We start from the raw sequence: 57,671 nt of genomic DNA on the forward strand, positions 1-57,671 counted from the left end.
CGATGGACAAGCAGAGGAGGATCGGTTGAAACAGTTGCCTATCGTTCAGAAAGTGTTCGGGTCGGAGGACGAGCGCGAGGGCCTGCGAGCATTTGCCGAGAAGCGAAAGCCCGTTTGGCAGGGGGCTGATTGCGGCGCACCGTTAGTCGCTTCCCATCAAAGCGAAGCGTGCCAAGAGGCTACAATGAGAGTAAATATCGAAGATGTAACCACTCAAGGGCTTTGCATGGGCTGCGGAGCTTGCCACAGCCTGCTTGGTCCGGACGCAGTGGCCCTTCTAACGGCTGATGACGGATTGCACGAACCGGTGCGCCGACGAGACCTCACCGAGCGCGAGATCGACGTTTTCAACGCTGTCTGCCCCGGGGTGAACATATCTGTTCCAGACTACGTGAATACTGATATGACAGACCCAATGTGGGGACCACGGCGTATGCTATGGAAGGGGTATTCGTCCGATCCCGAGATACGGTTTCAAGCGTCATCCGGTGGAGCCCTGACCTCCCTTTCACTTTTTGTGCTCGAGTCCGGTTTGGTGGAGCAGATCGTCCATCTCGCACCCGACCCAAATCGACCAATGCTTTCTCGGCCTCATCGATCCCGCACCCGTGAACAAGTTCTGGCGGCCATGGGGTCGCGCTATTCGCCATCGGCGCCCCTGAGTGACATCGCCGATGTATTGGCAGAGGGTCGAACTTTTGCCTTTGTCGGCAAACCGTGCGATGTCACGGCCCTTCAAAATCTTAGCAGGCTTGATGAACGCGTAGCACAACTATGCAAGTACACATTCACCCTGTTTTGTGGCGGCTTTCCCGGATTGGGCAAATATAGACCTCTCCTGTCGGAATGGAACGTTGCCGAAAACGATCTTTCTTGGTTCCGCTACCGCGGACATGGCTGTCCGGGGCAAACTGCCGCTGGTACGAAGGACGGCCGAACTTTCCAGGTGAACTTTTGGGATCTCTGGGACGACGAAACCACATGGCAGAGCTACTTCCGATGTCGCTTTTGCCCTGATAGCATCGGCCTGTCGGCTGATATTGCCGCAATGGACTGCTGGCAAGATGCCAATCCAAAGCAGGAGGACGAGGGCTGGAATTCATTGCTTGCGCGAACTGAAGCCGGAGAACAAGTCCTGAAAGAGGCCCTTGAGGCTAACTATATTAAACTCACGGAACCCTGGACTTCAGAACATCTTGAGTGGTCGCAGCCTCATCAGAGTCGCCGGCGGCGTGGCATCCTGGCGCGATATGCGGCTTTTGCCGACGCTGGAGTCCCTGTGCCGAGAGTCGAGGAAACGGCTCTTGAGTTCGTTTCTCACGAACCCGGCAGCGAAGCTTTTGCCGCAGAGCAGGCGTGGACCGCGAGGAAGTTAACAGCCGGAGCAAACCGCAGGCCTACACCAAAGATCCCCACAAAAAGTGCGTCTGAATCCGGCCCCCGCTGAGAGATCCGATTTGCGCCGCTTATCTGCATGGAGAAGCTGTACCCATTCGAACCGCTTTGAACAGGTCGCCATCTTGGCCCTCCAGCGGTTGCCGATTCCGACGAAGCCGCCCCCTGAATCCGAGATTATTCCGCCCCCTGAGGTCGATGCACGGCTGGTCTGATTTTTTCATTTCGTTCGCATGTGGTATCAAGGTTTGTTGGGCTGTTTCGGCGCGAGCTTTCGTCGGTGAGGTCGATGCCAATTACCTGATTGACATGGACCACGCCGTCATCGTGGACGTCGAGGCGAGCCGAGGTTGGCGTGGCGTGCACGATGATCGAGCGCACCCAGGATCGCTTCGGCGTCCATCCGGGGACGCTGGTCGCAGACGCACCTGCGGCTTGGCCGAGATTCTGGGGCACGAATCGCGGGATCCAGCGGCACATCCCTGTGTTCGACAAGTCTGAGCGTCGCGACGGCAAGCGGGCCGACCTCACCTACGACCGCCGCGGCGATCTCGATACCTGTCCGGGTGGGAAGGAACTGCGACAGCGCCACAAGGACTACAGGATGCCTCGCCCTCTCGTCGATGAGAACGGGTTGATGCGCTACCGCGCCAGCAACCTCGACAGTGACGCCTGTGCCCTCAAACCCCGCTGCTGCCCGAATGCGCCGGCCCCCAAGATCCTGCAGTCGATCCACGAGGGCCCTCGCGACATGGCACGCGACATGCTGCTACCGACGCCTTCGTCATCTTGCGCCGCCAGCGGAAGAAGTCACAGCCGCTGCCCCGAACCTCCCCAAGCTCGCCAGCTGATCTCTATGCCCGCGCCCAGACCGGCGGTAAGCGATGTTCCGACGGCACCTTTCGGGGATGGGCGTGAAGGACGAGGTTCGGAGCCTTTGAGGGCTTCGACATATGACGATTTCAGAGCTTACGCTTAAGTCGAACGATTTGGAGCCGGTGCGCCGGTTCGAGGTGTTCACGGGCTCCGGCGGGCGACGCGAGTGGCCTCCAGAGGAAGGCGCGGATCGTTGCGGAGAGCTACGAGGCTGGCGAGACGGTTTGTGCTGTAGCTCGCCGATATGCGCTTTCCCCACAGCAACTGTTTGCTTGGCGCCGGGCTGCGCGTCAGCGGAGGCGACGGCATCAGAATCCCTGTTCGTTCCTGCGGTGGTTGCAGCGTCCTTGTCGGAACCCGTGGCGCAACGTCCAGGACGACCACGGAAGCACAAGGCGGTCCGCGACGCCGGCGTGATCGAGCTTGAGATTCGACGGGATCGCCATGCGCGTTGGCCGCGGCGCCGACACCAAAACGGTGGCTGCTGTAATCCGCGCGCTGAAGGCGACGTCGTGATCGGGTCGACGGGTGCGGTCAAGGTCATGGTGGTGACAAAGCCAGTCGACTTCCGGAACTATGCGGCGACCATGATTATGCAGAGCCGAGGAGGCTGGTAGGCGCATCTTCGGCCTTGTGGCGCCCATCGACTCTGCATAACAATTCGCTATCCTGCGGCAAGCATCGCGATCAGTTTATCCGGCGGGCGGAATTTGCCTGGCTTTATGCCGAGCGGTTCCAGAGCGTCGAGCATCTCGAGTTTTTCGGTCGGGTCAGCGCGCAGGTAGATCTCTGTGCTCTGGAGAGTGGCATGACCGAGCCACAGCGCCACCTTGCGGATATCCCGCGTGGCCTGAAGCATGTCCATGGCGCAGCTGTGTCGCAGTACATGAGGTGATATCGCCTTTGTCGCTAACGTGGGCGCGCCGCTGACCGCGGCGGCGGCGTGTTTTCAAGGATGTATTCGAAGCCGGAGCGGGTCATCATCCGGCCGGCGTTGTTCAGGAAAAGCGCCGTCTCCCCATCCTTGGGTCGGACCGCAATCCAGGCCCGGACCGCGGCAGCGGTCTCCTGCCAAAGTGGCAGCACGCGCTCTCGTCGTCCTTTGCCGATGATATGGATGCTGGCCGGCGACCGCCAGCCGAACTGATCCAGCGCGAGGCCGACGAGTTCGGAAACGCGCAGGCCGCCGGCGAAAGCCAGATGCAGCATGGCTCGATCTCGGATGCCCGATGATGTGCGCCGATCCGGTGCATCGAGCAGTGCCTGCACTTCGGTACGCGATAGCGAAGCCACGAGCGCCTCGTCAATCTTCTTCATCGGAATAGCGTGCACCCGAAGGGCCTGATCCAGTACTGCGGGGACGCGGTGCTCGAGATAGCGGAAGAAGGACTTCACGGCAGCCAGCCTTGCGTTGCGCGAGCGGGGCTTGTTGCCACGCACCGCCTCGATATGTTCGAGGAAGGCGAGGATTGTCGGCACATCGATATCTTCGATCTGTAGCAGGCAGGGTCGTTTGCGCAATCGTCGCGCGGCGAACGTCACCAGCAATTGGAAGCTGTAGGCATAGGCCTCGCAGGTATGAACGCTGGCGCACCGTTCGCGGGGAAGGTGTTCGCGAAGAAACGCGGTGAGGTGCGGGGCGAGCTGGGTCATGCCGGCACTCCCCGGTGCAAACCCTCGCCGACCGCCGCCATGTGCGCCATCAGCTCGGGCGTTGCCTCAAGGTACCAGTAAGTATCGGTCACATGGGCGTGACGTGCCCCAGATAGGTGCTCAGGGCGGTGATATGCCGCGCGACAGCCTGGGCATCGTGCGCACAGCGTTCGAGAGAGCGAACGGCAAATGTGTGGCGAAGATCATGGATCCGCGCTCCTCGCGATCCTGGAGCGCCGCGCAAGCTGATCGATCGAGCGACTTGCAGGAAGACCGTTATCACCGTCGGATAGGCCGGCGGTGTTCCCTGATGCGAAATGAAGAGTGCATCGCTCTGGCTCGAGGACTTCAGGCGAGTGGTAAGGTATCCATCCAGGGCGCGTCCGGTTGACGGGTGGAGCGGCAGCAACCGGCTCTTCTTGAACTTGGTCTGGGCAATGATCAACCCATCGTCGGTCACGTCCGGCAACCGAATCGCGATCGCCTCCGAAACACGCATGCCGGTCGCCGCAATCAGCCCGAACATCGTGGCGTAGGTGAGCGGTCGGATCGACTGGTCGGGACCAAGTCGATGAGCGGCGTCGATCAGCTGTCGGATATCCTCGGGGCTGTAGATATAGGGCGTGCGGCGCCTGCGAGTGGCGCGGCCGAAAAGATCAGCGGAGGGCACCTCGTGGCGCGGGTCTGCGGCCTGCAGCCCGATCGCGAAGCGGCGTACCGTCAACAGGCGGTTGCGTTGTTGCTCGGGCGACGGCGCTTGCTGCGCCCACTCACGCACGGTCGCCGTCGTTATGACATCCTCACCGCGATGCTCGGCAAAGGCGACAAAGTTGCGCAGGAGAATGCCCGGGGTCCGAAACTTGTATCCCAGGGCACGGTGCAGCGCCGCATGATCGGCGAGGAGCTGACTCAGCATGTAAGTTCTCCCGGCCACGGCTGAGCAATCTGCTCCAGCATTGGAATATCGACTTTGGCGTAATGTGCGGTCATATCGAGCGAACGGTGACGCAGCACCGTGCCAACAGCTTCAAGCGTGGCTCCCGAGCGTAGCATCGAGGTCGCTGCGGAGTGGCGCAGCAGGCTAGCTCCGGTCGAGGGAGGATTGGAAATGCCCGCCCGCTTCAGCGCCAGCGCTACGATCGTGGAGACATGGCTAGACCGCGAGAATGACCGGTAGGGCGCGACCATTCCAAGAAAGACTGCCTCTTGATGCACGCGAGGCCGCTCCTGCTCGATGTATGCGAGCAGCGCGTCGCCGACATCCTGCGGCAGCGGCAATCGAACTTGGCGGCGCGCTTTGCCACTCAAGTCGACATCGCTGAGTCTGAGCCCGGCCACATCTCCGGCCCGCAGCCCCAGGCGTGCCAGCAGAAGCAGGATCGCACGGTCCCGCAGGCGCCCTCTGGTGAGTTGATCGCAGGATTCAATGACGCGTTCGACATCCGGCGGCACCAAGATACCGCGGCAACGACGAAAGGCGCCATTGCAAGACGGGCGGGATGGCGTGATCGAGGTTGGGGCGGCACAGGCCAGCACCCGCGAGGAAGCGAAGATAGCAACGCAAGCGCTCGTTATGGTCCGCAGGTCGGCCGGTCCGGTTCGCTCGCGCCACTCGCGGACCACATTGCGGACGAGAGCGGCATCAGAGTCGTGGGTCGCCGTGCCGAGTTCCGGCAGCAGCTTATGCAAATGATGAAGGTGACGGGCGATCGTTCGTTCCGAAAGTCCCCGGTGGACGCGCAACCACCCCTGATAGTCGTCAAGCAAGGGATATGGCGACGCGACCTTCAACGGCGCACGCCCGACACCGACCTGTTGGAGAAAGACGCAGAATCGCTTGGCGCGACGCCAATAGTCAGGTGAAACGCGCTGCCATCGCCGGCTACCGGGACACCGGCACCGATGTTCGGAAAAACGACCAATGACATCGTCATCGATGCTGTCGCTCGAGATACCTACGCTACCAAGCCAGGCTGCAAAATGACGAGCCGAGGCCGTGTAGCCTTCAATAGTCAGCGGCGTATATCTTTGCGCGGCCAGACTTGCCGCGAACTGATCGATCTGTGGCGACAACGGTCCCGGATCGAGGAACCAATGACCACATTATTAGCATCCATCTTCGCTCTCCTCACGATGTTGAACCATCGCGAGGAGTATAGTTATGCGGAGCGAAAGCGTGCCTACAGCTTCCTTAACTATCTGGAAAAGCGCAACGATCTGTCGGATGTCAAAGCCCGCTCCGCATAATCATAGTCGCCGCATAGTTACGGTTTGCTCCACATAACCGCAAAGGAGCGGAGGGGCTGGCGGCGCTGGTGCGCGAGACTATGGGGGCCGAAGCTGCACAAGAATGTCGGAAGTTCGACGAAGGGTCGCCAGGGCCGGGCCGTCGGTATGGACGAGTGCTGCAACGCAAACGGCGCGCGAATTCGGCACGCAACTTGCGTCGATGATTTGTCACGGGGGACGTCCGCAACGCGTCACGGAGGCGAGTGGTGATGGATCAGTCTCTCGAATTTGGCGTGTGTAAGGTGGCGGCAGTCCTTTATGGGCTAGAGGACGACGTGGATACACCGTTGTTTGGTTCGCGACTGCCGATCTGATTGGGGTGTCAATGGTTCATCGTTATTATGATCTCCCGTCCTTGACCGCCCTCGCGGTATTCGAGGCCTCTGTACGCCATCTGTCGTTCAAGCTTGCGGCTTCCGAGCTCAACGTCACGCCCAGTGCGGTTAGCCGGCAGATTAAGGCCATTGAGGACGAGCTCGGGGTTCCACTGTTTGTAAGGCTTGGAAGCGGCATGCTTACCAGCGCCGGCGAAGACCTCTACGCTGTACTAGCAAGCAGTTTTTCCAAGGCCTCTCATGTCGCCAGGACCCTCAAGCGCGGCGATCGCTCCAAGAATGTCACGATTGCGCCCGCGTCTGCCCGAAGAACTGCCAGACCCATGTTGCGGCCGACAAGGTGCAACTCGTCCTGCCCGAGACCGGGGTGTGTACCACGACGTTCCCGGCCAGGGATGCTGGCTGCTGCGTCGCCAATGCTATCGCCAACAACGCAGGCAACCGGGGATGCGGCTTGCGGAGTCGTCGCGTGAGCAAAACCACTTCAAACCCGCCTGCGCCAATCGGGGATGCGCCCCGTCTTCGGACGGTAATTCCCGTTCTCGGCGTGACGCAAATCCTCGCATGGGGTTCGTCCTACTACCTGCTGGCCGTGTTGGCGCAGCCCATCGCCCGCGACACAGGATGGCCGTTGGCCCGGATTGTCGGTGGCCTTTCGCTCGGCCTGCTCGTCGCCGGCATCGTCTCGCCGCGTGTCGGTCACAGCATCCAGCGGCTCGGCGGCCGCCTTGTATTAGCGACGAGCGCCGTGTTTCTCGCTGCCGGGTTGATCGGTTTGGCGCTCTCGCCCAACCTGCCACTTTACACCGTTTCATGGCTGGTGCTTGGCATCGGCATGGGCGCGGGCCTCTACGACCCGGCATTCGCCACAGTCGGCCGGATATACGGCCGGCGTGCGCGAACCGCGATTGCGACAGTGACCCTGTTCGGCGGCTTTGCCAGCACCATCTGCTGGCCGCTCTCAGCCTTGTTGGTCGCCGAGTTCGGCTGGCGAAACGCATGTCTTATCTATGCGGGCATCCACCTGCTCATCCTGCTGCCGCTCTATCTGTTTGCGCTGCCGAAGGAGCAGAAGCGGGGGACGCGTGCCGTCGGCACCAGTGGTCGTAGCGAGTTGGTGGGGCCCGCTGTACCAACGGGCTTGATGCCGCTGTTTGTGCTGATGGCGCTCGTCTTTACCGTCAGCTCGATGATTTCGACGATGCTCTCCGTCCATCTGCTGACAATCCTGCAACCTCGTGGCATCGCCCTCGCCGCCGCGGTCGCGCTTGGGGCGATCGTCGGGCCATGCCAGGTTGGGGCGCGGGCGATCGAGATGGCAATCAGCCGCTTCTATCATCCGATCTGGACCAAGTTTGCGTCGGCCGCATTCATTGCCATTGGCGTCGGTCTTCTGTGGGCGAACGTACCGATTGTGGCTGCTGCGCTTGCCTTTTATGGAGCGGGAATCGGCATCGAGTCTATTGCCCGCGGCACGCTACCGCTCGCCGTATTCGGCGAGCATCACTATCCTGCGATCATGGGCCGCATCGCAATGTCGAGCCTGATCATGCAGGCCGCATCGCCCTCGCTGGGAGCGGTGCTGCTCACGAGGCTTGGTGTGAACGGTGCGCTCGCCGTTCTGTTTGCGGTGGCGGTCGTAAATGTGTTGCTGGTGATGGTTCTTTTCGGCGTAATGCAGAAACGGGGATCGGCAAAGCGTGTTTGAGATCAATCCTTGGATCCGATCGTTTATCGGGGATATCGCCATTTTTTGGCACTTGGTGGCAGCGTGTTTCGGCTGATCAACCTCGGCTGCGGTAGGCAATCGTATGCGGGCTCGATATGCCCAAAGCTTCTTGTGTCCGAAGCTGCACAAGAATGTCGGAAGTCCGACGAAGGGGTCGCCAGGGCCGGGCCGTCGGTATGGACGAGTGCTGCAACGCAAACGGTGCGCGAATTCGGCACGCAACTTGCGTCGATGATTTGTCACGTTCGCAACGCGTCACGGAGGCGAGTGGTGGTTGATCAGTCTCTCGAATTTGGCGTGTGTAAGCTGGCGGCAGTCCTTTATGGGCTAGAGGACGACGTGGATACACCGTTGTTTGGTTCGCAACTGCCGATCTGATTGGAGTGTCAATGGTTCATCGTCATTATGATCTCCCGTCCTTGACAGCCCTCGCGGTATTCGAGGCCTCTGCACGTCATCTGTCGTTCAACCTTGCGGCTTCCGAGCTCAACGTCACGCCCAGTGCGGTTAGCCGGCAGATTAAGGCCATTGAGGACGAGCTCGGGGTTCCACTGTTTGTAAGGCTTGGAAGCGTCATGCTCACCAGCGCCGGCGAAGACCTCTACGCTGTACTAGCAAGCAGTCTTTCCGAGGCCTCTCATGTCACCAGGGCCCTCAAGCGCGGCGATCGCTCCAAGAATGTCTCGATTGCCTGCACATATTCCTTTGCATCGATGTGGTTGATACCGCGCATGTCACGCTTCTGGACCAAGTATGGTGACGTTACCGTCGACCATCTTATTTCCGACAATTCGCGCGACTTCCGGCGCGCTGAAGTCGACTTACGAATTCGCTACGGCTTCGGCTCATGGCCCGACGAGACCGCCGAATTTCTGTTTGACGAGTTGATCTACCCGGTCTGCGGTCCTGGCTTTGCCCGGAAGCACCGGAATGCTACTGCTGAATCACTTCCTGAGCTTCCGCTCCTACACGGCGAATGGGTCAATACTGAATGGACCGGATGGGACGAGCTCTTCCGCCGCGCTGGCATTCCTCACGGACCGCTTCGTGGCCGCAGGTTCAGCAAATTCTTCGTGACCTTGCAGGCGGCCCAGGCTGATCAGGGCGTTGCCGTGGGTTGGCATCGGCTGGTGCGGCCGCTGCTAGAAGAGGTCAAGCTCGTCAAGATTACGGACCTCGAACTGCCTGCACCAGGAGGTTGGTATGTGACGTGGAACTATAACCGGACCCTATCGCCGGCGGCGGAACTGCTGCGCGGATGGTTGCGGGAAATCTCGCCTGAAGAGCGGGGCGCCTGAAGTTAAAACTCATGCCCGGCGTGCGCACCAAAAATCAGGCCATAGCGCTGCTGGCCTCCTCACGATCCTCAATTCTCTGAGAAACTGAATTCGTCTTTGGTCCCCCTGTGAGGTACACAGGCTGTTTCGGCAGGCGCATTCGCCTCCAATGGCAGGTCATTCCTGCGACGGAGGCCCACATGATCCAGCTGATCGCACCCTTTTGGCATGGCGATTTTGCCGACGAACCTCACGTAATGTATCTGTATCCCACCCTTTCCGACCACAACGAAGGTCCGTTCCCGCAGACAACGGACGTGCGCGAGGGCCCCGCGCGGCGCAGAACAAGGGCGAGTTGAGCTATTTCGACTTCGAAGCCTTCCTCAGGGCGCAAGACGGAGATTGCCATCCGTTGGCAGGAAGGATCAGCCTCGATGTGCTTTTGTACGGCGAAATTGAGCGCAACGATATAGTGCAGTCACAGTCCCTTCAACGAACAGCTTTCAGGCTTCGCCTTCACGAAAAACGCTTGAATGGAGAGCTACGGCTCACGGCATGTCAGCCCGCCAATCATCTATGGCGACGCGTTGAAGACGTCGGCGAGGCGGCGGCTCGCCAGAATCTCAGCGGGACGGCAACGAGCGGCCAGCAAACGCATCACGGGCCCTGTGGTCGCAAGAAATAGCCGCATGGTTGAGGCCAGAAGCGCCGCGATGCCGTCAGGATCTGCGAACGCAGCAGATCGAGATGACGAATGATTCTGCGAGCGCGAGAATTGCGATGCCCTCTGTGCTTTCCGTTCTTTCTTCCAGCCAGGAAACTCGGACGGAAAATTCTAGTCCAAATCGGCGCGCTTTATCGGGGGGCACATCACTCCATCAGCGCGAGGTTCCAACGAGCCCGGGCCATATTCGGCGTCTCAGCTAGCAGACTTTCGGCCCCCAGACGAAAGTCCCTATGATTCACCTTCTTCAGTTTGACGAATTGCCAATATTACTTCTCACGATATTAAAATATCTGCAACGAAATGAAATGAAAGTCAAAACAATTTAACTTATTTATACTTGCCTGTTAGCGCAAAAATTCGATATATATTCTGCCATCGTTACGTATCAGGCTTATAACCAAGCCCCACCATCACCTTGCTCGTGAAAGGAGGAAGTCCCATGTCTGCTGGAGAGGTTGGCAGAAGCGCCCGTGCGGCCACTCGTTTTCGCAGGACCGAACGCCGGCAGCATCAGGCGCCGATGATCGCCAGCTCCTGGGAAACCGGCTATCCGGTAGCCGACTCCGTGTGGTCGGACAGTCATGCTCAGCAACACGGCAAGGAACCGCTTATAGATCAGCCGCGGCCATTGCGCCGCCAATGACCACCTGCCCCTACATGGAGGAACGTCATGAATACCCTCGATCAACGTACCGCACTGGAGCAAGCCGCACAAAAGCGCATCAAGGATTCCCATGCCCTCGACGGCGACGTCGGGCGCTTAGCCCACTTCTATCGCGGATGGGCGAGTTCCTATGACCTGGATGTTGGCCGCGAGGGGTACTGCGGGCCGACGGTCGTTGCGGAACTGGCGGGCGCCGTGCAGACAGCGTATTTGGCCAATGACCGAGCAGCCATCGCAATCCTAGACGCTGGGTGCGGAACAGGTCTTGTCGGCGCGCAGTTGAAGCGCCTCGGCTTCCAGTTGCTCGACGGGTTCGACCTCTCCGAGGAGATGGCCGGCAAGGCCCGGAAAACTCGCGTCTACCGCCATGTCCAAGGCGATGTCGACCTTAACGGGCCGCTCTCCGACTACTGCAGTGCGACTTATGACATTACGATCTGCTGTGGCGTCTTCACGCTCGGGCACGTCCGACCGGTCGCACTGCGCGAATTGGCTCGCGTCACGCGCCCCAACGGATTCATCATCGCAAGCACCCGCAAAAGCTATGCGGAGGCCACATCCTTTGAAGATGAGGTGCGGCGTCTGCAGGATGCGGGCGTGCTGGTGACGGCACAGTGTCTAAACGACGGCAAATACATAGCGGAGGAGGGCGCACACTACTGGGTTTTCCAAGTGCCCCATAGGGCCAGCGCACCGGCAGGATAGTGCAATTCGGAGGGGAAATGACGCAAGTGCCTAAGAGGGCCGGTGCCTGCAAACGGAATCTTCATTGGCATAGGTGGCCAGAAATGAAACACTCTCTTCCTGAGACCAAAACTCTATTGAAGGTCGTAAAGAGCTCGCTCGAACCGTCGTATCGGATATTTTGCTTCCCGCATGGGGGTGGCAGCGTCCAATCGTTCCGTAGTTGGTCTGACTATCTCCCCGAAGACGTCGAGCTGATTTGCCTGGATCTTCCCGGGCGCGGTAAACGGTCAGCTGAGGCAGCCATTCGCAGCATGGACGTACTGGCTCCCATGATCAATGATGCGCTCCGCGGGTACAGCGACCGGCCTTTCATATTCTTCGGTCATAGCACGGGTGCCCTCGTAGCTTACGAGATCGCCCGCTCGCTTGAGAGCGCCGGTAGGCCCTCTCCCTTTCATGTGGTCGTGTCTGCTCACAAATCGGCAGATGTGCCGGCGGATCAACCACCGACGTATAGGTGCGCGGATGATGAGCTGACCGATCTGGTCCGGACCCTCGGCATGGTTCCTCCGGAGGCGCTGGCAAATGAGGAACTCCTACTGGATTTCATCTTGCCACCCCTGCGGGCCGACTTCGAACTTGCGGAGACTTACGATCGCAGCCTGCCAACGCCTCTCAACGCGGCGATCACCGCAATGGGGGGAGTTGAGGATGAAATGCTGAATGCTGATGACTTAGACGAATGGCGTCGATTTACGACGTCGCGATTCGCCCGGGTTATGTTTGATGGCGATCACTTTTTCACCCATTCCATGACTGAAGAAGTAGTGTCTACCCTTCTGCGCGAGGTGCGGGAGGTGAAAGCACAACTCCCGGCTTCAATTCGAATTGCCGAGGCCCTGCCTTATCCTGATCTGCCACTGCATGACCGCCTCCGCGAACAAGCGGCCCTCAGCCCGGAGGGGCCCGCCGTTGTCTCTGAGGCTGCGATCCTCACGTACCGCGAGCTCGACGACCTGAGCGAGACCCTATCCAGATATCTCCTCGGACGTGGGCAGAGCCTAGGTTCGCATGTGGGTATTCTTATGGATACTTCACCTGATTACGCCGTCGCATTGTTCGGTATTCTTAAGTCCGGGGCGGCCTATGTCGTGCTTGACAAAGCCCAACCCGTTGCGGCGCTCAGCCGGATACTCAAGAAGGCAGCCGTCGAAATCGTTGTCACAAATAGCCATTTCACAGCTAGCCTTCCGCCTGACTGGCCGGGTCTTGCGCTGTCGCTCGACGAGGATTGGCAAGCGCTACTCGGCGACGCCGGTCCGGCCAGTCCGCAAGCGGTCCATCTCGATGCCCCGGCCCAAATCGTATTTTCGTCCGGCACGACTGGTGAACCGAAGGGGATCGTCTGCCCCCACCGGAGCGCTGTATGCTCTTACCATTGGCGCTATCACGCGCTGCCGTACGCGCCTGATGAGCGCGAGGCGGTTAATATCTTCTTGGTCTGGGAGATAATGCGGCCAATCCTCGCCGGGATGCCGGCCTACCTGATTCCTGACGACGTCATTTACGATCCAAACCGGCTGGTCGAATACCTGGAGCGGAACCGAATTTCCAGAACACTGTTCACCCCTTCACTGCTGGATGTGCTTGTCGGCAGCGGCGTCCTCGACGTCCCCTCCCGCCTTCCGGATCTCCGGTTGATTTACCTAGCAGGTGAGGTGGTAACAGCAGCGTTGGTTGCGCGTGTGAAGGATGCGCTGCCGCATGTCAAAATTATCAATAACTACGGCGTAGCGGAGACCTATGACGTCACTCATGTTGACCTGAGCGAGATCGATCCTGCGACCACGCAAAAGGTCGTCCCGGTCGGTCCGCCTCAGCACAACGTCAGTGTCTATGTCCTTGGGGAGCAGCGTGACCCCGTCCCGCTGGGTTTCTTGGGCGAGATCTTCGTCGGAGGCGATGCAGTGGGTCACGGATATCTGAACAGCCCGGAGATGACACGGGAACGCTTCCTTCCCGACCCGTTCCGCGCTGATGGCACGATGTTCCGCACGGGCGATCTCGGCCGCATGCTGCATGGAGGCCAGTTGGAGATTATCGGGCGCTGCGCTTTCATGGTGAAGATCCGAGGATATAGCGTCGTTCCCGCCTCTGTAGAAGCTGCTTTGCTTCGGTACTCCGACGTCTGCTCCGCTGCGGTTGTGCCGGAGCTCGATCCGACGACCGGCCAGCCTGATCGACTGATCGCTTATGTAGTCTTACGGAATAGGGGCAAGGGCTGGCAGGCGGCTTTGCGGTCGCATTTAAAGTCTGAGCTGCCACACTACGCGATGCCGTCAGGCTTCGTCGCTTTGACGGAATTGCCTATTGCTGCGAACGGGAAACTTGATCGGTCGCGCCTCCGCGAAGTCATGGAAGAGGCGTGCACTCCCGTGACAGGTGCCGACGAGGTCGAACCCGCACTTCGCGCTGCCTGGCGCGACCTTCTCCAGGTGGAAGCTGCCGATCCGAGCGACAACTTTTTCGATTGCGGCGGCCATTCCCTTCTGGCTGCCCGTCTCTGCACGCAGCTTCGCGAGAGTCTGAAGACGGAGCTCCGCGTAGTCGAGGTTTTCCTCAACCCGACTTTCAAAGAGCTTGCGGCTCTTCTCCGCAAACGCCTCGGCGAGCAGGGACAGCCCCAAAACCGGACGCTCCCCAAAACACCGCCAGTCTCGCCGGGCATTGCCCATACCAAGGCGGTCGACGGGCGACGCGGCACCGGGATGGACATTGCGGTGATTGGCATGACCGCGCGTTTCCCCGGCGCGGAGACTATTGAGGCGCTCTGGGGCAACCTCTGCCAAGGTGTCTGCTCGATCATACCCCTCTCAACGCAAGTCCTCAAGGCGCGGGGGATTCCGGAGGGTGTGCTGAAACGTCCCGATTATGTCCGCGTGGGCGCCCATCTCGATGATGTGGACGCCTTCGATCCGGGTTTTTGGGGCTTATCGCCGCGTGAGGCGACGTTAATGGACCCGCAGCATCGACTGTTCCTCGAATGCTGCTGGAAGGCACTAGAGTCCGCAGGATACACGCCAACCCGGCACGAGGGCCGGACGGGTGTCTTCGCCGGTTCGTTCCTGCCACTTTATCTGCTGCATCATTTGAAGGGGGGAAGCCTTCTCGATCCCACCGACGCCCTGCTGGCTTGGCTGACGGAACTCGGCAACGACAAGGACTATCTTGCCTCGCGCGTGTCCTACATGCTGAACCTCAGCGGCCCAAGCATTGTGGTGCAAACCTCATGTTCAACAGGGCTGGTCGCTATCGCAACTGCCGCTCAGTCGCTCGCGGCCGGTCATTGCGATATGGCGCTGGCAGGCGCGGCCAGCATCATCTTCCCTCAAGCGGGATATCAGTATGTAGAAGGTTTCATCAATTCCTCGGACGGCGTGTGCCGCGCCTTTGATGCCGATGCCAACGGCACGGTGGTCGGAGATGGGGTAGGGGTTGTTGTTCTCAAGCGCCTCGAAGATGCGCTCGCGGCGGGCGACCCTATCCACGCAGTGGTGAAAGGATGTGCCATTAACAACGATGGCCACACCAAATCGTCTTACTCGGCGCCAAGTGCGCAGGGACAGGCCGCTGTTGTGCGCCAAGCACTTGAGTCCGCAACCCTCAACCCTGCCGACGTGGAATACATCGAAACTCACGGGACCGGCACCAAGGTGGGTGATCCAATTGAGGTCAGCGCTTTGGCAGAGGCTTTCGCTGGGCGAGCGGAAACTGGCAAGACCTGTGCGCTCGGGTCAATCAAACCAAATATCGGTCATGCCAATATCGCCGCTGGGATCGCGAGTTTTATAAAGACGGTGCTCAGCCTTCAGCAAGGCGTAATCCCCCCGACCATCAACGTCAACCGGCTGAACAAGGACTTGAATCTGGAAGAGACACCCTTCTTCATCAATGAGCAGCTTAGACCCTGGCCCCGTAAGCAGGGTCGCGCCCGAACTGCCGGAGTCAGTGGCTTCGGTATCGGCGGAACCAACTGCCATGTTGTGCTACAAGAATGGATTAACGACGACGTAAGGGCCTGGCCCGGATCGGTCGCGCGGGGATCCCACGCCCTATGCCTATCCGCAAAGACGCCGTCGGCGCTAAGCCGGGCCTGCCGGAATCTAGCCGGATTCCTGCGGCGCAACCGGGATGTCGATCTCAGTGACGTCGCTCATACGCTACGGGTGGCGAGATGTCATTTTGATCATCGGACGGTCGTTGTGGCAAGCAACTTGGACATGGCCATCAAGAGGCTAGAGGAAGAGGCGGATCGCGCGGCTGATCAAGCCCTTTCCTCGCCGTCGATTGCGTTCATGCTGCCGGGCGGTGGAGTGCAGCACGCGGGAATGTTCAAGGACCTGTTTGATCACGTGTCCGACTTTCGCGAGACGTTCCTGACTTGTGCCGCCGCTAGTCGCCCCATCCTGGATCGTGATCTGGAGTCACTCGTGTTTGGGGAAAATGACGGCTACGCGGCCGCTTCCTTCGAAGAAATCAACCTCATGATCTTCTCCGTGCAGTACGCTATGGCACAATTGCTGGAAGCGTGTGGCGTGCGTCCCGACTACCTGGTGGGACACAGCATGAGCGAATACGTCGTGGCCAGCCTAGCGGGCATTCTGAAACTGGAAGACGCTATGGCCCTCATGGTCGCTCGTAGTCGCGCGATGGCGAATCTTGGCGTCGACGGCGCTATGCTTGCGGTCAAATGCAGCCCAGAGGAGGCTGAACGCATTCTCGAGGGAGACGCTTGGCGTGACCGGGCTGAAGCTGGCGAGATTGGTGTCGGTGTCGTGAATTCCAAAACTAGTGTCGTGTTCACCGGGAAACGGGACCTGATTGAAAGGCTTCAGGAGGGGCTCGAAAAAGCAGAGATCCCCAACCAGATCCTCAATACAGCTGGCGTCCCTAGCCATTCTCCGCTGATGAAACCGGCAGCTGATATTATCGACGCACATGTCCGCACGCTCGAGAAGCGAGTACCGGATTTGGCCATCGCTCCCAATTCAGGAGGATATCTGCACCGGGCGAAAGTGCCTCTACCCGAGACTTACTGGAGCAGGCAAGCAAGCGGAACGATCCGATTCGATCGGTCTCTCGCGGCCATCGTCGCGGCCGGCGCAACTGCGCTCATTGACGTCGGTCCCTCGCGCAATCTGGCGCGTTTCGCGCATGAAATAATCAATTCAGAGGATCGTAAGGCCAGAGTTTCTGCGGTGGTCTCAGCCACGCGCGGGAAGGATGACCAGGAGTTCACCGATCGTCACGTTCTTCTGGAATGTCTTGGGAACCTCTGGTCCTTGGGTGTTGCGGTGGATTGGAAACGGGCCAGTGATCAATTGGAACCGTTCGGTTCTCGCCGCAGGATCTCGCTTCCGACGTACTCGTTTGATCGTCACCGTTGCTGGCCGGACGGTCAGCCTGCTGGCTTGACGGTTCTGCCGCAGACCGGGGAGCGAGAGCGGCGCAGGGGAGAGGTGTTCACTTATGTGCAGAGTTGGACAGAGAAAATGCTTCCCCGCACGGTTCCCGGTGACGGAAGAACAAAGGCGCTTCGTTGGCTGGTGCTCGCCGATCGGCCGTTTGGTGAGGCGGAGCGCGCGGGAGACGTGCTGGCAAACAGCATCACGCGGCAGTTGGAGGATGCGGGTCATGAGGTTGTTCGTGTTTGCCGACGAGCCAAACCCTCGAACCCACCCATGAAAGTCAAAGGGTCTATCATCATGATCGACCCCACCCGAGAGGGCCTGAAGGCGCTCTTCGACGCCGAGATCGCCTCGGACCGTCCCGTCGATCGGATTCTCTGCCTCTGGCACCTGAGCGGCTGCGCCGACGCGTCCGGGGACCCGGGTACGGTGCAGACCGATCTTTTACGGAGCTACGACGCGATACTCGATTTGGCGCGAGTGCTCTCCACACTGACATTCCAGACTCCGGTCGATGTCTGGATTGTTGGTGACCGGATCGTCCAGGTGGGTGAGGAACCTGTAGATCCCGAAAAGGCGTGCGTCTTCGGTCCCGCCATCGTGCTGCCGCAGGAGAATCCGATCGTGGATTGTCGGGTTGTGGACCTGAACATCCGCGACCCGGGGGTTACTGATCGGCTCGTTGCTGAAATCGGGCGCGACGTGCCTAGTCCCGATGCGGTCGTTGCCCTCCGCGGGAACCGGCGGTGGGTACTGCACTTCCCGGAGGTGGCCCTCGCCGGACAAACTCCGGGAGGAGAGGAGGTCCTCCGACCCGACGGCGTCTATGTGATCACAGGAGCTCTCGGAAAGATTGGTCTTTCCCTGACTGAACATCTCGTAGCCCTTGGAGCGACGGTCGTCGCGATAACCCGCCGTGCGGTACCCGACACTTTGGATTGGACGTCCGCGGATCTCGATGACAATGGCTGGATGCGCCGATTGGCCGCGCTGGATAGCGCAAAGGGTCAGGTGATTCTTCGCCAGGCCGACGTATCCCATTTCGACAGCCTGTTGGGGGCGCTCGAGATCACGGTTCGGGAGTTCGGGCGGGTCGATGGTATCTTTCACGCGGCCGGACTGGCCGATCTGAGGTTCCTTTCAGAGATGGAGGACACGACCTTCGCCAGTGAGTTTGCCTCCAAAGTCGCAGGAACCCGCAACCTTTACAGTGCGATCAAGCGGATCCAGTCCACCTACGCCCAATTACCTGAGTTCGTCTTCCTTTTCTCGTCCCTTGCGTCCATTCTCGGCGGACCGGCAATGGCAGATTTTGCGGCGGCGACCAGGTTCGTGGACGCATTTGCACGCCAGGTGCTGGGCAAACTCGGCGTCCGGTGGATCAATTCCAACTGGGATGACTGGGATTACTCCTACGACTGGCAGGTGACCGCCGCGTATGAGACATCTAAGGCAAAGGATTTGGCACTCAGTCCCGACGAGGGAATCGACATCATCAAGCGCATACTGGCAACCGTTGAAAACGGCCAGGTGATCGTAGCGACGCGACCCTTGTCTCCACGTTTAAGGCAATGGGCCGATCAGATCCGGACAATCACGAGCGACGATCCGGACGGAGAGAAAATATCTCCGTCCGAAGAAGCCCGAAAAAACAAGGAGAGCGTGCTAAGCGACGGTAATCTCAGGAATGTCTTCCTCAATGAAGTCAAGTCTCTCCTGAACGTCACGAAAGTAGGATTGGACGACAACTTCTTCGAAATAGGCGGGGACAGCCTTCTCGCCACCGCACTTCAACTTCGTTTGAAGAATAGCGACCGCTGGAGGGCGCCTCGATTGGATGAGATCTTCAAGGCAGCGACGTTCGGCGATCTGTACGAACGGATCTGCCAGACGTAATCCCCACCAGTCGCAATAACGTAGCAGAAAGCATCATCCCTGCAACGCTATCGGTCCGGCGTGGTGTGCGGACGCTGCTCGATCCTCATCGATTCGACACGGCACACGCCGACATTTCAGTTTGTCTGGTTGAGGGACAGCGATCCGGCCCTGCGGCGGGCAACGGTCAGAACAGTCACGACCCGTTCAGCTTCGAGATTGCCCCCTCTCGGCGATCATGCCTTCGCGGGCACCATTCTGCTCTCTGGAGGTTAAGGATCACGGTCAAAGAATGGCCGATTAAGACTCTCTACGGCCCAGTTCGCTGACTTTGAGCGCATGGCGGGCTACAAGTCCGCTCTGCCATCCGTGGCGAGATGATCATGAACCCTCGATCTATCTTGAAGAATGTATCTAAAATGGCTGCTCTTTCTCAGTCACTCGGTCGCATTTTTGTCTGCAACGATTCTCAACTTCATGCGGGCGCGAGTGCGGCGGATATCTGACATAGACTTAGCCCTAATGGTCACGATCCTGATCTATTATGTCGGGCTGGCGGCAAAACGGGTCGTGTGCTCCTGCTCTAGATTCGTTGAGAATTGGGCACGTCACTTCAGTCTGCGGCGATGTTCTAGGCTGCGCCCTGCGGCCGCGGTTCCTCCTCAGGTTTCTGTATGAGCACCCCAACCGCGACGCACCTCATTGCTCTCTTAGCCCACTCGCGCGGATTTCTTAACGATGTGACCTTGCATGATACTGACTACGCCAATGCGGTCCTAGTGCACGGCCGGTTCGATTTCGAAAGCTACACGGAGAACTTATTTGACAAACTCGCATTACGCTGCCCTGCCAGCCTGTCCACAGCGTTACCCATACGCCGAGCCGAGTTTCTGGCCGGTCGAGCGATGGCGCGCGCAGCATTGCTAGCGCTGGGCCAAGCCGCCCCCGAGATTCCCATCGGTCCCGACGGCGCCCCACTCTGGCCTCGATATTCTGCCGGTTCAATAACCCACGCGCGAGGGCATTCCGCGTGTTTTGCCATTGCCGATGGAAGCTGGCATGCCGGTGTGGACGTCGAGGCGCTGGCCAGTGGTCATGCACTGGAGTCAATCCTGTGCATGACCACGAACGCAGCTGAACGTGCCTTGATCGCTCGACAGACGGCTCTCCCTCCAGCTCGGCTGGCGACGCTGCTTTTTTCGGCCAAGGAAACACTCTTTAAAGCGCTCTACCCCTTGGCACGGCGCTTTTTTGGATTCGACTGTGCCGAACTACGCACCGGTCCTGCAAATGGGCGCTTACGACTGCATCTAACTCAAGCTCTTTGCCGGGAGTTACCTGAGCACGAACCCTACGACATTCGCTTTAATATCGCCGAGGACTACGTATTCACTTGGTTGGCCGTGCGTCGATTGCAAGATGAAAGTGTTCAACCCGGCCAATCTATCCGCCATTCTGCTTCATTTTTTAATTCGGCAGAACCAACGGCGTGAGCCAATACCGGTTTAGCGACTGGTTGAATGTCTTTCGACAGAAGTCTCTGTCTTCTCGTTCACGGGTGAGCCAAGGACGTGTTCGGTTAATCGCGTGTTTCGATGTTCATCAGCCCCCAACGCAACGCGTTTCGCCAACTGGCCAAATGAGCATCGGCGGTTGTAGGCGCTTGAAACGTCTTAAATAGTCCTGCGCAGCACGGATGAATTGCCAAAGCCCGGTTTCCGGCGGAAGCGAGTTGTCGTCGCCTCCGGTTTATCCTCCAGGCACTCGACGGCTCCCCTGCGGGTTTCGCACCGGGAACTCGCCGAAGTGCTGCTCCGCGAGTCGCTGGTCCAGGCTACTGGACATATCCCTGCGATCATGTGGGAGACCCCATTCGCCGCCGGGCGCGGCCACGCGCTCATGAATGGCGTGTGCAGGGCGTCCCTTGCTTCAACGCAACGAAGCGCACTGCGCAATTCGGTCACTGGCGAACAATTCCTTGTAGCCGCTCGTCACTATCCAGTTCGCGCGGTCGAGATGACTGCGAAGAGCCTTCCGCGCGCTCCGGTTGGCACGCCGGATCAATGCCGAGGATCCGATGGGCCATTTCCTCTTTAGTGGCGTTGTCGGCGCAAGCATCGAGCAGCTGCATATAGGTCGTGAAATGCTCTTTGTTGTACGCCGTTAGGCCCTCCGACCAGGGGACTTCTTCTATGATTTACGGCTTCATGACGAACTTTGAACCTTTTCGGGTTTCCGGCGCATGTAGAGCGGTTCAGTGGTGATCCGCACAAAAGGGCTCTGTCGACCAGTCCTCTAAAGCGAATAGGAACGATCATTCCTAGAACGATACTTCCCCCGTTCAGGTGCCTGTCTCGCTGTGGACCTCAAGGAGATCATGGCGATTAATATGCGTCGTTTGCGCCATGAGCAAAACCTGACGCAAGAAGAGCTAGCTGTGCGCGCTGAGCTTAGCATGCGCCACGTGGGTTCGATCGAACGCGCCCGTGTTTCTGCGAGCGTGAGCGTGCTCGGACGGTTGGCAGCCGCACTGACCGTTTATCCCTGCGCTTTGGTTAGATCGCCGCAAAAATAGCAGCAATGTTTGCGATCCGGGTGCCCGAACTAATCATCCGCGAACTCGGGCTGCCGCTGAATGGTGTGCGCGCCTATAGATCGCCGCCCCTCGCGGTATTTCCCGGCCATAGCCATGCGCTCCTTCTGGGCTTCGGAGCGAAAGTCGCGAGAGATGCGCATGCGGCCGGTCACTGTAGCCCGTGTGCCTTAATGGGCAGGGTGGGGGCGCGCTCGGGCGGATCTCTCGGCCAATCCCCGTTGTCGAGTTCGCCGGTCGGCGGATTACGCCGCTCATCTGCCCCGTTTGCACGGCCGTCGGCAATAGCTGGTGGAGCGCCGAAAGCCTCCATCGTCGCCATCGACAACGCCGCAGCTCTTCGGACCACCGGATGGTGAGGCGGATCTGGATGGTGCAGCGGATCAGCCGATGCGGAACCGAGCAGAAGGGCGCTGTCGACCTCGACGTGGTAATCGGGATCCACTTGGTCAACTTCCATTTGACATTGTTCGAACGGTGCCGCCGGCAACGGCCTCAAGGCTGCTCGCTCGATCTCCTCGAACAGTTGCCGGCGAGGTTTGCCGACATGGCGCATTGGCCGGCTTTAGCGAGCGGAAAAAACCACGTGGATGGCCCACCGTTCTCGATGGCCGCGAGAGGGTAAGATTTATTTCCTCTCGCAATGACCATTTCACAGCCCGCGTCCGTGGCAATCCTTGCTGCCATCAACTTTGTCACCATGCCACCCGAACTGTGGCGAGCGAGGGAATGCCCCGCCATGGCCTCTATCTCGGGAGTAATGCATCGAACCTCTGTCACCAGACGGGCTGCGGGGTTGTAGTGCGGGTCTTCCGAGAAGAGGCCATCTACATTGGAAAGCAAAACCACAACATCGGCGTTTACCATCTGCGCGACCGTGCCGCTAGCCGATCATTGTCGCCAAAACAGAGCTCCGCCGTTGCGGTCGTGTCGTTCTCGTTGACCATGGGTACGGCGCCAACTTTGAGAAGTTGTTGACGGGTTGAAGGCGCATTGAGCCGGCGATGCTGATTGTCTATATCTTCGCGGGTCAATAGTATTTGCCCAACGCCAAAACCATGGCGGTTGACACTCTGTTCATAGGCACACATGACTCGAACCTGACCCGATAGCGGCGGCTGTTTTCTTCTCCTCAACTCGCAGAGATCTGTCCAGATGGTTAAAGTGACTTTAGCCGACCGCGACAGCACCAGAGGTGACGATGATCACCTGCTGCCCGCGTGCGAAAAATCGGACGACATCCTCTATTAGCGTCTCAAGCCAAGGACCGCGTATCTCTCCGGTTTCTGCATCGCAGATCAGTGCTGAGCCAATCTTCACTATCAGCCGGCGAGCCGAAAGCAATCGGATCGGGCTTGTTGGTGCTGCCGTTGAGTGTTGCTGCACTAGAAGTGAAGACACGTCTCTCCAATCTCACCTGAGCGTCACGGCCTTGGAGGGTATAAGGGCGCACGAGGCGCCCTTCATTTCAGGTCGGCTGCCCAAATGAGCGCTTACTTCGTGGTCAGGGCTTCAACAAGCCGCCTGCGCCTTTCGTATCAGAAGCGGTAGGTGACACCTGCCCCTAACAACCAGGGATCGAGCGCGGCCTTCCCCGTCAGTTTCGCCCCGTCAACCGTGACGTCGAAGTCTGGCTTCAGGAACAGCTTCTTCACGTCGAAGTTGACGCCCCAGTGCTGATCCACCATGTAATCGAACCCGACCTGCAGCGCGGTGCCGAACGTGTTCTTAACATTGAGAGCATCGGCACTACCGGCATCCTGGTTATAGAAGATCGTGTAGTTCACGCCGGCGCCGACATAGGGCTTGAAAGCGCCGAAATCGGTAAAATGATACTGCAATGTGAGCGTGGGCGGCAGCAGCCAAACCTTGCCGATATTGCCCAGCCCGCCGATCGTTCCTTGGCCCGCGATGTTGGCATAGGTGGTGCCGAGGATAAGCTCGGCGGCGATGTTGTCGGTGAAGAAATAGGAGATATCGAGTTCCGGCGTGACGGTGTCCGAATAGGAAAGACCGGATCCGGGCACCGCATTGACGTAGCCGGAATCCTTAGTGATGACGCCCAGCGCCCGCAGGCGGATCTGCCAAGGGTTTGGCCATTCCGTGACCGAGGGTCCTGTCTGCGGGGCGCTCGCGGCTTGTGGAAGCTCCGCCGCGACGGCCTGCTGTCCCACCATCATGAGGACGGCCGCTGTTACTGCCCGCGCCACGCCCATTCGCTTTCTCGCCATGATATTCTCTCCTTGCTCTTCAAAATTGATGCACTGCACTATGAAAAATCCTGCTCGAATTAGTTGAGATTGACTGAGCGCTCCTGATCGCGAGAGCGATATGCGATCGGTGCAAGCGCACAGCGAAACTGCTCATGTCGAGTGAGACTGAGCACCGGTTATTTGCGCCGTTTCGTAGTCATCGACCTGTACTCACTTGGACACGTTGGCCCTTGTCTAGGTTCCGCCCACCTATCGAACCCGATCAGCTTGCCAGCCGATCGCACTGCGAAGGAAATTGTTGCCCAGGGCAATGAATGCGGCCCGCTCCCGGTTGTCCTTGCCGTAGCCGTGACCGCCCGCGCTGGGCTCGTAAAAGTAAGCCGGATAGCCAAGAGCCTGCAGCTTTGCGGCCATCTTGCGCGCGTGGCCCGGGTGGACGCGGTCGTCCCGCTTCGTGGTGGCGAGCAGGATCGGGGGGTAGGGCTGTCCCGGCGTCGCGGCGTGATAGGCGGAGATTTCCTTGAGGAAAGTCCAATCGGCCGGCTTGTCGGGATCGCCATATTCGTCAATCCAGCTCGCGCCCGCCAAGAGCTTGGTGTAGCGGCGCATGTCGACAAGCGGGATTGTGCAGAACAGCGCTCCGAAACGCTCAGGGTAGCGGGTCAGCATGTTGGCGATCAGGAGACCGCCATTTGAGCCGCCCTCGGCGGCAATCCGCCCCGGCCGCGTAATGCCCCTTCGCACGAGGGCGGCCGCAACGGCGGCGAAATCATCATGGGCGAGACGCTTTCCCTGTCTGCGTCCCGCCTCGTGCCAACGGGTGCCGAACTCACCACCTCCCCGAATGTTCGCCACCACCCACGTGCCGCCGCGTTCGAGCCACAGCTTGCCGATCGAGGAGTTGTAGTAGGGCAGGAGCGATATGCCGAACCCGCCATAGGCGGTGAGGTGAACCGGGGCATCCCCGTTCCCGTTCGCCGGACCGACCTGCGTATAGGGGATCATCTCACCATCAATTGAGACCGCCTCGTGGCGCGTGACCACCAGCCCGGATGCGTCGAAATTTTCCGGGTTGCGCTTCAGCATTACTGAAGCGCTGAGAGGCGGCGCGGCATCGAGGTCGAACAGGAGAAGCTGCGGCGGCGTGATCGGATCCTGAGCCCAAACCAGGACGTCTCCGTTGGTCTCGTGAAGTTGCGCATCGAGTGACCGAAGGTTAACAGTCCCGTGGCCGGGCACGGTGTCCAGGGCTCGGCGCGTCCATTTCTGCCGGCCCGGAGTGAACGTCTCGAAACGCGGAACGAGGTTCACCAGGTAGGAGATGATGAGCTCGCCGTTATTCCAGAAAAATGACTGCAGGGAGCGCCTCTCGCCTGGTTCAAATAGGGTGACGAAGCCGCGCTCGCCGGCCATGAAAGAGGAAAGCGAGATGCCGACCAGCGCGTCGGTGGCATAGGTAGTCCCTCCAACCGTCCAGGGTTTGCGCGGCTTTACCGCCAGCCAGTCATCGAAGCCATTCCACCAGGCGTCCCGAGGAAGGTCGATCTCAACCTTCGGCCCGCTTCTATCGCCAATGCGGACTATCGTCTCGAAGTAGGCCGGCTTTTCGATAAACCAAAGGCGCTCGCTTTCGGCGGTGCGGTCCAGATGGCCAGACACGCCGAGGGTTTCGGAACCGGTCTCGAAGATTGCCGGCGCAGCGAGCGGATCCGCGCCACGCTTCCACAGGCGCACGGTGCGCGCGTAGCCGGAGCGGGTGGCCATGCCATCACCAAGCGCGCTGGAAAGCAGAAGCGTGTTGGGGTCGAGCCAATCAATGCCGCCCTTGGCCTCGGGGAGATTGAAACCGTCCGCGACCAAGCTCAGAGTCCCCAGGTCGAATTCGCGATGCACGACCGCATCGCTGCCGCCGCGCGACAGGCGCAGAACGGCTTTTTCCCGTCTCTCCGGCTCGATCGACGCGCCGCCCCAGATCCAGTCCTCTCCATCGCTAACGGCGAGGGCGTCCAGATCGAGTAGTAGCTCCCACCGGGGATCCGCCTTCATGTAGACGGCAAGGGTGGTCCGGCGCCACAGTCCGCGCGGGTTATGGGCATCTTGCAAGAAATTGTAGAGGTGCTGACCGCGGCGGGTGATCAGGGGAATCTTGTCGGGACGGTCGAAAATCGCTGTCAGGGCCGCGCGGTCGCGCTCGAACCGCGTTCCACCGAAGTGGCCCAGTGTCCTGGCCGACTGGCTGGCGGTCCAGCCAAGCGACCGTTCGCCTTCTATATCTTCAAGCCAAAGGTAGGGATCATCGTCGGGAGCATTCAGCGTTGGACGGAAATCGAATGCGGTCATGTCCGGACAACCTGACGAATGAAAGCGCAAAGGCTTCCGTCGGCTTGGGAACGCTCAGTGTTCGCGGCGGCGACCGCATGTTCGAAAAGCGTGATCATAGGATGAGGTCTTCTCAGTCGGTGCGGCGCGGCAGTGCGTTTGCGGATAGGACTGCATGTGTCGTGCCAACTAGGAAAATCGTTTCAGAACAATGCGATCACTCTGATAGCGTTGTGTCGCATGTCCGACATCGTCGAAGATCCGACAATGGCTACAACCGTAGGCGCCTGATCGATCGTGCGCGAGATCGCAGGACACCCTGCAAAACTCAAGCAGTGAAGCTCACAGCGAACTGTTGGGACGCAACATCTTTGCTCCAAGACGCTTCACGTACCCGGCTTCTATCGGCAGATACCCATGAGTTGACGGACGATCTGAGCGACAAGGCGCAGACCCCAAGGATCGCCCGATGTCGATCTGAGCTGATGTCGCGCAAGCCTCAGTCAAGTAGCGTTCGCCCTGCCGGACGCAGGCGAGCCACGCGATGCCCTGGGCTACCGGCAAGCGTCTGCGTATCAACATTGAGGCCGCCCGCAGAAGCTTCAGTCGATCGAGCGAGGGTTCGCTGCCATGGGGTGGAACCGATGAAGTCGCTGATCTACCGGCCCACGCGGCGCGCCACTGCAAACAAGCCCTTCGTTGTAGAGACCTTGTTCGGGCCACTTGCCGGACTGCAACTCGAAACGTTCGAAGCCTTCTCGGCGAGGACCGCCTGGTCGCTCGCAAGCTTGTCGCCCGCCACATGCGCCCCTTCGCCGACAACCAGGCGCTTGTCGCGTCGAGAGAATATCCAGCCAGTACTTCAGAATTGCGTCCCCACGGGTTGCAGAGCCGCACGCCGGCACCCATCGAGCAGCGATCTTTCGATTCCCGTCTTCGGAGATCGCTCGTGCAATTGCCGGATCTGCGAACCGCGCAAGCAGATGCTTCAGATCCCGCCCATGCAGAGATATTTCATTTCGAGGTAGTCCTCGAGGCCATGGCGGGAACCCTCACGCCCGATGCCGGACTGCTTGATCCCGCCGAAGGGTGCCGCTTCCGAGGACATACGTCCGGTGTTGATACCGACCATGCCATATTCCAGGGCCTCGGCCACACGCCAGACACGCTTCAGGTTTGAGGCAAAGAAATAGGCGGCGAGGCCGTAAATCGTGTCATTGGCCTCACGCACGACCTGATCCGCATCGTCGAAGCGAATGATCGGCGCCAGCGGCCCGAAAGTCTCTTCCTGCGCAACCGCCATCACGCTGGAAATCTCGGTAAGGACCGTCGGCTGGAAAAACGTGCCATCCTTGCCGATACGATTGCCCCCGCATCGAATTGTGCCGCCTTTGGCAAGGGCATCGGCGATGTGCGACTCGATCTTGGCCAGAGCATGCTTGTCGATCAGCGGTCCGATGTCCACTCCGGCAGCGAAGCCGTCACCAGCCGATAGGTGGCGGACTTTCTCCACGAATTTCTGGACGAACTCGTCGTGAACGTTCGATTGGACGTAAAGGCGGTTCGCCGAAACGCAAGTCTGGCCCGCATTGCGGAACTTCGCCTGGATCGCACCGTCGACCGCAGCGTCGATATCGGCATCATCGAAGACGATGAAAGGTGCATTGCCGCCCAGCTCGAGGCTGACCTTCTTGATCTGGTCCGAGCACTGGCGCATCAGCAGCCGGCCAACCTCGGTCGACCCGGTGAAGCTGATCTTGCGGACCTTGGGATTGGCGCAGAGTTCACGGCCGACGCCATCACCTTCGGATGCATAGATCAGGTTGACGACGCCTTCGGGAAAGCCAGCCTGATAAGCGAGGGCGAACATTGCGCCAGCCACGAGCGGCGTCTGTTCAGCGGGCTTGAGGACAATGGTGCAGCCCGCGGCCAAGGCTGGCGAGATCTTGCGTGCCACCATGGAGGCTGGGAAGTTCCATGGTGTTATCGTTCCGACGACGCCGATCGGTTGCTTGATCACCATCATCCGACGGTCCGTCGATGGTGCGGAGATGGTCTCGCCATAGATGCGATTGGCCTCCTCGGCGTACCACTGCAGGTACGCCGCAGCATGCGATACCTCCGATTTGGCTTCGGCAAGCGGCTTGCCCATCTCCGCCGTGAGGATTGCGGCGAGATCGTCGGCATGGTCGATGATCAACTGATGCCAACGCCACAGAACGTCGCTGCGCTCACGTGCGGTCAATCCTGCCCATCCAGGCTGCGCGACATAGGCCTTGTCGATCGCAGCGCGTGTCTCCTCGACACCCATGTCGGGAAGGTCCGCCAGCACTTCGCCGGTCGACGGGTTGAGGACCTCGAATGTCCGCTTGCCAATCCGCGTGCCAAGTACCGGCAGGCGATCAATGGGTCCAAACAGCTCGGGGGCTTTCAGGTGGCGGATCATCGGCAGGCACAGCGGCAATACCGTTCCTCTTCAACGCAGCGAGTGTATGTAGCAGGCTGCGATGTATTCCGCGACGTCCGGGTTCCTTAGGGCCTCGGCCAGGCAGCTGGTAGACCACCGTACCCAACCGGAGAGGGAGAACACTTTGAATTCTCCGAAGATGGCTCGCGGTTCCATTAGTCGAACGAATGAACAATGGACATCGGCTTCGCCATCCACACGCAGTGGATGCTGGCGGCCTACGCCCAGTCTGCGGGCCACGATCCCCCGTTCTCTAGCCGCCTGAAGAAAGGTTGGGGTGAGAAGGAGCGCGCCACACTTAGGCGGATCGAACGCCTGAACCGGCAAATGCCTCTCAAGGCCCGCGAAAACCGCTCCGCGGGCCTTTAAAAAACCTCACTAGCCGCCAAACCGGACTTCGCTCCACACGCGAAAAGGCCTCAAGGGGACAAGGAAGACGAAGGGGCTCCTGGGCTTATCCTTTGCCCCCCAGCGGCGGACCAACGACCATAATGGCGGGCTCGGCCGAAAGCAGCTTCTTCGCCGCTGCCTTGACCTGGTCGAGCGTCACCTGATCAATGAGGGCGGCGCGGCGCTGGATGTGGTCGATGCCGAGGTTGTCCAGCTGCAACCCGACGAGCGTGGCTGCAATCGAGCTGGAGGAATCCAGATAGTTGATGGCATAGGCGCCGATCAGATGTTTCTTGCTCGCCTCGAGCTCGGCCGCCGTCGGCCCCTGCTGTGCCATATCCTTCACCACCTGATGCACGATGCTCAGCGTCTCGGCGGCGCGGTCCGAGCGTGTCGCCGTCGTAACCAGCAGCGCATTAGAATGCTCGTCATCGACCAGATTAGAGCCGACGCCATAGGCAAGGCCGCGCTTTTCCCGCACCTCCTCCCACAGGCGCGACGTGTATGGCGAGCCGCCGAGGATATCGTTCATCAGCAGCGCCGCGTAGAAATCTGGCGCGCTGTGTCCGACGCCTGGAAAAGCCAATTGCAGCGAGGTCTGCGGAAGGTCGTAGTTCACCTCCACCTGCTGTCCGAGTTTCGCGGCGACATCGGCTATGGGGGCGAGGGTCTGCTTCTGAGGCAAATCGCCGAACAGCTGGTCAAGCTTTTCACTCAGCCTCTTCGCGTCAATGTCGCCAACCACGGCAACATGGAGCCCGTCGCGAGCGAAAATGGCCTTGTGGAAGGCGCCGAGATCGGCCGGCGTTATGCCGGCCATGCTCACTTTGATCCCTTCGTCCGGCCTCGAATAAGGATGCGTGCCGTAGATCGCGCGCAGCCATTTGCGCTGAGCGATCGCATCGGGGTCGGGCTCATCGGCGATGATGCCGGAGAGCACCTGGGCGCGGATGCGGTCGACCGGCGCCTGGTCGAAGCGCGGCCTGTTGACCGCGAGCCTGAGCAGATCGAAAGCGGCGTCCTTCCGCAGGGAAAGCATGCGCATCGAGCCATGGATGCCGTCGCGCTGCGCTTCAAAGCTCATCTCGGCGCCGGCATCGTCGAGCTTTACCTGGAAGGTCTCGCTGTCGAGATCGCCGGCGCCCTCGTCGAACAGGCCGGTCATCAGATGAATGAGCCCCTCCTTGCCGACCGGGTCCTGCGTGGTACCGCCCTCGAAGACAAAGCGGATGGCCACGATCGGCACCGTATGGTCCTCGACCAGCCAGGCATTGATGCCCTTTTCAGATTTTACTTCCTGGATGTTCATCGCCGCATGGGCAGTGAGCGCCGGCAGGATGAGGAAGAAAATGGCGATGAAAAGGATGGCCAGCGGGGTGGCGAGGCGCGCGACGCTGCCTTCTGCCGCTGAAAGCGGAAAAGGCAGGGCTTGAGCAAGGGCGGCACGGTGTTGGTTCGTCATCACATCAATTCTCCGTCTTGGGCAAGAGATAGCCGGTGGTCGAATGGTCGGGCACGAGATAGCGGGCGGCGACGGCCTTCACCTGATCGGCGGTGACCTTGCGGATGCGGTCCGGCCATTCCTCGACATCTTTTACGCTGCCGCCGGTGGCAAGCGTTGAGCCATACATGTGGGCCAAGCAGGCGGGTTTGTCGCGGGCGAGGATCACCGAGCGGACACGGCGGTTCTTGGCCTTGTCTAGCTCGTCATCGGTCACACCGTCCTTGACGATGCGGGCGACCTCGGCATTGGCCGCCGCTTCCAGATCCGCGAGCTTGGCATCGCCGCGCGGCGAGGCGTAGATGGCAAAATTGGTGGCATCCAGCATGGTGCCCTGGAAATTGGCGCCGGCCTCGGCGGCAATGCCCTGCTTCACCAATAGCTGCTGGTAGAGCCGGCTGCGGTTGCCGCCGCCGAGGATATCGGCCAAGAGGTCGAGCGCCTCGGCCTCGCCAGGTTCGGCAGTATGATAGGACGGCACCACCCATTGCGTCGAAAAGCTCGGGACCGAAACGCGCGCGTCGGTCAGTGTCACCGTACGCTTGGTGTTCTGCTCCGGCTCAACCGGCCGGATGCGGGCTAAACCAGGACCAGCCGCAACCTTTCCATACGTCTTCTCGGCGAGCGCCTTCACCGTTTCCGGCTCGACGTCGCCAGCCACCACCAGCACGGCATTATTGGGCCTATAATATAGGTCGTAGAAAGAGACCGCGTCGTTCCAATTCAGCTTCTCCAACTCCTGCATCCAGCCGATAACCGGGATGCGGTAGGGCTGGCTCTGCCATAACGTCGCGTCGACCTCCTCTTCCAGAACCGCCTGCGGATTGTTGTCGATGCGCGAGCGGCGCTCCTCCAGGATCACGTCGCGCTCGGTCTTGATATCATCATCGTTGAGGATGAGGTTGAACATGCGATCGGCCTCGAAGCTCATCATCTGCTCCAACGCCGAAGGCGCCACCGTCTCATAGAAGGCGGTGTAGTCGTAATCGGTGAAGGCATTGTGCGCGCCGCCGACGGCGGAGACGGCGCGGTCGAACTCGCCGGCGGCATGGTTGGTCGTCGCCGCCTTGAACATCAGATGCTCGACGAAATGGGCTATGCCAGATTTGCCCGGCGGCTCGTCGGCGCTGCCGACATTGTACCACACCATATGGGTGACGATCGGCGCACGGTGATCGGGGATGACGACCACCTCCATGCCGTTGTCGAGCAGGAAATCCGTCACCTTGCCATGATCGTTGGCGGCAAGAACCGGAGCGGTCGTCGCGAGAACCAACGCGGTCGCAATGAATGACCTGCGCCGCCAGTGGGGCCGAAGTTTGATCGATGGCTCCGGTTGTGGTGTCGGGTCGACCGGCAAGGCTCGAGGCAAAGTGATTTGTTCCTCATTTTGAAGGCGCTTCGTCCCCGTCTCCTCTTGCGCGAGAAGGTGGATCGTCGCGCAGCGCCGAGCCTGATGAGCAACCGTCTTCGTGTTGCCAGGCCCTGCTCGAGCCTCATCTCTGGATGGGTTCGGGAGACCCGCGGCGCTATTTTTCGATGAGGTGATCATGGGACGGCTTCTCCTTGGTCCGTGACGCGTTTGCGCATGACCCCGCACGTGCCGTGCCAAATGAGAAAGCCGTTTCGCCAATGTGATAATTCGGGCTCTGCTATGTTGCGTATCCGACATTGTCGGACATCGGACACCCCTGAACGCGAAGCGCTTGCGACGATATCTTGCTTGTGCGGAAGACCATTGAGCGTGCTGCCGCGGCGGGGGATAGGAAGCTTCTCGAATCGGCGGCGGCACTGAGAGGGTCGGAATGAAGACGATGCTGGTCGCCGCAGAACGCTGTCGTCGACAAGCAGGCCAGGGTCGACGCTGAACGAGCAGAGGAGTCAGGAGCCTTGGCTGGTAGGGAAGGGAAGGTGGCCGCCGGGCTATTCGCAGTGGAGGTGGCGGAGAGGCGACGCGGAGCTTGGCAGGCCGATTTCAAGGAGGCGCTCAAGGAAGACACCTGGGTAAAGCGTGACATTGCCAGGTCTGGCCTCCGCAACGTGATTGATCAGTTGCCAGTGTTGTCCAAAGCTATCAGGGATCGCGAGGCAATGTGTGTACACCTCCCGACAAGATCGCGGGCTGCTAGACGCTGGGCCGTGCACCCAAGCCGACAGGGAGCGCCTAGCTGTGAGCTTTCGGGGAGGTAGTCCATTCGGACCCCCCGATGGAGACTGGAGTTACCAGGCTTCAGCATCCATCGGAGGGTTCGAATGAACATCCACAGGAATGCCCGTCTCACGCCGCTTCGTCGAGAGGAGATGGCGCTGTCGGCAATAGAAGGCGCATTCCAAAGCCCATGCGGCGCGCGTCTGCGGCGTGTCGGCGAAGATCGTGGCGCGCTGGGTCTAGCGCTATAAGGCCGAAGGGCGGGCCGGCATGGTCGACCGTTCCTCGCGGTCTGCCGATATGCCCCAGGTCACCGCTACGTCGATCGCCCATAGTGGCGTAGCGGCGGCAACGTTGGCCGGCAAGCACATCGCCATGGAGGTCGGCGCCTCGCCCGCCACCGTCAGCCGGGTTCTCAAGCGTGCCGCCGGGGTTATGCACTAAGGTGGCGAAGTGAACCACCCGGCCATTGACCCAGTGGCGCCACCATCAGTAGATCGAGCCGGGCCCTGCAATTTTTCGTTATTGCATTGCCTAAAGTGTCGGCTATGTATCGGACTGGCCTGACGGCCTGCCCACGTTGCAATTGTTACAAAGGAATACGCATATGGCGACCGGAACAGTGAAGTGGTTTAACAGCAGCAAGGGATTTGGATTTATCCAGCCCGACAATGGCGGTCAGGATGTTTTCGTCCACATTTCCGCTGTCGAACGCGCGGGCCTTTCGACCCTCAATGAAGGTCAGAAGATCAACTATGAGGTCGAACAGGACCGCCGCACTGGCAAGTCATCCGCTGGCAGCCTCAGCAAAGCTGGCTGATTTTTCGGCTGCGTCCCGCAAGAGCCGGAAGCACGCGGCACGTCACCGGACGGGGCTGACCCGCTCGACAGGAGTGAGCGAGAACATGGCTTGACCGGAGAATCGGTCAGCAGACTGCTGCAAGCCGTCGCGAATTCCTGAAACCAGGCTGTCTGCAAAGACAAGGCGGGGTTGCTCCCCCCGCCCTTTCATATTCCGCGCAGATCATGCCAATGGCAGCAGCGCACTCCAAAACGAATCTCGGTTGCCGAGATTAAGCCGCGACCTTCTTGCGGGTCCGCTTCGCCGACGCCAGCGTTTCCGGCTCCTTCGGTTTGCGGCCGAGCCCCATCGTCTTGGCCAATGCCGAGCGCGCTGCGGCGTAGTTCGGGGCGACCATGGGATAATCCGACGGCAGGCCCCATTTGGCGCGATATTCGTCCGGCGTCAGCCCATAGTGCGTCGACAGATGGCGCTTTAGCGATTTGAATTTCTTCCCGTCCTCAAGGGAGATGATGTAGTCCGGTGTCACCGACTTCTTGATCGGGACTGCAGGCTTGACGACCAGCTGCTCTTCTGCTGCGGAGACGCTTCCGGCGGTGCCCTTCAAAGCCGCATGCACTTGTCCGATCAGAGCAGGGAGGTCCCCCACCGGAACTGGATTGTTGGAGACATAGGCTGAGACGACATCGGCGGTGAGCTCGATGAGGGTGTCGATGTTTTTGTCGGCTTCATCTGTCATGAAAATCTCCAGGCGGATTGAAACATAGTCGGCGAAGCGTCGCTTCATAGTGGGGGTTGCCGCCGAACGCAACAAGTGTCTCGACAGGATTATTGGGATGCTCATCCAGCATCGAGGTCAATAGCGCCGCATCCCACCGTCATGCACGTTGATGCGCTCGGTGTTGGCTTTCCCGTAACTGGGTCGGAGTTGGCTTTGATTCTCGATCCCCTCCGTTTGAATTTTGCAAAATGAAAAAGCCGGAGTTATTTCGCGCCGCTGAAGGGTTCGTACGTCATCGGATACATGGCTTCGACCCCTCATGGTCTCCATGATGCTTTCCGCCTTGACATTGTCATGGTGGTTGTCGCCACCCCCAAGGAACCAACCCGGCCGTCAGCGCGAGCAAATTGCGATGGCGCCCGGCCACGTGTTGGGATCCACGGTCGGTGCGATGGACACAGGCTGGGTGGCGGTTTCTGCCATTCGATCACACGCCCGATAAAGTCTGGCCGTCAGGCCCGGTCCTCTCCCGCCGTTGATCTAGCGCAGGGCGTTCACGAACCGCATATCCCACAATGGCTTCCGTGCACAACGCTCGGAGATCATTTATGAAAATGTTATTCACTGCGATGGCTGTCGCCTTGCCGACCGCCACCGCTTTTGCTGCGGAACCGATCCCCGCCGACCTCAGAGAAACGGCACTGGGCACTTTCAAGGCTTTGCCGTCCACCACGCCGGCAGTCGCCAACAACCCGATCACACCGGAAAAGATCGCCCTCGGCAAGGCATTGTTCTTCGATCCGCGCGTCTCGGCGTCAGGCGTTTTGTCGTGCAACTCGTGCCACAACCTGGCCACCGGGGGCGACGACAATCTTGAAACCTCGATCGGCCATGGTTGGCAGAAAGGACCGCGCAACGCGCCGACGGTACTGAACGCTGTCTTCAACATCGCGCAGTTCTGGGATGGTCGCGCCGAAGACCTGAAGGCTCAGGCCAAAGGACCGGTCCAAGCCGGTGTCGAAATGGCCAACACACCGGATCAAGTCATCGCGACGCTCAAGTCGATGCCGCAATATGTCGATTGGTTCGATGCAGCTTTCCCCGGTGCGGCCGATCGCGTCACCTTCGACAACTTAGCCAAGGCAGTTGAAGCCTTTGAAGCAACACTGGTCACGCCGGCGCCCTTCGATGCTTTCCTCAATGGCGATGACGCCGCCATGGCTTCCGAACAGAAACAGGGCCTAGCGCTTTTCATGGAGAAAGGGTGCTCCTCCTGCCATGCCGGTATCAACGTTGGCGGGGAGGCCTATTACGCATTTGGCATTGTTGAAAAGCCCAGCGCCGAGGTGCGGCCGGAAAAAGACAAGGGCCGCTTCGCCGTCACCAATTCAGCCGACGATTCCTATGTTTTTCGCGTGGCGCCGCTGCGCAACGTGGCGCTCACCGCGCCATACTTTCATTCGGGCAAGGTTTGGGATCTGAAACAGGCCGTGGCCATCATGGGGACTACCCAGCTCGGCGAAGAATTGAAGGCCGAAGAAGTCGACCTGCTCGTTGCCTTCCTTAACTCGCTGACCGGAAAGGTACCCGAGGTCGTCTTGCCTATCTTACCCGCCGAAACGGCGACAACGCCTCGACCTGTATCGCAGATCTTAGGGAAATAATGGCCGGAGCTGGCTACGGAAAGTCGCAATCAAGAATGATTGCGACTGGGACGAGACGATCGTGACCTCTTTGAGAAAGGCAATGCCGGGCATGATCCCAAAGTGCAGACAATGCTTCCCTCGCCAGCACGTTGTGATGGCATCATGCTGGGTATCTGGCGCGAGTCAGGCCAAAGGGGTTCGAAAGGTTGCAGGATTGTCGCAGATACTACAACGAGGAGCGCCCATATGAGGCGATAGGGCACAAGGCCCCGGTCGCCGGTCTCAGTCTGTGCCAAAGTCAACGGCGTTTCACCGCCCTGTTCCGCTAATTCCCAGCACAGTCACCTGTTCGTTTTGTCAGAAGCTCTCTTGACTAATTGGCGGCGATGTACAGGCTTTCCCGAGAGCTTAGTCTCACACTGTGCAAAGCCCTCTTACTGCTGAGGGAAGGGAGGGACGCTTGGACGAGCACGATCCGAAGGAAGAGCTGATCGAGACGATTTTCCGCAACGGCACGGTCACCGTGGTGGGCATCCTGCTTGCCTTTTCGCTCGGCTTCGTCACGCATTGGGCGGCAAACCCCGTGCCATGGCGGCTCTACGACCTATTCGCCGTTGTGCCGATCCTGGTCGGCATCGCGTTGCAGATGCGGGCGCTGTCCAAGCTGCTCGACATGAGTTCGCTGCGCCGACCCATCTACGAACGCGCCAACCGCATCTTCATGGCCGGCCTCATCCTGACCGCGTTCGGCGTCGGGCTGGCCATCCTGCTCGATGTCTTCGAGGTGTCGGCGAAGGGCACGCTGCCCGGCGCTTAACGGCCTGTCACTGCGCTTTGGCTGCCGCTCATCACTGTCAGTCGATCATTGCATGCGCCGCAGGTCCGCCATCTTGGCAGTCTCGCACCATTTGGCGCCGATTCTTACCCGCTGCATTGATTACGCCGGCCGCCGGCACCACGTGATCGTAGGCGCAGCGACACATCGCAATAGACCGGCAGTGGCGAGGCGAGGCCGAAGGGGCAAACGCCCCAACCGGGTGGCCAGTGATTTCCATCACGTGCTCGGCGTCCAGCGCGCGTGGCTGGCCGTCGAACGCATCACGCGATTTGCGGTTGTCGATGCGCGCGTCAAGCCGCCAACGCCGACGGCGATGCCGATGCGACTAGACTTATATTAGTGGATGTTAAATTTAGAACTTTTCGGCTTGCCGGAAATTAGGGTCTCGGTGGCATAGCCCCGCATGGCTTTTGCGGTGTTGACAGGAAGACCGATGCGCGGGCGTGGATGGATCAAAGCGTTGCGTCAGGACGAGGCTCGGCAGGTGCGTGCGCGCATAGCCGAACTGGAGCGCGACCTCATGGCGACCACACCTCAGGGGCGCCATAGGCGGCACGAAGCGGGACATGAACTTCGCAATGCGAAGTTCCGCCTGGAGCGTCTCGAGGAATGCATCGCCGAAATACCGGAGAAATGTAGGCGTTAGCGGAAGCTTCGCCGCTCTCAATCCTTGCCGCGCTGTCGGCTGGTCGGCCGGGGAACATATAACGCGGGTTACTCTCGGGAAGAGCCGGTTGCGCGAAATCCGCCCGCGCGGATCTGTGAGGGCGAAAGCCGAATGGCTGAGCTACTCGACCACGACCCGACGAAATGTCCGGCATAAGGTAGCAAACGCCACCGGGTGCAATTCAACCTATTGATTGGGAACGTTTTTTTGCGGGCACTACCAACCCTTAGGATCAGTATCCCGCTTCTGCAGGCCGCACCTCGGGATGGCGTCGAATAATCTTGTCGACTATGTGGGCCGGGTCCCCGCGTTTTTCGAGGAGATAATCCAGGCACTCTAGGATGGCTTTGAGCTTTTTGCCGGGAGCCGTCGGGAGGGAAGCGCTTCGCTGGGTGCTGGGCTGCTTTTGAAAACTGCGGTTAAATAGACGATCATGGTGCGCGCATATGTTGCGCAGATCGACCAGGCATTCCAGCCAATTTGTGAATACGTGGTCGGAGCTGACCCCGAACTGCGTGGCTATCGCGGTCCTTGTTGTTCCGTTGAGGCATTGGAAGATACGCGCAGCCGCGCCAAAGGTGAGAAATTCCTTCATGGTCTAAATCGGTTGCATGATTGGCGTGCCATAGGTATCACGATAGTGCTTGGCGCGACTGTCTTTCGATTTCTCATACACTCTAGCAAAAGTCTGGAGTGCATTCAGATTGGATGCTGGGTCGCGAAAGGCATTCACTTCATAGTAGGGGTGACTGCCATAGTTATGGCTAAGCGTTTCCGAGATAGTGTTCCGTAGCAGGAGTTCGAACTGGCCAACAGCGGAGAAGCAGGCATCCCTCAATTGCATATCGCATTCGTAGAGACGAATGATGTCCTTATAGGTAGTACCTGGATCGAAGGGGCGGCCGGGGTCACTAAGTTGCCGGCGACTTAGAAAATAGATGCGCAACCGCTCATAGCCAATGGCTTCTATCTTGCGGGCTGCCACGCTAGGGCGCAGGATTACCAATCCCTTCCCTCGCAGGTGGGCTATTCGTTGTGCTGCTGTGGCGTGTGGTTTTGTATACGGTACGAGAGCCATTCAACAAAACGAAGGGCCGCCCTTTTGCACTCCCCGAAGGGATCGTGTGGCAGCCCGTGACTTCCCAGACATAAGCTAAGTGAGTGCGATTTTCAAGGGATTTGTCATCTTGACTTCTCAAGACCGATTGCAGGAAACCGCCCCTTCCACGTGGAACTCAAAGGCTGGGCCGATTTGATGTGCGAACGTATTTACCGCACCTGCCGCACCCTTGCGACCAGATGGTGCCCCTGGAAAAACTCCGGCATTAGGCAGCAAAGAACCGCCACGTCGGCATCGGCGACATTAACCATCTACCTCTTTCTCGATCGACTCCCGTCTGCCTTCCAGGTATGAGCCCGCCCCATGTTCAGGACGGCGCACATACAGCTCTGATCTTTCGGTGACCGCGCGGCCACTGCGAGTGCTGTGTGCCTGCAACCTGGAGCCTGAACATGACTGCCATCCAATTCGTCATCGCCTCGACCGTCGTGCAGCCTGCTGCCACGGTCCTGCACGTCCCCGTTCCGTCCGGAGGCTTGGAAATACGCGGATCAGCCGCTTACCAGGCAAAGGAGGGGCTGAGCGTTGGCCACGTCCGAAAATCAGCCCAAGGGACAGCACTTCCTGCTGTCGCCCGCGTGCCGGACGCTCACCGTCATGGACTTGGCAAAGGTCCGCGAGGCGACGGCCCATGGCTGGTTCAAACGCATGCGCTGCCCACAGACTGACGGCGAACTGTTCTGCCCGAAGTGCGGCACGCTGCGTTGCTGCTCGATGAGCCGCGGCCGCTTCAAATGCTCCGACAAGGCCTGCAAGGCCGTGTTCACCGTCGTCGGGCACGGTCTTCGCGTCACGCAAGCTCAGCTTCAAGAAAATGGTCATGTCCATCTGGCTTTCGGTGAATTCCGTCAAGGGCAAGGCGCGCTGCAGCTCTCGCGCGAGATCGGCGTGCAGTTCAAGACCGCCTGGGTATACCATCGCGGCGGCTCTACAAACTCAGCCATTTGTCGGGCATTAGGTAGCAAAAACCACCAGACCTAAAATGGCATCCCCGCCCCCTGGTTCCGGTGAAAACGGAGCCTTGAACGACAATAGCGTAAAGCAGAAGCAGGCCGACTTGGTCGAAAGGCCGCGCAGATTGCAAGGGAGCAGGCCGAGATTCAGGAAGAGCGCGCTGGACCGCGTCATCATGAGCTATGAGCCTGACTACCAGGCGTCAGCGATGGCGGGAACTGAATGCCGTGACCGTTCTCGAAAGGTCAAGCCGTTGTCATCCGGGCTGAAAGCCGCGATCAGTGGCGTAAACAAGCGTCAAACTGCAATGTAAATTGGTCCGCTTCTTGCTGCAGGCATTTCTGACAGAGCCCGGCGTCCATCCGGGCGATGCGATGGGGATGAAATTGCTGGAGGAGCAACATGGCAGCTGCCGAAACCTTATATGACGTCATTCGTCGCCAGGGGATCACCCGGCGCAGTTTCACCAAGTTCTGCAGCCTGACGGCCGCGAGCCTCGGTTTCGGCCCGGGTGGCGCGACAGCGATGGCTGAAGCACTCGAGACCAAGGAACGCGTTCCCGTCATCTGGATGCATGGGCTCGAATGCACCTGCTGTTCGGAGAGCTTCATCCGCTCGGCCCATCCGCTCGTCAAAGACGTCGTGCTGTCGATGATCTCGCTCGACTACGACGACACGATCATGGCGGCCGCCGGCCATCAAGCGGAGGCGATTCTCAAAGAGACGAAGGAGAAGTACAAGGGCAAGTACATCCTCGCCGTAGAGGGCAATCCGCCGCTCAACGAGGACGGCATGTTCTGCATCGACGGCGGCAAACCCTTCGTTGAGAAGCTGAAGTGGATGGCCGAGGATGCCATGGCGATTATCGCCTGGGGCGCCTGCGCCTCTTGGGGCTGCGTCCAGGCGGCCAAGCCGAATCCGACCCAGGCGACACCGATCGACAAGGTCATCCTCGACAAGCCGATCATTAAGGTACCAGGCTGTCCTCCGATCGCGGAGGTGATGACCGGGGTCGTCACCTTTATCACGACCTTCGGCAAGCTGCCGGAACTCGACCGGCAGGGCCGGCCCAAGATGTTCTATTCGCAGCGCATCCACGACAAGTGCTACCGCCGACCGCATTTCGATGCCGGCCAGTTTGTCGAGGAGTGGGACGATGAGGGCGCACGCAAGGGCTACTGTCTCTACAAGATGGGCTGCAAGGGCCCGACCACCTACAATGCCTGCTCTACCGTGCGCTGGAACGGTGGCGTTTCCTTCCCGATCCAGTCAGGTCACGGCTGCATCGGCTGCTCGGAAGACGGGTTCTGGGACAACGGCAGCTTCTATGACCGGCTGACGAACCTCCACCAGTTCGGCGTCGAGGCCAACGCCGACAAGGTCGGCATGACCGCCGCCGGCATCGTGGGTGGCGCAATCGCCACCCATGCCGCGGTGACCGCCTTCAAGCGCGTGACCACCAAGCGCGAAAAAGCCGACGCATCATAATCACTCTCGGCGAGGAACAGCATCGTGACAATTCAAACACCCAACGGCTTCACACTGGACAATTCGGGCAAGCGCATCGTCGTCGATCCGGTCACCCGCATCGAGGGACATATGCGGGTGGAGGTCAATGTCGACGAGAACAACATCATCCGGAATGCGGTCTCGACCGGCACCATGTGGCGCGGCATTGAAGTCATCCTAAAGAACCGCGACCCCCGCGACGCATGGGCCTTCACGGAGCGCATCTGCGGCGTCTGCACCGGCACGCATGCGCTGACCTCTGTACGCGCTGTCGAGAATGCGCTCGGCATCACCATCCCGGACAATGCCAATTCGATCCGCAACCTGATGCAGCTGGCGCTGCAGGTCCATGACCATGTCGTGCACTTCTACCATCTTCATGCGCTCGACTGGGTGGACGTGATCTCTGCGATCTCGGCCGATCCGAAGGCGACCTCGGCGCTCGCGCAGTCCTTGTCCGACTGGCCGCTTTCCTCGCCAGGCTATTTCAAAGACATCCAGACCCGGCTCAAGAAATTCGTCGGGTCAGGCCAGCTCGGACCCTTCAAGAACGGCTATTGGGGCAATGCATCCTACAAGCTGCCGCCGGAGGCCAATCTCATGGCGGTGGCGCATTATCTGGAGGCGCTCGACTTCCAGAAGGAGATCGTCAAGATCCACACGATCTTCGGCGGCAAGAACCCGCATCCAAACTGGCTGGTTGGCGGGGTACCCTGTCCGATCAATATCGACGGGACTGGTGCGGTCGGCGCCATCAACATGGAACGGCTTAACATGGTCGCCTCGATCATCGACCAGATTATCGAGTTCAATGACAAGGTATACGTTCCCGACATCATGGCCATCGGCTCCTTCTACAAGGACTGGCTCTACGGAGGCGGTCTGTCGGGCAAGAACGTGCTAGCCTATGGCGACGTACCCGAGCACGTCAACGACTACTCCGAGGCAAGCCTGAAGCTGCCGCGCGGCGCGATCATCAATGGCAATCTCGCCGAAGTGCTGCCGGTCGACCATGAGGATCCCGAGCAGATCCAGGAATTCGTTACCCATTCCTGGTACAAATATCCCGACGAGACAAAGGGCCTGCATCCCTGGGACGGGGTTACCGAGCCACACTACGAACTCGGCCCCAACGCCAAGGGGACGAAGACCAATATCGAGCAGCTCGACGAGGCCGCTAAATATTCCTGGATCAAGGCGCCGCGCTGGCGCGGCCACGCCATGGAGGTCGGGCCGCTCGCCCGCTGGGTCGTCGGCTACGCCCAGAACAAGGCGGAGTTCAAGGACCCGGTCGAAAAGGTGCTCAAGGATCTCGGCCTTCCGGTTTCAGCCCTCTTCTCGACACTCGGCCGCACGGCAGCCCGTGCGCTCGAATCGAGCTGGGCCGGCCACCAGATGCGCTATTTCCAGAACAAGCTGATCGCCAATATTAAGGCCGGCGACTTCTCTACGGCCCATATCGACAAGTGGAAGCCGGAAACCTGGCCCAAGGAGGTCAAGGGCGTCGGCTTTACCGAGGCCCCGCGCGGCGCGCTCGCGCACTGGATCAAAATCAAGGACGGCAAGATCGACAACTACCAGTGCGTCGTGCCCACCACATGGAACGGCAGCCCCCGCGATCCGGCAGGAAATATTGGCGCCTTCGAGGCTTCGTTGATGGATACGCCGATGTCAGACCCCACCCAACCGCTCGAAATCCTCAGGACCATCCATTCTTTCGATCCGTGCCTAGCATGCTCGACGCATGTCATGAGCCCGGACGGTCAGGAAATGGCCAAGGTCCAGGTCCGGTGAGGAGGATTAGTCATGACTATCCATGAAACTCTCGCAGCCGCCGACGCCCACGGCGAAAAGGCCGTCGAGCGCCAGAGCATTTATGTTTACGAAGCCCCGGTGCGCATCTGGCACTGGGTCAACGCCGTCTCGATCCTGACGCTCGCGCTAACCGGCTATTTCATCGGCTCGCCGCTGCCTTCCGTGCCGGGCGAGGCCAGCGCCAATTTCCTGATGGGGTATATCCGCTTCATCCACTTCGCGGCGGGGCAGGTCCTTGCCGTGTTCCTTATCCTCAGGGTCTACTGGGCCTTTGTCGGCAATATCCATGCCCGCCAGATCTTCTATGTGCCCTTCTGGAGCGGCCGCTTCTGGAAGGAATGGCTGCATGAGTTGCGGTGGTACACGTTCTTGGCCCGGCAGCCGAAGTATGTCGGCCACAATCCTCTTTCCCAGTTCACCATGTTCCTGATGTTCACGCTGCCGCTCTTCTTCATGGTGATCACTGGCTTTGCGCTCTATAGCGAGGGTGCCGGCCGCGACGGCTGGGAATATGCGCTCTTCGGCTGGGTGTTCTCGATCTGGCCCAACAGCCAGGACATCCACACATTCCACCATCTCGGCATGTGGGTAATCCTCGTCTTCGTCATGGTTCACATTTATGTGGCGATCCGCGAGGATATTATGAGCCGACAGAGCATCATCTCGTCGATGATTTCCGGCGAACGGCTCTTCAAGGACAGGGAGGACTAGATGGTCGCCCCAAATCCCTTGGCCTCTTCGCCTTCCCCGCGGATTCTCGTGCTTGGCATAGGCAATATCCTCTGGGCCGATGAAGGCTTCGGCGTGCGCGCGGTGGAAACCTTCCACAAGGCGTATCGGGTGCCTGACAATGTCACCGTCCTCGATGGCGGCACGCAGGGGCTCTATCTCGTGCAGTTCGTCAATGAACACAATCGTTTGATCGTGTTCGACGCCATCGACTACGGCCTCGAGCCGGGCACGATGAAGATCGTGGAAGACGACGAGGTGCCGAAATTTACTGGCGCCAAGAAGATGAGCCTGCATCAGACCGGCTTCCAGGAGGTGCTGAGCGCCGCTGACCTCATGGGGCACTATCCCGATCGGCTGGTTCTCATCGGGTGCCAGCCGCTGGATCTCGAGGACTGGGGCGGCCCGCTGACGACGCGGGTCAAGGCAGTCATACCGCGCGCAATCGAAACGGCAGTAGGAATATTGCGGGACTGGGGCGTCGTCGTCGCTGCGCGACCGGAAGGAGCAGCGGTTCGGCCACTACTTGAAAACGACATCGATTTCGAACGTTACGAGCGCCGAGCCGAATCGGCCGCATTGCGCTATTGAGGAGGATATCATGAATTTCCGCAGGGTTGCGGCGTCGCTCGTCGCGATGGCGCTACCGGGCATCGCCCACGCGCATATCGGCCTTCACACCGACGGCGCGCTTGCCGGCTTCAGCCATCCGTTCAGCGGTCTCGATCATATCCTGGCGATGATCGCGGTTGGCTTCTGGGCCTTGACGCTGGGCGGTAAAGCCCAATGGATCGTTCCCTTGGCCTTCGTGACGGTCATGGCGGTGGGGGGCGCCCTGGGCATTTACGGCCTCGCTTTTCCAATGGTGGAAACCGGGATCGCGCTGACCGTCGCGCTGCTCGGTCTGCTGGTTGCTTTCGAAGTGAAGGTTTCAACGTCGGTCGCGGCGACGGTGGTTGGAATATGCGCGCTCTTCCATGGCCAGGCCCATGGCGCCGAACTTCCGGCGATGGCGCATGCTGGCGGCTATGTGGCGGGCTTCATGGCTGCCACGGTCATCCTTCATCTCACCGGTTTCGGGCTGGCCTTGTTGAGGTTCGGCAACGCCCAGCGAGTTGCCGCGCGGATCGCCGGCGTGGCCATTGCCCTTGCCGGTGCAGTCCCGCTGGCCGGCTGAACTTCTCCCAGGGCTGAGGCCGGTCGGGAGCCGTGTGGGCACCCTGCGCACCGCGGCTCCCGATTTCATAAGATCTGGACGACGGAGGAGGAGCATCATGTGCATCGGCATTCCCATGCGGGTCGTCGCCGGCAATGAGTTCGTCGCCCACTGCGAGCGACATGGCCGGATATCCTCGATCTCTCTCATGCTGGTCGGCCCACAACCGCCGGGAACCTACCTACTCACCCATCTCGGCTCCGCCATCCGGGTGCTGGACGCCGACGAGGCCCGCGCCATCGACAACGCACTCGCGGGTCTTGCTGAAGCTGTCGAGGGGAGGGCTTTCGACGCCCTCTTTGCCGATCTCACCTCGCGCGAGCCGGAATTGCCGCCGCATCTGCGTAGCGAGTGAAAAGAAATTTTCCAAAGTGGAAGGACTTTCCATCCAGATGCCCGCGATACTTTGTACGGAAATTTGTCTTCCAGATCAGCGGAATCTCACTTTCCCAAGTCTGGCACGCCGCTTGCTCCTCATTTCCTTGGAATGTTTTGCATCGTGATTTGTGGAGGAGACTATGCCATCTGTCCTGGTCCGCGCCCTGAGCGAGCGGGCGCGCCTGCCCCTCATCGACGAGACGAATATCGATGCCTTCCTCGCTCCGGCGGCGGGTCAACCCGACAATGCCGTGCTGTTCTTCACCGGCGTTCCGTCGCAGCGGCCGGAAGCCGATGACGTCGCCGTCGTCCTCCCGCATATCCTCCAGGCCTTCCAAGGCCGCTTGCGCGGCGCCGTGGTCCTCCGCACGGCCGAAGACAAGCTAAAGGCCCGCTTTAACGTCGTTGTGATGCCGAGCCTCGCCGTGACTCGTCGAGACCAACCGGTCGGCGTGCTGGGCAAGATCCGCGACTGGTCCGAATATGTCGAGAAGATCAGCGCCTGGCTCGCGCCCGACGCGCCGGTCATGGTGCCCTCGGGCGGACCGAAGGTCGAGATCACCCATGCCGGCAAGGAGATCGTGCGATGAAGGCCGGATTCTGGGTCGCCCCCGAGGCCGAGGATGCGGCGATGGCGGTGATGCCCCCGATCGGCTCCGAGCCGCCGCTGCGTGCCCGCAAGCTCAATTTCCTCGCCACCAGCAGCGCCGAGGAAATGATCCGCCGATGTCGGCGGACGGCGATGCTCCTGCCGGAACTCGCTGACGCGCTCGCCGTTCAGAAGGCCGACCGGCCGGGCCGGCTATTCGACATCACCGATTTCCCCGACGACGACAAGGAACTGATCGCCCAGACTCTCGGCGAGGGCGAGGTCGCCGGCGTCGCGGCATTGGCGAACGGCATCACGGCCCGGATGCAGGAGGCGGTGATGGCTGGCGTCTGGCGCGTCCGTTTCACCGACGGTGAGGGCCGGCTCATTGCCGACTATATCGAGGTCGCGAGCATTCCCGCCGCTGTCAAAGAGGCGTGCTCGGCGCTGCCGGGCTCGATCAGCCACGGGCCGGCGCCGACCGGCGCCATGAACGTTATGCCCGTGCTAACCGAGATCGGTGATCGCATCGCCCGTTACAGCGACGGTCCGGGCCATATCATCACCTTCTCGCTCTTCCCGATGAGCCCGGAAGACATGGCCTTCCTGCAGGAAACGCTGGGTGCCGGGCCAGTGCAGCTCACCTCGCGCGGTTACGGCACCTGCCGCATCGCAGTGACCGGCACGCGCAATGTCTGGTCGGTCCAGTTCTACAACGCCATGGGCACGATCATCCTCGATACGTTGGAGATCTGCGACATTCCCTCGGTCGCGATCGCCGCCGAGGATGATTTCCGCGACTCCGAGGCGAGGCTGCGTGAGATCGAGGAGGCCTATTTCAAATGAGCGCCTTCGAGAATTTCGGCAAGCGCGAGACCATGTCGGACGACGACCAGATGGAATGCGGTATCTGCTGGTATGTCTATGATCCCGCTGAGGGTGACCCGGTCTGGCAGATTGCTCCGGGGACGTCGTTTGCAGACCTGCCGGAAGACTGGCGCTGCCCAAATTGCGATGCGCTGCAATCGAAGTTCATGAGGCTAGGTGATGGACGCTGACGTCGCAGAGACGGCCGAGATCGATCCCGCGCAGGCGCTCGGCCGGCGGCTCGAGGCCTGCTACCGGCACATTTACGCGACCGCCATGGCCGATGTGCCGATCTGCAATCCCGCGCTTGGCATTGCCTCGACCGGTTTTCGAACTTACGGCGGTCGTGCGTTCGGCATCGTGACTACACCATGGTTCATGAATCTCGTGGCAGCGGATCTGCCGCAGGGCCCTTCCTCCGCCCCAGCTGCCACCGGTACGACCCTCCGTGTCAGCCTGCCAGCGGGTGAGGTCGAGTTCATTGCCGGTGAACTCGATGCGATTGACCGTGTCGATTCCTGCTCGCTGTTTTCGCCGGTCTTCGAGTTCGCGACGATGGAGGCTGCCCTCGAAACAGCGGACGAAGCGGCCCGGGCCTTCTTTGATCCTGCCACGCTCGAACCGCCGCCCGCCCCGCCCGCGGCGGTCAACCGGCGTGACCTGTTGCGCGGGCATTTCCGAAGGCGCGAGGAGGCGTCGCAATGACATTCCTTCTCGGGCCAGGCACGATAAGGATCGACGTAACCGTGTCGCGCGCGCTTGCCTGTTCCGTCGCGGTGAAGGCGAACCGCCCGCAGGGGCTGACGCGCATGTTCGTCGGCCGCAGGCCCGAAGAGGCGCCCCCTCTTGCTGGTCAAGTCTTTTCGCTCTGCGGTTTTGCGCAATCCGTAGCGGCGCGGCTCGCCGTCCTGAATGCAGCGGATATGGCGATGAAGGTGGACGAACGGATCGGCTCCGGCGCCGGATTGCTCGCCGAGCGGATTTTCGAAACCTTGCGGGCGCTCATCCTCCATTGGCCATGCCCCCTGCCGGAATCGTTCGGCGCAACCGCCGGTAGACATCTCCGCGAAGCGCTGGCCGCTTCGCAAAAGATCATCGCCGCGGCCAAGGCCGGGCAAATCGACAGGGCGCATTTGGGGGCCGCCGCTGCGCGGCTGTCTGCGGCGGCCAGCGCGCTCGGCATCCCGAGCCAGGGCGACACACCTTTGCCGGAATCAGCCTGCGCCGCGATGTTGCAGGATATAGGCGACGATCGGCTCTTCAATGGCCGGCGGCCCGATCCACTGACCATCAATGACGATCCGGAAGTCATCGCCCGGCTTTGCGCTGAGCCTGGCTATGCAAGCGTGCCGCATCTCCAAGGCCGCGTCGCGGAGACGGGCGCGTATGCCCGGCTCGCCGCCGATGACGTGGGGGCTTCCCATCTGGTCCAACGACTGCGAGCCCGCATCAACGACGTGCGCCTCTGCCTCAAACAACTGACGGCTCTCGCAGCAACCGGCAAGTACGACGGAGCATCACTCGCCTGCGGCGGGGCCACGCCGGGCGCCGGTGGCTACGGTGCTGTGGAATGCGCGCGTGGCCGGCTCTATCATCAGGCCGAGATCGGCGGCGACGGCAGGCTTTCGTCCTATCGCATCCTCGCCCCGACCGAATGGAATTTTCATCCCGCCGGCCCCTTCGTCGAGACACTGCTGTCGTCACCCGTCGGGACCGATGAGGCCGCCGTGAGATCGGTGTCGCGGCTCGCGGTCCTGTTCGATCCCTGCGTGGCCTTTGAGGTTAAAGTTCGTGAGGCCGCACATGCATGAAATGTCGCTGATGGAGAGTGTGATCGAGATCGTCTGCGAGACGGCGTGGCAGAACGGCGCGACACGCGTCAAATCGGTCCGGCTCGATGTCGGCGTGCTGAGCCACGTCGAGCCGGACGCGCTGATGTTCTGTTATGAGGCCGTGCGATACGGCACGATTGCGGACGATGCGACGCTCGAGATCAACCGCATTGCCGGCGAGGGCTGGTGTCTCGACTGCGGCAAGACGGTCGCCTTGGAGGAGCGGTTCGGCGCCTGCCCGGACTGCGGACGGCATCGGGTCCAGATGACGGCAGGCGACGAATTGAAGATCAGGGATATGGAGGTGAGCTGATGTGCACGGTATGCGGTTGCGGGACTTCTTCTATCGAGGGTCACAAGCACGAGGAGGGCGGGCACCGTCACAGCCATGACCATTATCACGACCATGACCACCACCCCCATGGCGATGGCGGGCATGATCATCACCATGCCGCGGACAGCAGCGTCCATTATGGCAAGGGGATCGCCGGCGTCAATGTGCCAGGCATGAGCCAGGAGCGGATCATCCAGGTGGAGAGAGACATCCTCTGCAAGAACGACGCCTATGCGGAAGAGAACCGGCGATATTTTGAGCGCCAGGGCATCTTTGCGCTCAACTTCGTCTCCAGCCCCGGCTCGGGCAAGACCAGCCTGCTGGTCCGCACGATCAATGACCTAAAGGACCGCCTCACGATCTCGGTTATCGAAGGTGACCAGCAGACCTCGAACGACGCGGCTCGGATCCGCGAGACCGGCGCCCGCGCCATCCAGATCAACACGGGCAAGGGCTGCCACCTCGACGCCCACATGGTGGGCCACGCGGTTGAGGATCTCGCGCTTGAACCAGGCTCTGCGCTCTTCATCGAGAATGTCGGCAACCTCGTCTGTCCCGCCGCCTTCTATCTCGGCGAGGCCCACAAGGTTGTGGTGCTGTCAGTCACCGAAGGCGAGGACAAGCCGCTCAAATATCCCAACATGTTCGCCGCCGCGGACCTGATGATCCTCAACAAGGTCGACCTTCTGCCGCATCTCGATTTCAATGTCGGCCTCTGCATCGCCAACGCTCTGCGCGTCAATCGGCGCCTCCAGACGCTGACGGTCTCCGCCCGCACGGGACAGGGCATGGAAGCCTTCTATGCCTGGCTCGAGGCATCCGCCGCCCACTGGGCCGCGTGACCGAAGGTGGCATGAACCATGGCGAGGGCGCTCGCACGACCGATCGAAAACCCGATCCGGCGGCTCAGGCTCCGGGTGCGCGGCGCCGTGCAGGGCGTCGGGTTCCGGCCCTTCGCCTACAGGATCGCGCGGACTATGCGGCTTTCTGGCTTCGTGCTGAACGACAGTGCCGGCGTGCTGATAGAGATCGAGGGTCCGGATGCGGGCCGCTTTCCCGACGCGATCCGGACCCAGGCGCCGCCGCTCGCCCGCATCGACTCGATCCACGTGCTCGAACTCTCGCCAGCCGGTGGCGAGCGGTTCGAGATCCTCGAGAACCTTGGCGGCAAGAGCGCGACCCGGATCGGCGCGGATGCCGCGACCTGCGCCGAATGCCGCTGTGAGCTGACCGATCCCGCGAGCCGCTTCTTCGGTTATCCCTTCGTCAACTGCACCCATTGCGGCCCGCGCTTCACCATTACTCGCGCGCTGCCCTATGACCGGACGCAGACCTCGATGGCATCGTTTCCGATGTGCCGGGCCTGTGCCTCGGACTATAGCGATCCGGAGAACCGGCGCTTCCATGCCGAGCCGGTCGCCTGCCCCGTTTGTGGCCCGAGTCTCAGCCATTCGATCGCGGAGATTGCGGCGCGGCTCGAAGGCGGCGCCATCGTCGCGCTCAAGGGCATCGGCGGTTTCCACCTGCTCTGCGACGCCCGCAACGATGCAGCGATCGATTCCCTCCGGCTGCGCAAGGCTCGGGACCAGAAGCCGTTTGCCGTCATGGTCGCCGGCATCGAGGCGGCCCGGCAGTTCGCGCGACTGAGCGAAGCCGAAGAAACCTTGCTGGCATCGCCCGCGAGCCCGATCGTGTTGGTCGAGGCACGTGCAGGTGCGCTCTCTAACCTCATCGCGCCCGGCCTCGCGCGGATCGGGCTGATGCTTGCCTATGCTCCACTGCATCATGTGCTGCTCGACGAACTCGCCCGCCATTCGCCGCACCGACCTGCAGCGCTGGTCGCGACCAGCGCCAATCCCGGTGGTGAGCCCCTAGTGGCCGACAACGCCGACGCCGAGCGCCGCCTTGCCGCGATTGCGGATCTGATCGTCACCCATGATCGCGACATCACCGTCCGCGCCGACGACTCCGTCATGCAGGTCATCGATGGCGCCCCCGCGTTCATCCGTCGCGCCCGCGGCTTCGTGCCCGAGCCGGTCGATCTCGGCGAGGATGGACCTGCGGTGATCGCCACCGGCGCCGACCTCAAGAACACTATCTGCATCACACGTGGGCGCGAGGCCTTTCTCTCGCAGCATATAGGCGGCCTCAGCAATGCCGAGGCGATCCGTTTCCAGCGCGAGGTGATCACCCATCTCTGTTCGATCCTGGACGTGACGCCGGAATTCGCGGCCTCGGACCTGCATCCGGATTTCCGTTCGGTGCGGATGGCAGAGAGCCTGGGCCTGCCGGTCGTGGCTGTCCAGCATCATGTCGCCCATGTCGCGGCCGTGGTGGCGGAGCATCGGCTTTCCGGCCCGGTTCTCGGGCTTGCGCTCGATGGCCACGGTTTCGGCGCCGATGGCACAAGTTGGGGGGGCGAAATGCTCATCGCCGATGGGCGTCATTGGCGCCGAGCGGGATCGCTTACATCGCTGCCGCAGCCCGGTGGCGACCGCGCGGCGCGTGAGCCTTGGCGCATGGGGGTGGCAGCCCTGCAGGAGACCGGATGCCTTGATTTCGCGTCGCAGCTCTGGCCAGGTCATCGGGGTGTTGCGCAGCTCACGGCGATGTTCGAACGCGGTATGCGGCCGTCCCGGACAACCAGCCTCGGCAGGCTCTTCGATGCCGCCGCGGCGATAGGAGCCATTCGTCTCGTCCAGAGCTACGAAGGGCAGGCGGCGATGGAGCTCGAGGCCCTGGTCCGGGCGCCGCGCTGTCTTTCCGACGGCTATGCAATCCGGGACGGGGTGCTCGATTTCCGGCCGCTCATCCTGCATCTTGCGCGGGAAGGACTGAGCGGCGCTGACGCGGCCGATCTCTTTCACGGTACGCTGATCGCGGGACTTGCAGAATGGGCCGCGAGGGAAGCGGCACCCCTCGGCATCCCGGAGGTCGCGCTCGGCGGCGGATGCTTGATGAATCGGGTCCTTGCGGCCGGACTTGCGCAAGCGCTTCGGGACCGCGGTCTCAAGCCTTATTTGCCACGTCTCGCGCCGGCCAATGACGGCGGCATCGCGCTCGGCCAGGCCGCCCATGCGCGGCAGGTCATCATGAACGAGAATGCATCAGCGCAGGAGAGCCGGACATGTGCCTAGCGATACCGGTCCAGGTCAAGGAAGTACTGCCCGACAACATGGCGAAGGTCACGCTCGACGGCGTCTCGAAGATCGTTTCGACCGCGCTGATCGACGATGTCCGGCCGGGTGACTATCTCCTCCTTCATGTCGGCTATGCGCTCGCGAAGATCGATCCGGAGGAGGCGGAAAGGACGCTCGCCCTCATCCGCGAAGCTGCTGCCATGGGAGATGCGGCATGAAATATATCGACGAATATCGCGACGGCAGGCTCGCCAAGGACATCGCCCGGCAGATCGCCGCTCTCGCCGATCCGGCGCGTTCCTATCACTTCATGGAGTTCTGCGGCGGCCATACGCATGCTATTTCCCGCTATGGTCTCGAGGACCTGCTGCCGGCCAATGTCCGGATGATCCACGGACCGGGCTGTCCCGTCTGCGTGCTGCCAATCGGCCGGATCGATGCGGCGATCGCGCTCGCCATGCGGCCGGAGATCACGCTCTGCACCTATGGCGACCTGATGCGCGTGCCGGGCTCGAACGGATCGAGCCTCTTGAAGGCCAAGGCGGCTGGCGCCGATATCCGTATGGTCTATTCGACGCTCGATGCGCTCAGGATCGCCGAGGCCGAGCTCGAACGCGAAGCGGTGTTCTTTGCCATCGGCTTCGAGACCACGACGCCACCGACCGCGCTCGCGCTCAAGGCGGCGATCGCCAAGGGGCTCGGCAATTTCTCGATCTTCTGCAATCACGTGCTGACGCCGGCGGCGATCCAGAACATCCTGGAAAGCCCTGACGTTCGCAAGCTCGGCACGATCAAGATCGACGGTTTCGTCGGCCCTGCCCATGTCTCGACCGTCATCGGCACCGAACCTTACGAATTCTTCGCCGGGGAATTCCAGAAGCCGGTGGTGGTGGCGGGCTTCGAGCCGCTCGACGTCATCCAAGCGATCCTGATGCTGGTGCGCCAGGTCAATGACGGCAGGCACGAGGTCGAGAACCAGTATATCCGCGCTGTGACCGCGCTCGGCAACGAAAAGGCCCAGGCCGAGGTGGCGAATTTCTTCGAGCTGCGCGAGAGCTTCGAATGGCGCGGTCTCGGCGAAGTGCCTTATGGCGCGCTGCGGCTCCGGCCGCAATATGTGGCCTACGACGCCGAGACGCGCTTTTCGATGGTGACGCCCGCCGCGAAGGACAACCCGGCCTGCGAATGCGGCGCGATCCTGCGCGGCGTCAAGAAGCCGGCCGACTGCAAGCTGTTCGGCACGGTCTGCACGCCCGATACACCGATGGGCTCCTGCATGGTGTCGTCGGAGGGCGCCTGCGCCGCACACTGGACCTATGGCCGCTTCCGCGAGAAGGCGCGGCAGGTGGATGTGGGGAGGGCGGTCGCATGAACATGATGATCAAGGCCTACAGGCGCAAGCTCGATGTCGCCAACGGCCGTGTCGACCTCTCGCACGGGGCCGGCGGGCGCGCCATGGGCCAGTTGATCGAGGGCATTTTCCACAAGGCTTTCGACAATGACTGGCTGAGGGCCGGCAACGACCAGTCCGCCTTTTCGGTGCCTGGCGGGCGGATGGTCATGACCACGGACGGTTACGTCGTTTCGCCGCTTTTCTTCCCCGGCGGCAATATCGGCTCCCTCGCCGTGCACGGCACGATCAACGACATCGCCATGGCGGGCGCGGTGCCGCTCTATCTGTCGGCGAGCTTCATCATCGAGGAAGGTTTTCCGTTCGCCGATCTCGAGCGCATCGCCCAGAGCATGGGGGCCGCCTCGCGCGGGGCCGGCGTGCCGATCATCACCGGCGACACCAAGGTCGTCGAGCGTGGCAAGGCCGACGGCGTCTTCATCTCGACCGCCGGCGTCGGCATTGTTCCGGACGGGCTCGATCTCCGGTCGGACGCCGCCCGGCCCGGCGATGCGGTGATCATTTCCGGCTCGATCGGAGACCATGGCGTCGCCGTGATGTCGAAACGCGAGAACCTGGAATTCGACACCGACATCGTCTCCGACAGCGCGGCCCTGCACGGGCTCGTAGCAGACATGGTCGCGGCTGGCGGGGCGCATATCCGGCTAATGCGCGATCCGACGCGCGGCGGCATCGCCGCGACGCTGAACGAGATCGCCAGCCAGTCGCGGATCGGCTTCCGCATCGACGAAGACAAGATCCCGCTCAAACCGGAAGTGGCTGCAGCCTGCGAGTTCCTCGGCCTCGATCCGCTCAATGTCGCCAATGAAGGGAAACTGGTAGCAGTCGTGGTGGCGGAGGGCGCCGACGCCGTGCTCGCGGCGATGCGCGCCCATCCGCTTGGCAGTGAGGCGGCGCTGGTCGGCCACGTTGTGGCCGACGACAACTGCCTTGTCCAGATGACGACCTCGTTTGGCAGCGGGCGGATTGTCGACTGGCTGTCGGGCGAACAACTGCCCCGGATCTGCTAAGAGAGGGTGATGTGCATCCAGCTTCCCTGCCATAATTTCAACTCGCTCTCCCAGCGCCTGCATGTCGACCTGAGACGGGCTGGTCACGAAGTGACGGTCGAGCTCGACATCCATGACGACTTCACTCGCGAGGCGGTCGCTCTCTTTTCACCGGACCTCGTGATCGCGCCCTTCCTCAAGCGGCCGATCCCGGCCGATGTCTGGCGCGGAACGCTCTGGCTGATCGTCCATCCGGGCATGGATGCGGGGCCTGTCTGGGCTTGGGCGGAATTTCCGATGCGCCCCGCTCGGAAGTCGAGCCTCTACCGACATGAAGTGACCCAGGCTGCCGTAGCCTGCGTCTTCGAAGCGATCGAGCCGCCGGCAGTTTCAGCGAGCGGGAATCCGGTCGCCGGAGATGGCCGATCCACAGCGCCCCCTCACGGAAGGCCATGGCGAGCGTGCCGCGAACGGCCGATGAGCGCGCCGGCAGGCCCCGGAACTCCCCTGGCGCAATAAAAACGCGATGAACGACTTGGTGCGCGAGATCATCGAGACCGATGACCGACTGGTTATTGCCGCGGTGCTCGGCAATGCCGGGGCTGGCGGCGTCTTCCTGTCGCTTGCCGCCGACGAAATCTGGATGCGCGAGGGCGTCATCCTCAATCGCACTATAAGGACATGGGCAATCTCTACGGCTCGGAATACTGGACCGATCTGCTGCCGGCTCGGGTTGGCGAGGACCGAGCCCGCCGCGTGACCCAGGCAAGGCTGCCGATGGGGGGTCGACGAGGTGCTTGAACTGGGGCTCGCCACCCGGCGCCTGCCGGGAAATGTAGAATCCGCCGATTGGGAACTGCTCCGCGCTGCCGCCGAACTCGCGGCCTCTCCCGATCTTGCCCGGCGGATTGCTGCCAAACGGGCGCGCCGCGCTGGCGACGAGGCCGAGAAACCGCTTGCCGCCTATAGGGAAGAAGAACTGCGGCGGATGCGGCGCAATTTCTATGGCTTCGACCCGAGCTATCACGTGGCGCGCTACAAGTTCATCCGCAAGACGCCCAAGTCCCGTACGCCCGTCACGCTCGCTGTCCACCGCGCGAACGCCGACCATTCGGACCGTAGGAGCACTATGCGATGACGAACCCGCTCGCAACCGTTCTCGTGGTCGGCGACGAGGTGCGCTCAATCAAGGCTATCCAGCGGGTTCTGTCCAATGAATTCCAGGTCATCGGCGCGCAACGGCCTCGGAGGCTTTCTCCGCGAGGTCTGTGATGAGTTGCGTCCCATGCCTGGCGCGGACAAGCGCGTCCGAACCCTTCAACCAGTCCTTTTCGACCGTAAGACGCTCGAACTCCGAAGGCTGTAGACCGCATCGTGCGAGAACATCTCGGTCAGTTCGAGGTCGTCCAACCGCCGAAAAAACGCCGTTAGGGCGCCGTTCAAATAATAAAGGGACAAAACGTCAGTTATCTGGACGATCGCCAGGTGATCACTTCCACCCAAGTTTAGAACCGATCCACTCCCATCCATGCCCCTGGTATGGTCCGCCGCATGTTCAGGGCCATACGATTACGACAACGCTGACCTTCCGCCCGCGGACCCCGGCGACGTCCCTCGTATCGCGTATCTTCCAGGGAACTGAACATGGTCTCCGACAACTTGCCCGCCGTCATTCCGCAGCCTCGCAAAGCCGCCCGATCTGGAGGGTGGAAATATTGGGGCAACCAGCACTTCCTGCTTTCTCCCGCTGCCGGACGTTCACGCTTAGCCACCTCCGCTCGCTGGTGGCAGTTGCCACCTTGCGGAAATGTCGCGCTCTACAACAAGCCCCCTCGACATCTCGGCGACGATGCCCGGTCAAAGAGCGGGATAACTTATGCCACTTCGGAATGGCCGGACTGGTGACCTCTCTCCAACCAAGTCCAAGCGGCGGCGTGAAGACCAAGAGCTGTCGTTTCTTTTTTCGGGGTTTGCGCGAAAAATCTTTAGCCCAGACCTGATTATTGTGATCCGCCTGTCGTATTTCCAGTGGGTGTTGCACGGTACAATGACAGCGCTTCGCCGTGTGCGGCAGGAGGCCACGGCAAGACGGCGCAGACCGTCACGCTTCAAAAGAGACTATTCTTCAAAGGGGATCGTCATCATCAATCCGGCGGTCGGGAGGCTCGACCGGGCTGTAGGAGGCGATGGCAATGATGCGGTCAGGAGATGGATGGCGTGATCCACGCCAGGTACCTGCGCGGATCACCTCCGCAAAATGGCGGTCCGGTCCCGGAATCGAGCCGCCGTCGCGAGATTTTCGCAGCCGTGGAGGCTTCGTTGTCTGTTGTCCACAGGCCGAAGCGCGCAGCAGATGAGAGCCGGCGGCGGGTGCGCCATGCGCCCCAGACTTGCAAGCCTCGGCAAGGGCTTCAATTATTCAGTGAAACATGTCGAACTGGTTCTCGATGACCGGGGACCGGAAAAGCTCAATGACGACCAACGTCGCGATCTCCTGGAGATCATTGAGGACCGCTGCGAACGACGCTCAACCATCGTCATAAGTCAGATGCCCGCGGATCGCCGAGTTGCGCGCGCTCTCTTGCCAATTTGTTCCCGTTTATATTCCCAGGCGCCGAAGCGCCCGGAATCTTGTCGTTTCCGACGACCCGTCAGTGCCGATACCAGCCGTCGTAAAGTTCGTCCCGACTCAGTACATTCTTTGTAGGGTGACTGTCGACAAATGCTGCTCGTTGGGGTTCCTGTAACGGTTAATGAGGCTCTGGAATAATGAAGCCATATCCTGTGATCGAACAGTAAATTCTCCAAAGTTAGGGTCGAAGAGCGTGGTCATTCCATTCGACGCCGACGTCGCAGCTGTGTGTGCGCCACCTTCGGCGAAATACAAGCTGAGCAAACGGGTCGATCCGTCTTCGGTGATTTTGTCCAGCATACGCGAGAAGCTTGAAGGCTCGCCGACTTTGTATCGCTTCTCTTCTCCGGATGGTGCCAAGCCTGCTTGCTGCAACATGGTGTTTTGTGCCTGAAGCTCGGCCTGAGTAGCTCTTGCTCCCTGGCTTCGTAACAGATCCTTGAGGGCCTGATACTCGTGCTGCCGCTCAGCCGCTGTGGCGTGCCCTTGCGATCCGGGCATTAGCGCATTCATTCGGGCTGACGCGCTGTTGCCGTTGTTGAGATTGAGCAGCCACCCCGCAGTCAGCCCAACACAGATGCCGTCTGTATTCGCCTGAAGCAATTCAGCCGTCCGGTAATTGAACAGGGAGGTGCTCGGCCTAGCTGAAGAGGATGTACTGGCACTGGAGGAGTTTGAACTGTGAAGATTTGCATCCGAGGTATGTGGTTTGCTGGCACAGAGCCCCATTTTGTCGGGCAACTCCCCAGGGGGGAGCTTCCTCCGTGGCGCGAGATTCTGCTTGGATTCAGTTGATGACGGCGTGTGGCCTTCTATCCTGCGAGGATTTACGGCAGCGGCTTGCGGAGCCTCGTTTAGGAGCTGCTCAAAGTCCG

48 protein-coding genes and 8 pseudogenes (1 of these 56 running past the window's edge) are annotated in these 57,671 nt (G+C 60.7%); 40 read left to right on the forward strand and 16 right to left on the reverse strand.

Going from position 1 to position 57,671, the window contains the following annotated elements; translation table 11 throughout:
• From ABVQ20_RS36480 to ABVQ20_RS36490, 3 genes and pseudogenes are all read left to right on the forward strand, one after another.
• On the forward strand, positions 1 to 1,447 hold a 1,447-nt coding region (locus ABVQ20_RS36480), incomplete at its 5' end, for a Coenzyme F420 hydrogenase/dehydrogenase, beta subunit C-terminal domain (protein ID WP_354464675.1).
• Between the two features lie 242 nt (positions 1,448 to 1,689).
• Positions 1,690 to 2,217 (forward strand): annotated as a pseudogene (locus ABVQ20_RS36485) (transposase); the annotation flags it as partial.
• A gap of 243 nt (positions 2,218 to 2,460) precedes the next feature.
• Positions 2,461 to 2,688: a transposase gene (locus ABVQ20_RS36490; protein ID WP_354464767.1), complete on the forward strand. Its 228-nt coding sequence runs from the start codon at positions 2,461 to 2,463 to the stop codon at positions 2,686 to 2,688.
• 247 nt (positions 2,689 to 2,935) lie between these two features.
• Here ABVQ20_RS36490 and ABVQ20_RS40590 read toward each other — a convergent pair whose 3' ends face one another.
• The 4 genes from ABVQ20_RS40590 to ABVQ20_RS36505 all read right to left on the reverse strand — a co-directional run bounded on the left by ABVQ20_RS40590 (position 2,936) and on the right by ABVQ20_RS36505 (position 5,997).
• A complete protein-coding gene (locus ABVQ20_RS40590) occupies positions 2,936 to 3,136 on the reverse strand; it encodes a hypothetical protein (RefSeq protein WP_435528491.1) in 201 nt (66 codons plus the stop codon).
• Positions 3,137 to 3,180: 44 nt separating this feature from the next.
• Positions 3,181 to 3,924, reverse strand: coding sequence for a tyrosine-type recombinase/integrase (locus tag ABVQ20_RS36495; protein ID WP_435528492.1), 744 nt, complete (start codon positions 3,922 to 3,924; stop codon positions 3,181 to 3,183).
• 88 nt (positions 3,925 to 4,012) lie between these two features.
• Complete coding sequence (locus tag ABVQ20_RS36500) at positions 4,013 to 4,840, reverse strand: tyrosine-type recombinase/integrase (RefSeq protein ID WP_354464676.1); 828 nt, start codon at positions 4,838 to 4,840, stop codon at positions 4,013 to 4,015.
• Positions 4,834 to 5,997, reverse strand: a complete 1,164-nt coding sequence (locus ABVQ20_RS36505; RefSeq protein WP_354464677.1) for a tyrosine-type recombinase/integrase — start codon at positions 5,995 to 5,997, stop codon at positions 4,834 to 4,836. Before ABVQ20_RS36505 ends, ABVQ20_RS36500 begins: the two co-directional genes overlap by 7 nt.
• 541 nt (positions 5,998 to 6,538) lie before the next feature.
• Between ABVQ20_RS36505 and ABVQ20_RS36510 the strand changes: the two genes are divergently transcribed.
• From ABVQ20_RS36510 to ABVQ20_RS36545, 8 genes and pseudogenes are all read left to right on the forward strand, one after another.
• Positions 6,539 to 7,021 carry a LysR family transcriptional regulator gene (locus tag ABVQ20_RS36510; RefSeq protein WP_354464678.1) on the forward strand — a complete coding sequence of 161 codons (483 nt, stop codon included), beginning with the start codon at positions 6,539 to 6,541 and terminating at the stop codon, positions 7,019 to 7,021.
• Positions 7,018 to 8,256 (forward strand): MFS transporter, encoded by a 1,239-nt coding sequence (locus ABVQ20_RS36515; RefSeq protein ID WP_354464679.1) that lies wholly within the window; start codon positions 7,018 to 7,020, stop codon positions 8,254 to 8,256. Before ABVQ20_RS36510 ends, ABVQ20_RS36515 begins: the two co-directional genes overlap by 4 nt.
• 9 nt (positions 8,257 to 8,265) lie before the next feature.
• A complete protein-coding gene (locus ABVQ20_RS36520; protein WP_354464680.1) occupies positions 8,266 to 8,655 on the forward strand; it encodes a hypothetical protein in 390 nt (129 codons plus the stop codon).
• An 11-nt stretch (positions 8,656 to 8,666) separates the two neighbouring features.
• Entirely contained in the window at positions 8,667 to 9,575 is a 909-nt protein-coding gene (locus tag ABVQ20_RS36525) for a LysR substrate-binding domain-containing protein (RefSeq protein WP_354464681.1), read from the forward strand.
• A gap of 246 nt (positions 9,576 to 9,821) precedes the next feature.
• A pseudogene (locus ABVQ20_RS40595) lies at positions 9,822 to 10,084 on the forward strand (5-methyltetrahydropteroyltriglutamate--homocysteine S-methyltransferase); the annotation flags it as partial.
• An 867-nt stretch (positions 10,085 to 10,951) separates the two neighbouring features.
• Complete coding sequence (locus ABVQ20_RS36535) at positions 10,952 to 11,650, forward strand: class I SAM-dependent DNA methyltransferase (protein ID WP_354464683.1); 699 nt, start codon at positions 10,952 to 10,954, stop codon at positions 11,648 to 11,650.
• A gap of 83 nt (positions 11,651 to 11,733) precedes the next feature.
• Positions 11,734 to 18,996 (forward strand): alpha/beta fold hydrolase, encoded by a 7,263-nt coding sequence (locus ABVQ20_RS36540; protein WP_354464684.1) that lies wholly within the window; start codon positions 11,734 to 11,736, stop codon positions 18,994 to 18,996.
• A 653-nt stretch (positions 18,997 to 19,649) separates the two neighbouring features.
• Positions 19,650 to 20,468, forward strand: coding sequence for a 4'-phosphopantetheinyl transferase family protein (locus ABVQ20_RS36545; RefSeq protein ID WP_354464685.1), 819 nt, complete (start codon positions 19,650 to 19,652; stop codon positions 20,466 to 20,468).
• A gap of 436 nt (positions 20,469 to 20,904) precedes the next feature.
• Here ABVQ20_RS36545 and ABVQ20_RS36550 read toward each other — a convergent pair.
• Positions 20,905 to 21,172 (reverse strand): annotated as a pseudogene (locus ABVQ20_RS36550) (hypothetical protein).
• A 162-nt stretch (positions 21,173 to 21,334) separates the two neighbouring features.
• On the opposite strand from ABVQ20_RS36550, the gene ABVQ20_RS36555 reads away from it, so the two are divergent.
• Positions 21,335 to 21,550, forward strand: a complete 216-nt coding sequence (locus ABVQ20_RS36555) for a helix-turn-helix domain-containing protein (RefSeq protein ID WP_354464686.1) — start codon at positions 21,335 to 21,337, stop codon at positions 21,548 to 21,550.
• Positions 21,551 to 21,719: 169 nt separating this feature from the next.
• Here ABVQ20_RS36555 and ABVQ20_RS40600 read toward each other — a convergent pair whose 3' ends face one another.
• The 5 genes and pseudogenes from ABVQ20_RS40600 to ABVQ20_RS36580 all read right to left on the reverse strand — a co-directional run bounded on the left by ABVQ20_RS40600 (position 21,720) and on the right by ABVQ20_RS36580 (position 28,546).
• Positions 21,720 to 22,124 (reverse strand): hypothetical protein, encoded by a 405-nt coding sequence (locus tag ABVQ20_RS40600; protein WP_435528499.1) that lies wholly within the window; start codon positions 22,122 to 22,124, stop codon positions 21,720 to 21,722.
• Positions 22,064 to 22,659: pseudogene (locus ABVQ20_RS36565) on the reverse strand (amino acid kinase family protein). The gene ABVQ20_RS40600 and the pseudogene ABVQ20_RS36565 overlap by 61 nt, the downstream one beginning before the upstream one ends.
• A 447-nt stretch (positions 22,660 to 23,106) precedes the next feature.
• The gene (locus ABVQ20_RS36570) at positions 23,107 to 23,799 is read right to left on the reverse strand and encodes an OmpW/AlkL family protein (RefSeq protein WP_354464768.1); all 693 of its coding nucleotides are present in this window, start codon (positions 23,797 to 23,799) and stop codon (positions 23,107 to 23,109) included.
• Between the two features lie 231 nt (positions 23,800 to 24,030).
• A complete protein-coding gene (locus tag ABVQ20_RS36575) occupies positions 24,031 to 26,121 on the reverse strand; it encodes a prolyl oligopeptidase family serine peptidase (protein WP_354464687.1) in 2,091 nt (696 codons plus the stop codon).
• A gap of 967 nt (positions 26,122 to 27,088) precedes the next feature.
• A complete protein-coding gene (locus tag ABVQ20_RS36580; RefSeq protein ID WP_435528497.1) occupies positions 27,089 to 28,546 on the reverse strand; it encodes an NAD-dependent succinate-semialdehyde dehydrogenase in 1,458 nt (485 codons plus the stop codon).
• Between the two features lie 195 nt (positions 28,547 to 28,741).
• Here ABVQ20_RS36580 and ABVQ20_RS36585 point away from each other — a divergent pair, with 195 nt between their 5' ends.
• Positions 28,742 to 28,936, forward strand: a complete 195-nt coding sequence (locus tag ABVQ20_RS36585; RefSeq protein ID WP_354464689.1) for a hypothetical protein — start codon at positions 28,742 to 28,744, stop codon at positions 28,934 to 28,936.
• An 85-nt stretch (positions 28,937 to 29,021) separates the two neighbouring features.
• On the opposite strand, the gene ABVQ20_RS36590 is transcribed toward ABVQ20_RS36585, so the two are convergent.
• Positions 29,022 to 30,419 (reverse strand): M16 family metallopeptidase, encoded by a 1,398-nt coding sequence (locus tag ABVQ20_RS36590; protein WP_354464690.1) that lies wholly within the window; start codon positions 30,417 to 30,419, stop codon positions 29,022 to 29,024.
• A 4-nt stretch (positions 30,420 to 30,423) separates the two neighbouring features.
• The gene (locus ABVQ20_RS36595) at positions 30,424 to 31,734 is read right to left on the reverse strand and encodes a M16 family metallopeptidase (protein ID WP_354464691.1); all 1,311 of its coding nucleotides are present in this window, start codon (positions 31,732 to 31,734) and stop codon (positions 30,424 to 30,426) included.
• 977 nt (positions 31,735 to 32,711) lie between these two features.
• Between ABVQ20_RS36595 and ABVQ20_RS36600 the strand changes: the two are divergent.
• Together ABVQ20_RS36600 and ABVQ20_RS36605 are read left to right on the forward strand one after the other, a co-directional pair.
• Positions 32,712 to 33,033 (forward strand): annotated as a pseudogene (locus ABVQ20_RS36600) (helix-turn-helix domain-containing protein); the annotation flags it as partial.
• Positions 33,034 to 33,214: 181 nt separating this feature from the next.
• A complete protein-coding gene (locus ABVQ20_RS36605; RefSeq protein ID WP_354464692.1) occupies positions 33,215 to 33,427 on the forward strand; it encodes a cold-shock protein in 213 nt (70 codons plus the stop codon).
• A gap of 253 nt (positions 33,428 to 33,680) precedes the next feature.
• Here ABVQ20_RS36605 and ABVQ20_RS36610 read toward each other — a convergent pair whose 3' ends face one another.
• Positions 33,681 to 34,148: a Ros/MucR family transcriptional regulator gene (locus ABVQ20_RS36610; protein WP_354464693.1), complete on the reverse strand. Its 468-nt coding sequence runs from the start codon at positions 34,146 to 34,148 to the stop codon at positions 33,681 to 33,683.
• A 557-nt stretch (positions 34,149 to 34,705) separates the two neighbouring features.
• Between ABVQ20_RS36610 and ABVQ20_RS36615 the strand changes: the two genes are divergently transcribed.
• The gene (locus ABVQ20_RS36615; RefSeq protein ID WP_435528494.1) at positions 34,706 to 35,794 is read left to right on the forward strand and encodes a cytochrome-c peroxidase; all 1,089 of its coding nucleotides are present in this window, start codon (positions 34,706 to 34,708) and stop codon (positions 35,792 to 35,794) included.
• A gap of 442 nt (positions 35,795 to 36,236) precedes the next feature.
• Complete coding sequence (locus ABVQ20_RS36620) at positions 36,237 to 36,593, forward strand: hypothetical protein (protein WP_354464694.1); 357 nt, start codon at positions 36,237 to 36,239, stop codon at positions 36,591 to 36,593.
• Positions 36,594 to 36,630: 37 nt separating this feature from the next.
• Here ABVQ20_RS36620 and ABVQ20_RS36625 read toward each other — a convergent pair.
• Together ABVQ20_RS36625 and ABVQ20_RS36630 are read right to left on the reverse strand one after the other, a co-directional pair.
• Positions 36,631 to 36,903: pseudogene (locus ABVQ20_RS36625) on the reverse strand (YbaK/EbsC family protein); the annotation flags it as partial.
• 610 nt (positions 36,904 to 37,513) lie between these two features.
• Positions 37,514 to 38,359: pseudogene (locus ABVQ20_RS36630) on the reverse strand (Abi family protein).
• 567 nt (positions 38,360 to 38,926) lie between these two features.
• Between ABVQ20_RS36630 and ABVQ20_RS36635 the strand changes: the two are divergent.
• From ABVQ20_RS36635 to ABVQ20_RS36745, 23 genes and pseudogenes are all read left to right on the forward strand, one after another.
• Positions 38,927 to 39,382, forward strand: a complete 456-nt coding sequence (locus ABVQ20_RS36635; RefSeq protein WP_354464695.1) for a hypothetical protein — start codon at positions 38,927 to 38,929, stop codon at positions 39,380 to 39,382.
• A 375-nt stretch (positions 39,383 to 39,757) separates the two neighbouring features.
• Positions 39,758 to 40,843, forward strand: a complete 1,086-nt coding sequence (locus ABVQ20_RS36640; RefSeq protein WP_354464696.1) for a hydrogenase small subunit — start codon at positions 39,758 to 39,760, stop codon at positions 40,841 to 40,843.
• A gap of 24 nt (positions 40,844 to 40,867) precedes the next feature.
• Complete coding sequence (locus ABVQ20_RS36645; protein ID WP_354464697.1) at positions 40,868 to 42,658, forward strand: nickel-dependent hydrogenase large subunit; 1,791 nt, start codon at positions 40,868 to 40,870, stop codon at positions 42,656 to 42,658.
• 12 nt (positions 42,659 to 42,670) lie between these two features.
• On the forward strand, positions 42,671 to 43,390 hold the full coding sequence (gene cybH / locus ABVQ20_RS36650; RefSeq protein WP_354464698.1) for a Ni/Fe-hydrogenase, b-type cytochrome subunit: 720 nt from the start codon (positions 42,671 to 42,673) through the stop codon (positions 43,388 to 43,390).
• Positions 43,391 to 43,999, forward strand: coding sequence for a HyaD/HybD family hydrogenase maturation endopeptidase (locus ABVQ20_RS36655; RefSeq protein WP_354464699.1), 609 nt, complete (start codon positions 43,391 to 43,393; stop codon positions 43,997 to 43,999). It begins immediately after the preceding gene.
• Between the two features lie 10 nt (positions 44,000 to 44,009).
• Positions 44,010 to 44,585 carry a nickel permease HupE gene (hupE, locus tag ABVQ20_RS36660; protein WP_354464700.1) on the forward strand — a complete coding sequence of 192 codons (576 nt, stop codon included), beginning with the start codon at positions 44,010 to 44,012 and terminating at the stop codon, positions 44,583 to 44,585.
• A gap of 97 nt (positions 44,586 to 44,682) precedes the next feature.
• Positions 44,683 to 44,979 carry a HypC/HybG/HupF family hydrogenase formation chaperone gene (locus ABVQ20_RS36665; RefSeq protein ID WP_354464701.1) on the forward strand — a complete coding sequence of 99 codons (297 nt, stop codon included), beginning with the start codon at positions 44,683 to 44,685 and terminating at the stop codon, positions 44,977 to 44,979.
• A 163-nt stretch (positions 44,980 to 45,142) separates the two neighbouring features.
• Positions 45,143 to 45,592, forward strand: coding sequence for a thioredoxin domain-containing protein (locus tag ABVQ20_RS36670; protein ID WP_354464702.1), 450 nt, complete (start codon positions 45,143 to 45,145; stop codon positions 45,590 to 45,592).
• A complete protein-coding gene (locus tag ABVQ20_RS36675) occupies positions 45,589 to 46,437 on the forward strand; it encodes a hydrogenase expression/formation protein (protein WP_354464703.1) in 849 nt (282 codons plus the stop codon). Before ABVQ20_RS36670 ends, ABVQ20_RS36675 begins: the two co-directional genes overlap by 4 nt.
• Positions 46,434 to 46,649: a rubredoxin gene (locus ABVQ20_RS36680; protein ID WP_354464704.1), complete on the forward strand. Its 216-nt coding sequence runs from the start codon at positions 46,434 to 46,436 to the stop codon at positions 46,647 to 46,649. The genes ABVQ20_RS36675 and ABVQ20_RS36680 overlap by 4 nt, the downstream gene beginning before the upstream one ends.
• Positions 46,639 to 47,163, forward strand: coding sequence for a [NiFe]-hydrogenase assembly chaperone HybE (hybE, locus tag ABVQ20_RS36685; RefSeq protein ID WP_354464705.1), 525 nt, complete (start codon positions 46,639 to 46,641; stop codon positions 47,161 to 47,163). The genes ABVQ20_RS36680 and hybE overlap by 11 nt, the downstream gene beginning before the upstream one ends.
• 41 nt (positions 47,164 to 47,204) lie before the next feature.
• Positions 47,205 to 48,269: a nickel-dependent hydrogenase large subunit gene (locus ABVQ20_RS36690; RefSeq protein WP_354464706.1), complete on the forward strand. Its 1,065-nt coding sequence runs from the start codon at positions 47,205 to 47,207 to the stop codon at positions 48,267 to 48,269.
• A complete protein-coding gene (gene hypA / locus ABVQ20_RS36695; RefSeq protein ID WP_354464707.1) occupies positions 48,262 to 48,603 on the forward strand; it encodes a hydrogenase maturation nickel metallochaperone HypA in 342 nt (113 codons plus the stop codon). Before ABVQ20_RS36690 ends, hypA begins: the two co-directional genes overlap by 8 nt.
• Positions 48,603 to 49,466: a hydrogenase nickel incorporation protein HypB gene (hypB, locus tag ABVQ20_RS36700; RefSeq protein WP_354464708.1), complete on the forward strand. Its 864-nt coding sequence runs from the start codon at positions 48,603 to 48,605 to the stop codon at positions 49,464 to 49,466. The genes hypA and hypB overlap by 1 nt, the downstream gene beginning before the upstream one ends.
• Before the next feature lie 18 nt (positions 49,467 to 49,484).
• Positions 49,485 to 51,761: a carbamoyltransferase HypF gene (hypF, locus tag ABVQ20_RS36705; protein WP_354464709.1), complete on the forward strand. Its 2,277-nt coding sequence runs from the start codon at positions 49,485 to 49,487 to the stop codon at positions 51,759 to 51,761.
• Positions 51,752 to 51,982: a HypC/HybG/HupF family hydrogenase formation chaperone gene (locus ABVQ20_RS36710; protein ID WP_258600308.1), complete on the forward strand. Its 231-nt coding sequence runs from the start codon at positions 51,752 to 51,754 to the stop codon at positions 51,980 to 51,982. Before hypF ends, ABVQ20_RS36710 begins: the two co-directional genes overlap by 10 nt.
• The gene (gene hypD / locus ABVQ20_RS36715; RefSeq protein ID WP_354464710.1) at positions 51,979 to 53,136 is read left to right on the forward strand and encodes a hydrogenase formation protein HypD; all 1,158 of its coding nucleotides are present in this window, start codon (positions 51,979 to 51,981) and stop codon (positions 53,134 to 53,136) included. The genes ABVQ20_RS36710 and hypD overlap by 4 nt, the downstream gene beginning before the upstream one ends.
• Positions 53,133 to 54,185: a hydrogenase expression/formation protein HypE gene (hypE, locus tag ABVQ20_RS36720; RefSeq protein WP_354464711.1), complete on the forward strand. Its 1,053-nt coding sequence runs from the start codon at positions 53,133 to 53,135 to the stop codon at positions 54,183 to 54,185. Before hypD ends, hypE begins: the two co-directional genes overlap by 4 nt.
• A 9-nt stretch (positions 54,186 to 54,194) precedes the next feature.
• On the forward strand, positions 54,195 to 54,683 hold the full coding sequence (locus ABVQ20_RS36725) for a formyl transferase (RefSeq protein WP_354464712.1): 489 nt from the start codon (positions 54,195 to 54,197) through the stop codon (positions 54,681 to 54,683).
• Positions 54,684 to 54,690: 7 nt separating this feature from the next.
• Positions 54,691 to 54,924 carry a Clp protease/crotonase-like domain-containing protein gene (locus tag ABVQ20_RS36730; RefSeq protein ID WP_354464713.1) on the forward strand — a complete coding sequence of 78 codons (234 nt, stop codon included), beginning with the start codon at positions 54,691 to 54,693 and terminating at the stop codon, positions 54,922 to 54,924.
• Positions 54,925 to 54,957: 33 nt separating this feature from the next.
• A complete protein-coding gene (locus ABVQ20_RS36735) occupies positions 54,958 to 55,302 on the forward strand; it encodes a hypothetical protein (RefSeq protein WP_354464714.1) in 345 nt (114 codons plus the stop codon).
• Between the two features lie 738 nt (positions 55,303 to 56,040).
• Positions 56,041 to 56,385 carry a hypothetical protein gene (locus ABVQ20_RS36740; protein WP_354464715.1) on the forward strand — a complete coding sequence of 115 codons (345 nt, stop codon included), beginning with the start codon at positions 56,041 to 56,043 and terminating at the stop codon, positions 56,383 to 56,385.
• A gap of 216 nt (positions 56,386 to 56,601) precedes the next feature.
• Positions 56,602 to 56,725: pseudogene (locus tag ABVQ20_RS36745) on the forward strand (ATP-binding protein); the annotation flags it as partial.
• Between the two features lie 128 nt (positions 56,726 to 56,853).
• Here ABVQ20_RS36745 and ABVQ20_RS36750 read toward each other — a convergent pair.
• Positions 56,854 to 57,671: the 3' portion of a YopT-type cysteine protease domain-containing protein gene (locus ABVQ20_RS36750; RefSeq protein ID WP_354464716.1), read on the reverse strand. 85 nt of this gene lie beyond the right edge of the window; 818 of the gene's 903 nt are visible here — the last part of the coding sequence; its start codon lies off the right edge, out of view; it ends in the stop codon at positions 56,854 to 56,856.

Source organism: Mesorhizobium shangrilense (genome assembly GCF_040537815.1).
GTDB lineage: Bacteria > Pseudomonadota > Alphaproteobacteria > Rhizobiales > Rhizobiaceae > Mesorhizobium > Mesorhizobium shangrilense.

Bases quoted from the DNA above. Each gene is read 5' to 3' on its own strand.
- ABVQ20_RS36570 (WP_354464768.1), bottom strand. From the start codon at position 23,799: ATGGCGAGAAAGCGAATGGGCGTGGCGCGGGCAGTAACAGCGGCCGTC.
- ABVQ20_RS36680 (WP_354464704.1), top strand. From the start codon at position 46,434: ATGAGCGCCTTCGAGAATTTCGGCAAGCGCGAGACCATGTCGGACGAC.
- ABVQ20_RS36615 (WP_435528494.1), top strand. From the start codon at position 34,706: ATGGCTTCCGTGCACAACGCTCGGAGATCATTTATGAAAATGTTATTC.
- ABVQ20_RS36525 (WP_354464681.1), top strand. From the start codon at position 8,667: ATGGTTCATCGTCATTATGATCTCCCGTCCTTGACAGCCCTCGCGGTA.
- ABVQ20_RS36675 (WP_354464703.1), top strand. From the start codon at position 45,589: ATGAAGGCCGGATTCTGGGTCGCCCCCGAGGCCGAGGATGCGGCGATG.
- ABVQ20_RS36740 (WP_354464715.1), top strand. From the start codon at position 56,041: ATGCCACTTCGGAATGGCCGGACTGGTGACCTCTCTCCAACCAAGTCC.
- hypF (WP_354464709.1), top strand. From the start codon at position 49,485: ATGGCGAGGGCGCTCGCACGACCGATCGAAAACCCGATCCGGCGGCTC.
- ABVQ20_RS36545 (WP_354464685.1), top strand. From the start codon at position 19,650: ATGAGCACCCCAACCGCGACGCACCTCATTGCTCTCTTAGCCCACTCG.
- ABVQ20_RS36500 (WP_354464676.1), bottom strand. From the start codon at position 4,840: ATGCTGAGTCAGCTCCTCGCCGATCATGCGGCGCTGCACCGTGCCCTG.
- ABVQ20_RS36730 (WP_354464713.1), top strand. From the start codon at position 54,691: ATGAACGACTTGGTGCGCGAGATCATCGAGACCGATGACCGACTGGTT.
- ABVQ20_RS36605 (WP_354464692.1), top strand. From the start codon at position 33,215: ATGGCGACCGGAACAGTGAAGTGGTTTAACAGCAGCAAGGGATTTGGA.
- hypD (WP_354464710.1), top strand. From the start codon at position 51,979: ATGAAATATATCGACGAATATCGCGACGGCAGGCTCGCCAAGGACATC.
- ABVQ20_RS36540 (WP_354464684.1), top strand. From the start codon at position 11,734: ATGAAACACTCTCTTCCTGAGACCAAAACTCTATTGAAGGTCGTAAAG.
- ABVQ20_RS36655 (WP_354464699.1), top strand. From the start codon at position 43,391: ATGGTCGCCCCAAATCCCTTGGCCTCTTCGCCTTCCCCGCGGATTCTC.
- ABVQ20_RS36535 (WP_354464683.1), top strand. From the start codon at position 10,952: ATGAATACCCTCGATCAACGTACCGCACTGGAGCAAGCCGCACAAAAG.
- hypE (WP_354464711.1), top strand. From the start codon at position 53,133: ATGAACATGATGATCAAGGCCTACAGGCGCAAGCTCGATGTCGCCAAC.
- ABVQ20_RS36725 (WP_354464712.1), top strand. From the start codon at position 54,195: ATGTGCATCCAGCTTCCCTGCCATAATTTCAACTCGCTCTCCCAGCGC.
- ABVQ20_RS36710 (WP_258600308.1), top strand. From the start codon at position 51,752: ATGTGCCTAGCGATACCGGTCCAGGTCAAGGAAGTACTGCCCGACAAC.
- ABVQ20_RS36590 (WP_354464690.1), bottom strand. From the start codon at position 30,419: ATGACGAACCAACACCGTGCCGCCCTTGCTCAAGCCCTGCCTTTTCCG.
- ABVQ20_RS36510 (WP_354464678.1), top strand. From the start codon at position 6,539: ATGGTTCATCGTTATTATGATCTCCCGTCCTTGACCGCCCTCGCGGTA.
- ABVQ20_RS40590 (WP_435528491.1), bottom strand. From the start codon at position 3,136: ATGGACATGCTTCAGGCCACGCGGGATATCCGCAAGGTGGCGCTGTGG.
- ABVQ20_RS36670 (WP_354464702.1), top strand. From the start codon at position 45,143: ATGCCATCTGTCCTGGTCCGCGCCCTGAGCGAGCGGGCGCGCCTGCCC.
- ABVQ20_RS36575 (WP_354464687.1), bottom strand. From the start codon at position 26,121: ATGACCGCATTCGATTTCCGTCCAACGCTGAATGCTCCCGACGATGAT.
- hybE (WP_354464705.1), top strand. From the start codon at position 46,639: ATGGACGCTGACGTCGCAGAGACGGCCGAGATCGATCCCGCGCAGGCG.
- ABVQ20_RS36580 (WP_435528497.1), bottom strand. From the start codon at position 28,546: ATGATCCGCCACCTGAAAGCCCCCGAGCTGTTTGGACCCATTGATCGC.
- ABVQ20_RS36495 (WP_435528492.1), bottom strand. From the start codon at position 3,924: ATGACCCAGCTCGCCCCGCACCTCACCGCGTTTCTTCGCGAACACCTT.
- hypB (WP_354464708.1), top strand. From the start codon at position 48,603: ATGTGCACGGTATGCGGTTGCGGGACTTCTTCTATCGAGGGTCACAAG.
- ABVQ20_RS40600 (WP_435528499.1), bottom strand. From the start codon at position 22,124: ATGCGCCATGTCGGCAAACCTCGCCGGCAACTGTTCGAGGAGATCGAG.
- ABVQ20_RS36610 (WP_354464693.1), bottom strand. From the start codon at position 34,148: ATGACAGATGAAGCCGACAAAAACATCGACACCCTCATCGAGCTCACC.
- ABVQ20_RS36665 (WP_354464701.1), top strand. From the start codon at position 44,683: ATGTGCATCGGCATTCCCATGCGGGTCGTCGCCGGCAATGAGTTCGTC.
- ABVQ20_RS36585 (WP_354464689.1), top strand. From the start codon at position 28,742: ATGGACATCGGCTTCGCCATCCACACGCAGTGGATGCTGGCGGCCTAC.
- ABVQ20_RS36640 (WP_354464696.1), top strand. From the start codon at position 39,758: ATGGCAGCTGCCGAAACCTTATATGACGTCATTCGTCGCCAGGGGATC.
- hupE (WP_354464700.1), top strand. From the start codon at position 44,010: ATGAATTTCCGCAGGGTTGCGGCGTCGCTCGTCGCGATGGCGCTACCG.
- hypA (WP_354464707.1), top strand. From the start codon at position 48,262: ATGCATGAAATGTCGCTGATGGAGAGTGTGATCGAGATCGTCTGCGAG.
- cybH (WP_354464698.1), top strand. From the start codon at position 42,671: ATGACTATCCATGAAACTCTCGCAGCCGCCGACGCCCACGGCGAAAAG.